We start from the raw sequence: 55439 nt of genomic DNA, 5'->3' as shown, positions 1-55439 counted from the left end.
GATCGTGGCCACGGCATCCTCCTAGGCGAGGGTCTTCACCACGTGGCGCAGGGTCTCGCCCAGCTCGGTGGAGCAGGTGACGGTCCGCTCGCCCCGGGGTGCGAGGATGCCGCGCTGCTCGGCGTCGTACAGTCCGGCGAGCTCTTCGGCCAGGTGCGACGGCAGGCCCGCCTCGACCATCGCGGGCACCCAGCCGGGACGCGGGATGGTCAGCACCTGGAGTTCCCGGCCGAGCACCGCCGCCAGCTCCTCCGCGACCTGCCGCTCGGTGTAGCCGGGAGCGTCCACGTCGACGGTCTCGCCACGCGCGGGCGGCGAGGTGAGCGCCCGCGCGGCCACCTGGCCGAGGTCGCGGGTGGCGACCATCGGCGTGGGCACGTCCGCCGAGTCGCCGAAGACCGGGTAGACGCCGGCCCCCGTGGCGGCGCCGAGCACGGTCTCGACCTTCTCCTGGAAGTGCGGCGAACGCAGCGTGGTCAGGAGCGCGCCGGTCTCGCGCAGCCGGTTCTCCATGTGGTGCAGCCAGCGGATCGGGCCGGTGCCCTCGGCCAGTTCGGCGCCGACCGAGGACAGCATCACCACGTACGGCACGCCGCCGTCCTCGACCGCCCCGGCGATCGAGTCGGCCAGCCGGCGGTGGTGGGCGTCGGGGTCGGCCGCGGCAGGGTCGGTGGGCAGCATGACGAACACGCCGCGGCAGCCGCGCATCGCCTGGGCCAGCGCCGCCCGGTCGCCGAAGTCGGCCACGGCGACCTCCGCCCCGGCCTGGGCCCAGTCACGCCCCTTCGCCGGGTCGCGGACGATCGCCCGCACCTGCTCTCCCATGCCCAGCAGTTCCCGGGCCGCCGCGCCGCCGACATGGCCTGTCACACCCGTGATCGCGTACATCGCAACCGCCTCCGTCTAGGTCGTCGATTGGGTTCACACCCAGTGAACTCGCCTGCGGAAAGACGATCCATATTCGTTACGCTCGCCTCCATTTCTGTGCGTCTACGCTGGAAGAGTGGACCCCCTCGCCGACCTTCTCGACGGTGTCCGCGCCCGCAGCGCGGCGTTCTGCCAGGCGATCCTCGAACCACCGTGGTCGCTCCGGATCGCGGACGGCGCCATGCTCGCCCTGGCCACCGCGCTGCGCGGGCACGCCTGGATCGTGCCGGACGGCGGTGAGCCGGTGCTGATGCGCACCGGGGACGTGGCCATCGTGAAGGGGCCCGCGCCGTACACGATCGGCGACGACCCGGCCACCGCGCCCGACATCATCGTGTGTCCCGGCAACCGGCTGACCACCATGGACGGCGTCGACGTCACCGACGAGCTGCGGCTCGGCCCGCGCACCAGCGGGCTCACCCGCGACGGCTCGGCGATCGTGGCCAGCGGCACCTATCAGGTCAGCGGCGAGGTCGGCGACCGGCTGCTGAACGCCCTGCCGGCGGTCGTGCTCGTGCCCCGGGCGAGCACGCCGTCGCCGGTCATGGAGCTGCTGGCGCAGGAGGTCAACGGCGAGGGCCCCGGCCAGCAGGTGGTGCTCGACCGGCTGCTGGACCTGGCGCTGATCGCGACGCTGCGCGCCTGGTTCGCCCGGCCGGAGGCCAAGGCGCCCGGCTGGTACCAGGCGCAGAGCGACCCGCTGATCGGCCCGGCGCTGAAGCTGATCCACGGCGACCCGGCCCGGCCGTGGACGGTCGCGCTCCTGGCCGAGAAGGTCGGCGCGTCGCGGGCCGCCTTCGCCCGCAGGTTCGCCAGCCTGGTCGGCGAGCCGCCGATGGCGTACCTGACCGGCTGGCGGATCACGCTCGCCGCCGACCTGCTGCGCTCGTCCGACATCACCATCGACTCGGTGGCCAGGCACGTCGGCTACGCCAACGCGTTCGCGCTGAGCGTGGCCTTCAAGCGGGTACGCGGCCTGTCACCGAGCCGCCACCGCGCCGGCGTCTGACCCCTGCCGTTCGGGTATCGTGCGGCCCCGAAACCTCGCGAACGATCAAGAAAAGGAGATCCCATGGAGATCGAGCAGACGGCGCTGCCCGGAATCGGGCTGCGGCACGAGTTCACCTCCCGCGCGGGACGCAGGATCGGGGTGGTCTCCCACCGCACCGGCCGCCGCGACCTCATCATCTACGACCCCGACGACCCCGACAGCGCCTGCGAGGACATCGTCCTCAACGACGACGAGGCCGACGCCCTGGCCGAGCTCCTCGGGGCGCCGCGCATCGTGCAGCGGCTCAACCAGTTGCACAAACAGGTCGAGGGCCTGGTCAGCGTCCAACTCCCGATCACCGACCCCAGCCCGTACGCCGACCGCCAGATGGGCCAGGCCCGCGTGCGCACCCGCACCGGCGCCTCCATCGTGGCCGTCGTGCGCGCCGGCCGCGTCATCACCAGCCCCGCCCCCGACTTCGTCCTGCTGGCGGGCGATGTCATCGTCGTCGTCGGCACGGCCGAGTCCACGGCGGCGGTCGCCGAGATCCTCGCCACCGGATAGAACAGGGACCGCGTGCACCACACCGCCATCCTCATCCTCGAACTCGGCGCCATCCTCCTGGGTCTGGGCGTGCTCGGCGCGTTAGCCGTACGGGTCGGCATCTCTCCCATCCCCCTCTACCTGATCGCCGGTCTGGCCTTCGGCACCGGCGGCATCCTCCCGCTGGCCACCAGCGAGGAGTTCATCGCCACCGGCGCCGAGATCGGCGTCATCCTCCTGCTGCTCACGCTGGGCCTGGAGTACAACGCCTCGGAACTCGTCACCTCCCTGCGCGGAAACGCCCGTGCCGGCCTGGTCGACCTGGTGCTCAACGCCGCGCCCGGCGCCGCCGCCGCCCTGCTGCTCGGCTGGGGTCCCGTCGCGGCGGTCGCGATGGCGGGCGTCACGTACGCCACCTCCTCGGGAATCACCGCCAAAGTCCTGTCCGACCTGGGCTGGATCGGCAACAGGGAAACACCGGTGGTCCTGTCGCTGCTCGTCTTCGAGGACCTCACCATGGCCCTCTACCTGCCGATCCTCACCGCGATGCTGGCCGGGGTCAGCTTCCTCGGCGGCGCGGTGACCGTCGGCATCGCGCTGGCCACGGTCAGCGTCGTCCTGCTCGTCGCGCTGAAGTTCGGCAGCCTCATCGAGAGGTTCGTCGCCAGCCCGTCGAGCGAGGTGCTGCTGCTCAAGGTGATCGGGCTGGCGCTCCTGGTCGCCGGCGTCGCCACCAAGCTCCAGGTCTCGGCGGCCGTGGGCGCGTTCCTCGTCGGCATCGCCCTGTCGGGCGAACTGGCCCACGAGGCCCGTACGCTGCTCGCGCCGGTGCGTGACCTGTTCGCCGCGGTGTTCTTCGTCTTCTTCGGCCTGCAGACCGATCCGGGCGCCATCCTGCCCGTCGCGGGGCTGGCCGTCCTGCTCGCCGTCGTCAGCATGGTGACCAAGCTGGTGACCGGCGCGTACGCCGCCCGCCGCGCCGGGATCGCCAAGGCGGGCCAGGCCCGTGCCGGCATCGCGCTGATCCCCCGCGGCGAGTTCAACATCGTCATCGCCGGACTGGCCGTGGCGGCGGGGGCACATCCCGATCTGGGGCCGCTGGCCGCGGCCTACGTGCTCATCCTGGCCGCGTTCGGGCCGCTGGCCGCCAAGCTGGTGCAGCCGCTGATCACCGCCATCGCCCGCCGTACCTGATCGGAGCGCACGCCCCCTCTCCCGGGGCTGTGCCGCCCGCGGTTGTAACTGTACCAACTAGTCGGTACAGTTACGGCATGCGACCGAGTTCCAGAACCTTGATCCTCGAGGCCGCGCTGAGGGTGGCCGGACGCCGCGGCATCGGCAGCCTCACCCTCGACGCCGCCGCGCAGGAAGCAGGAGTGAGCAAGGGCGGCCTGATCTACCACTTCGCGAGCAAGGAGCAGTTGATGCTCGGCGTGGTCGAGCACCTGATCGCGGGCTGGGATCAGGCGATGCTGACCGAGCTGGGCAGACCGTTCGACGAGACGAGCGCGGCCGAGCGGGTGCGGGCCTACTGTCACGTGATCACGGGGGCGACCACGGGCCGGGCCGACCTGGCGATCCTCGTCGACGCCGTGCACGACGACGGCCTGCTCCAGCCGTGGCGGGCGCTGCAGGAGCGCTGGCTGGGAGTGCCGCCGGCCGTACCCGATCCCCGGTCGGTGGACCTGGCGCTGGCCAGGCTCGCCGCGGACGGGCTGTGGCTGGCCGACGCGAGCGACAGCGGCGGCTTCAGTACGCGGACGCGTGCGGCGATCATCGCCAGGATCGCCGCGCTCGCCGGTGGAGAGGAGGAGGCGTGAACAGGTGGCTCATGCTCGTGGTCGCGATCGCCCTGGAGGTCGTCGCGACGCTCTCGCTGCGGGCGATGAACGGGTTCGAGAACCCGGGCTGGCTGGCGGCGGTGGTCCTCGGTTACCTGGGGGCGTTCATCCTGGTGGCGCAGGTGCTCAAGGCCGGGATGCCGGTCGGCGTCGCCTACGGCATCTGGGCGGCCTCCGGCGTCGCGCTCACCGCCGTCATCGGCGCGATCATCTTCGGGGACGCGCTGACCTGGCTGATCGGGCTGGGCATCGTGCTGATCATCGGCGGGGTGCTGCTGGTCGAGCTCGGCTCGCAGCGCGCCGCTCAAGCCGCTCAGGCCGCTCATGCCGCTCATGCCGAGGGAGGTGAATGACATGACGTGGCTTCTGCTCGCCGCCGCCATCGGGGCGGAGACCGTGGCGACCCTGTCGATGAAGGCGTCGGAGGGGTTCACGAAGAAGGTCTGGATCGCGCCCGTGGCGATCGGCTACATCACCGCCTTCACGCTGCTCGGCGCCGTGCTGGCGCAGGGCATGTCCGTCGGCGTCGCCTACGGCATCTGGGCCGCCTCCGGCGTCGCGCTCACCGCGGTCCTGGGCCGGGTCATCTTCCGCGACCCGCTCACCTGGCTCATGGCGGCCGGCATCGCGCTCATCGTCGGCGGCGTGCTCGTGGTCGAACTGGGCGCGCACTGAAGGAGGGGTTTGCGTTCGAGCGCGCTCGAAGGCATACCGTCGCCGGCATGACGACACAGAACTGGATCATCACCGGCGCCTCCCGAGGTTTCGGCCGCGCGCTGGCGGAGGCGGCGCTCGCCGCGGGCGACCGCGTCGTGGCCGCGGTGCGCAGGCCCGAGAGCGTGGCCGACCTCGCGGAACGCCACCCGGACGACCTGCTCGTCCAAGCCTTCGACGTGCGCGACGTCGCCGCCGCCGGGGACCTCGTGCGTGCCACCCTCGACCGCTTCGGCCGGATCGACGTGCTCGTGAACAACGCGGGCAGGGCCGTGGTCGGCGCGGTCGAGGAGGTCGGCGACGCGGCGTTGCGCGAGCTGATGGACCTGCACCTGTTCGGCCCCGCCGCGCTGGTACGGGCGGCGCTGCCGCCGATGCGCGCCCAGGGTGCCGGGACGATCGTGCAGATGAGCAGCCAGGGCGGGCGGATGTCGTTCCCCGGCGTGTCCGCGTACTCGGCGTCGAAGTTCGCCCTCGAAGGCTGGTCGGAGGCGCTGGCCGGAGAGGTCGCGCCGTTCGGGATCCGGGTGATGATCGTCGAGCCGAGCCGGTTCAGGACCGGCTTCAACGGGGCCGGCGTGCTGGAGTTCGCCGCGGCGTCGCCGACGTACCGGGAGGTGCTCGACCGGGTGCGCGCGGACATGGCCGGGACCGACGGGCACCAGGAGGGCGACCCCGTGCGCGCGGCCGAGATCATCGTCTCCCTCGCGCACGCCGACGAGGTCCCGCTACGGCTGCCGCTCGGACGCGAGGCGGTCGAGCGCATCTCCGGCGTCCACGCGCGCGGCCTGGCCGAGGTCGAACGGTGGGCCGAGATCGCGCGCGGCGCCGACTTCCCCGGTGTGCCCGCATCGGTCCGGCCGATCTAGGCTCGGGGTCATGGCCACCGACGACCTGATGACCAGGGCCCTTGAGACGCTCGGTGAGGACGGCCCGCCGTCGGTCGAGGCCATCCACCGCCTCGCCGACCTGGCCGGCGCGCCCGCGTCGATGACGATCGTGGAGGTCGCCGACCTGCTCGACCTCTCGCCGCACACGCTGCGCTACTACGAGCGGGCCGGGCTGGTCGAGGTGGCCCGCGACGGCAACGGACACCGGGTGTACGACGGGCAGGCGGTGCGGCGGCTGGTGTTCCTCACCCGGATGCGCCTGTCCGGAATGCCGATGCGCGACCTCCAGCACTACATGGCGCTGGTGGAGGAGGGCGAGGAGACCGTGCCCGAGCGGCTCGACATGCTGCTCGAACACCGCGACACCCTCCGCCGCCGGATCCGCGAGCTGACCCTGTCGCTGACGGCCGTCGAATACAAGATCGCCACCTACGGCGGCACCACCGGCCCCTGACCGGGCGCCGTCCCTTCAGGTGGTGGCGTGGGGCCATAGGGTGCGGACGGCTTGTGCGCGTTCTTCCACCAGGCGCATTCGCAGGTCCCATTCGAGTGCGGCGTAGTGCGCGGGGCTTGCGGTCTCCTGGCCCGGCCATTTGCGGTAGAGCAGGCCGACCTCGGGGTGGAACCAGCCGTGGCTGATCACGCTGGCGGGCACCAGCAGGCCGGTGTCGTCCGAGCCGGGTATGCCCATCCAGCCGCCGAGGGCCACCGCCAGGTCGCGTCTGATGCAGATCGTCGTGGGGTGTACGGGCAGGCGGTAGCCGTTCGCGCGCCAGTGGTCGTAGACGAACCCGGGCTCCAGCCGCCCGCCCGGCGGGTCGCCGTCGAAGCCGGCCGTGGAACCGTCGGGGAGCAGGTCCAGGACCCGGGAGGTGGTCCACCGCACGAGCGGGTCCGCCGCGAGCACGCCGATGTCGCGCGTCAGCACGCCGGGCATGAGGACGTCGTCGTCGTCGAGGTTCTTGACCAGTTCGCCTCTGGAGCGGGCGAGGGCGAGGTTGCGGGTCAGGGCGACGCCGCCCCTGCGGCCGGTCTCGAACCTGATGAGGGGGTCGCGGGGAAGGATCTCCAGGGCCGCGCCCGTGGCGCCGTCCTCCTGGATGACCCACTCGACCTCCCAGCCCTCCGGCAGGCGTTGCGATCTGACGGATTCGTAGGCGGCCAGGAGGTGCTCGCGTACCGGGTTGTGGCTCGGCGTGATGATGGAGAGCAGGGGCACCTGGCCGACCCTAACCGAATCGTGACGAATGCCACGGTCACAAACCAGCGGGGGCAGGCGTCTAGTGCGTGTGGGAATCGTGGAGAATCGACAGGTGGGGGCAGCGATGAGCGAGGCGGCGACCGAGGCGTTCGTGACGCACCGCAACCTGCTGTTCACCGTGGCCTACGAGATGCTCGGCTCGGCCGCCGACGCCGAGGACGTCCTCCAGGAGACCTGGCTGCGCTGGGCGGGCGTCGATCTCGACGAGGTGCGGGACCGGCGGGCGTACCTGGTGCGGATCACCACCCGGCAGGCGCTCACCCGGCTGCGCACGCTCGGCCGGCGCAAGGAGTCCTATGTCGGGTCGTGGCTACCGGAGCCGCTGCTGACCACGCCCGACGTGGCCGAGGACGTGGAATTGGCCGAGAGCGTCTCGATGGCGATGCTGCTGGTGCTGGAGACGCTCACGCCGACCGAGCGGGCGGTGTTCGTGCTGCGCGAGGTGTTCGACCTCGACTACGCCGAGATCGCCGAGGCGGTCGGCAAGACCCAGCCGGCGGTACGCCAGATCGCCCATCGGGCACGCTCGCACGTGGCCGCCCGCCGGCCCAGGGAACGTGTCTCACCAGCCGAGACCCAGGACGCGCTCAAGGCGTTCCAGGGCGCGGTCGAGACGGGCGACCTGCAGCGGCTGCTCGACATCCTGGCGCCGGACGTGGTGCTGGTGGGCGACGGCGGCGGGATCGTCCAGGCCGTGCTGGAACCGGTCGTGGGCGCGGCGGATGTGGCCGCCCTGCTGTCCCGCACGGGCCGGTTCGGCGGGGGGCGGACGATGGTTCCCGCGCAGGTCAACGGCTACCCGGCGCTGATCTCCCGGGTCGACGGCGAGATCGACACCGTTCTCGCGCTCCGCGTCGACGGCGGCCTCATCACCGGCGTGTACGCCGTCCGCAACCCCGAGAAGCTGTCGCGCATGGAGCAGGAGACCGGCCTGAGCCGCTGAGTGGCGCACGTCACACCGGAGCCCTGTCACAGAACACAGGTCACCGGCATCTTCTGGGCATCGAAGCACCCAACCTAGGAGATGTCATGGAGATCATCGAGCCGGGCACGGCCGAGTACGCCTCCGCCAGCCGCGCACTGCTGGCCACCGGCAGCCCCGCCTATGTCCTGCGGCCCGCCACCGCGGCGGACGTGCGGGAGGCGGTGCGGTTCGCCACCGGCAAGGGCCTGTCCCTGTCGGTACGCGGCGGCGGCCACAGCTTCGCCGGCTTCGGCACCAACGACGGCGGCGTCGTCATCGACCTGCGCCTGCTCGCCGGCGTGGAGGTCCTCGACGGGCACCGGGTGCGGATCGGCGGCGGCGCCACCTGGGGCGAGGTCGCCGCCGCGCTGGCCCCGCACGACCTGGCGATCTCCTCGGGAGACACCAGGAGCGTGGGCGTCGGCGGGCTGACGCTGACCGGCGGCATCGGCTGGAAGGTCAGGAAGTACGGCCTGGCCATGGACAGCCTGGTCGCCGCCGAGGTGGTCACGGCCGACGGCGAGCTCGTGCGGGCGAGCGAGCGGGAGAACCCGGAGCTGTTCTGGGCGCTGCGCGGCGGCGGCGGCAACTTCGGGATCGTGACCGCCTTCGAGTTCGCGGCGCACCGGACGACGGAGGTCTTCTTCGGCGCCGTCTCCTTCCCCGCGGCGCAGGCGGCAGCCGTACTGGGGGGCTGGGCGGAGTACGTCCGGCACGCCCCCGAGGAGCTGACGACCATCGCGAGCCTGGCCAACCCGGCCGCGGGCGGCCCGAACGCGCCGGTCGAGATCGCCGTCGCGTTCGACGGCGACGACCCGGAGCGCGCCGGGGCGGCGATCGACCCGATCCGGCGGCTCGGCACGGTCGTCGGCGACACGGTCCGCCCGATGCCCTACGCCGACGTGCTGGTGGACGGCCTGGTCCCGCCTCCCGGCCTCACGCTCGTCACCAGGGCCGCGTTCGCGGAGGAGGAGTCGGTGCCCGAGGTGCTGCGGATCCTGTCCGAGGCCGGTGCCGCGCAGGGCGCGCCGTTCATCGCGATCCGCAGCGTGGGCGGCGCGATGGCGCGCGTCCCCGCCGACGCCACCGCCTTCGCGCACCGCCACGCGGAGCTGATGTTCGTCACCACCGTCGGCGGGCCCACGCCGGTCGTCGAGGCCGCGCGTCCCGGCCTGGACGCGATCTGGGAACGGCTCGCGCCGCACGTCAGCGGCGCGTACGCCAACTTCCTCGCCGCCGCGACCGAGCAGGACGTCGCCGCGATCTACCCGAAGGAGACCTACGAGCGGCTGGCGGCGGTCAAGCGGCAGTACGACCCCGCCAACCTGTTCGCGGGCAACCACAACATCCGCCCGCTCTCCTGACCTCACTCAGATGCCATCACCATCCAGATTTTGTGAGTATCCTGATGGCATCACAGAGCGAAGGAGCGGCGATGGTACGGCTGACGCGGGCCCAGCAGCAGGCGCGCACCCGCGCGTCGGTGCTGGCGGCGGCGAGGCAGGAGTTCACCGAGCAGGGCTACGCACTGGCGAACGTCGACAGGATCGCCGAACGGGCCGAGCTGACCCGGGGCGCGGTCTACTCGAACTTCCCCAGCAAGCGGGCCCTGTACCTGGCGGTGCTCGTCGAGGCGGCCGAGCAGGCGGGCGCCGCCCTGCCGCCCGCGACGGCGCCGCCGGGATCGGAGGCCGAGGCGCTGGGCGCGTTCGCCAGGACGTGGCTCGAACGCCTGCCGCTGGCCGGCGACACGGCCGCGGGCGGGCGGCTGCACCTGCGCTCGCTCGTGGGCGTGGTCGAGGACGAGCACAGCAGGACCGTGCTGGCGCAGGTCGCCCAGGTGGAGGCGTTGCTGCTGGCCATCGGGCTGGAGAGCGTGGAGCCCGACGCCCCGAGGCTGGTACGCCCGGCCGAGCTGGCGCTGACGCTGCTGGCCGGCTCCGGGTTCCTGGCGGAGCTGGCCCCGGGCTTCGGTGACCCGTTCGACCAGGCTCTGGCCTGCGAACATCTGGCCGGGCTCGACCTGGGCGACACGTGGGATCCGCCCTATCTGGACTTCGTCGCGCCGGCCGTACCGTGTCAGGAGGCTTGGACGCCGCCCGAGGGGCTGGCCGACCTGATCACCGGGGAGCCCGCCGACCTCGGCGCCGACGGCGTGGTGACGGTGCTGGGCGGGCACCGCGCGTCGGCGGCCGAGGAGGCCGTGCGGTCGGCGAACCCCGGCGAGCAGGTCACGGTGGTCGTGGTCCCGGGCGACCCGGCCGAGACCGGCGCCCTCGTCCGGCTCAGGATCGGCGACCTCGCCGGCTGCCTGCGCCGCGTCTTCCCGGCCGCGGCCTGGGACGGCCTGCGGCTGGTCATCGACGACGGCACCGTCGCGGCAGCCGCCGGCCTGACCGACGCCGGCCACGAGACGGAGGCCGCCCTGCGCGTCAAGGACGGCACCGTCGTCGCCAGAGCCACCGGGCGGGGCGCGGGCTTCGCGGCCGCGCGGCACCCCGAGTCATGGAGGGCCACGTCATGAGCCGCACCGACCTCCTGGTGCTCCACGCGCTGCGCTGCGGCGGGCACTCCGGGCTGGCCCGCGTGTCCGCGGCCACCGGCCTGGACGCGCCCTCGGTCGAGTCCGAGCTGATCGACCTCGCCGTCGCCGGGCTCGTCACGCACGAGATGGGCGCGTGGGGGCTGACCGACGCGGGCAAGGCCACCGACGCCAAGTGGATCGCGGACGAGCTGGAGTCCGGCGGCGCCCGGCCCGCGGTCGCCGCGGCCTTCGAGCGATTCCTGGTGCTCAATCCGGAACTGCTCGATCTGTGCACGGCCTGGCAGATGCGTCCCGTCGACGGCGTCATGACCGTCAACGACCACCGCGACACGGCTTACGACGCCCGCGTCCTCGACCGGTTCACCGACCTGGACGAGCGGGCCGCCCTCGTCTGCGCCGAGCTGGCCGCGGCGCTGCCGCGCTTCGGGCGGTACCGGGTGCGGCTCGCCGAGACGCTCGGCCTGGCCAAGGCGGGCGAGCTGGGCTACCTGGCCGACAACACCATCTCGTACCACACCGTCTGGGCCGAGCTGCACGAAGACCTGCTCGCGACGCTCGGGATGACGCGGTGGTGAGGTGGGTCCTGCCGCTGTCGGCGCGGGTCGAGGAACCGGCGGAGACCGTGGGGGCCAAGGCGCGCGGCCTCGTGGCGCTGCACCGGCTGGGCCTGCCGGTGCCCGCGGGGTTCGTCGTCACCACCGGGGCCTGCCGGGCGTACCTGCGGGACGGGCGGCTGCCCGCCGGGCTGGCCGAGGAGCTCGCGCGCGCCATGGCCGGCCTTGAGGCCGCGACGGGGCGCGCCTTCGGCGGTACGCGGGCGCCGCTGGCCGTCTCGGTACGTTCCGGGGCGAGCGTGTCGATGCCCGGCATGATGACCACGATCCTGAACCTCGGCCTCACGACCGGGGCCACGGCGGCGCTGGCGGCCGAGACCGGCGACGCGCGGTTCGCCGAGGACTCGCGGCGGCGGTTCCTGTCCGGCCTCGGGGCGGGCCGCACGGTGCCCGACGACGCGGCGCGGCAGTTGGAGCTGGCGGTCGAGACCGTCTTCTCCTCCTGGAAGACGCCGCGCGCCAGGACCTACCGCGAGCTGCACGGCATCCCCCACGACCTCGGCACGGCCGTGATCGTCCAGGCCATGGTGTACGGCAACCGCGACGACCACAGCGGCACCGGCGTCGCCTTCAGCCGTGACCCCAACACCGGCGAGAACGTCCCGTTCGGCGACGTGCTCTTCGGTCACCAGGGCGAGGACGTCGTCTCCGGCCGCTCGGCCACCCATCCCCTGGGCGAGCTGGCCGGCCGCGAACCGGCCGTGTGGTCCGCGCTGACCTCGGCGCTGGAGCGGATCGAGGGGCACTATCGCGACGCGTGCTACACCGAGTTCACCTTCCAGGCCGGTGAGCTGTGGTTGCTGCAGGTGCGCCCCGGCCGGTTCGCGGGCGGCGCCGCCGTACGCGTCGCGGCCGACCTCGCCGACGCGGGCGTGATCACGCGCGGCGAGGCGCTGCTCAGGGTCTCGCCGCACCACCTCCAGCAGGTACGCGTCCCGCGCATCGCCGCCTCGGCACGGCCCGACATCCTGGCCAGAGGCGTGGGCGCCTGCCCCGGGGTGGCGGCGGGCAGGGTGGCGACCACGACCGACGCGGCGGTACGCATGTCCGGCGACGGGCCGGTCATCCTGGTGCGTCCGGAGACGTCGCCTGATGACCTGCGTGGTCTGGCGGCCGCCGCCGGGATCGTCACCGCTCGCGGCGGACCGGCCAGCCACGCGGCGGTGGTCGCGCGGTCGATGGGCAAGCCCGCGGTGGTCGGGGTCGCCGGGCTCGTGGTGGGCGACGGCTCGCTGCGCGCCGGGGACCGTACCGTGGGCGAGGGCGCCTTCGTCACCATCGACGGGACCGGCGGCGAGGTCGCCCTCGGCAGCCCGCAGATCACCGCGAACCCGGCGGGCGACCATCTGCGCAGGCTGCTGGAATGGGCGGACGAGGTGTCAGGCACGGCCTCGGGCCAGAGCGCCGAGCGTGATGAGGCGCAGCGCCTCGCCGCCGCCCAAGCCGTGCTGCGCGACACCTAGACCTCACGGCCGCACGCCTCTCACAACCGCACGCCTCTCACAACCGCACGCCGCTCACGGCCGCAGGGCGGATCCGAAGCCTGTCCAGCGCAGGTCGGGCGGGAGGTGGCCCATGTCGTTGTACAGCAGCACAGACGCCCCCACCCCGTCGCGGTACTCGATCGCGGTGAGCGCCGTGTTGCCGCAGCTCAGCCCCAGCCAGCGCACCGGCGGCGCGTCGAGGGCGTGCCGCACCAGCCAGGCCACCTGGTAGGCGTGCGTGACCAGTACCTCGTGCGTCTCAGTCGCAACAGGACGGGCGAACCGCTCGACCAGGGCGTCGGCCAGCCTGGCGCCCTCGGCCGCCTCCGCCCCGCCGTAGCCGTCGAAGAACCCCTTCCACGCGGGCGGCATCGGCTCCGGCACGTACGGCACGTGATCGACCAGTTCCTCCGCCTCCCGCACGGGAACACCCCCGAGGCGCTCCCCGATGATCTCCGCCGAGCCGGCCGCCCTGGGCAGGGGCGAGTGCCAGACGGCATCGACGGGCAGGGCGGCGAGCCGGTCGGCCAGCAGCCCGGTCTGCCGCCTGCCCACGTCGGTCAGGTTGCCGAACGGGTCGGCCGCGCCGTGCCGTACCACGTAGAGGTGCCGAGTCGCCATGAACGAGCCTCCCGGGATGGTGGAAATATCCAGATGTTGTGAACATCTTAGAGGGTTTCCGACCCGGTCGATCGACGACGCCTCTAACGCAGGCAGGCGACGATGCGGTCGAGGGCGTCGGTGAGGACGTCGGGCGGGGTCGCGAAGTTGAGGCGGACGAAGCCTTCGCCCGCCGCGCCGTGGTCGGCGCCCGAGGTGGTGGCGACGCCGGTGTGCCGGAGCAGGTGGGCGGCCGGGTCGCCGAGGCCGAAGCGGCGCAGGTCGAGCCAGGCCAGGTAGCCTGCCTGCGGTTCGGCATAGCCGATGTCCAGGTCCGTGAGCGCGCTGGTGACCAGCTTGCGGTTGCCGTCCAGGAAGCGTACGGCCTCGCGCAGCCACGGCCTGCCCTCGCGGAACGCGGCGACGGTGGCCGTCATGCCGAGCGGGCTCATGCCGCCGACCGCCGCCCTCGGCAGCCCCGACCAGAGGCGAGCGTCGCCGGGATCGCCGAAGACGATCAGGCCGCAGCGCAGGCCGGGGAAGTTCCACGCCTTGGTGGCGCTGATCAGGGTGATCGCGTGGTGGTCGAGCGTGCCGTACGGGATGAAGCCGGGACCGTAGCGCAACGGCGCGTGGATCTCGTCGCTGATCACCTTCGCGCCGTGCCGCGCGGCGAGCGCGGCCAGCGCGCGCAACGGGCCGGCGTCGAGGACGCGCCCGGTCGGGTTGCCGGGGTGACAGAGCAGCACGCTGCCCGCGCCCGCGCGAATGGCCCGCTCGATGCCGTCGAGGTCGAGCTCGCCGGCCGTCATCGGCACCTGTACGGCCCGCCGCCCCGCGACCCCGATCGCGTCGAAGAACCGGCCGTAGACCGGCGTCGGCACGACCACCGGCGATCCGGCCCTGGTCAGATGCGTGATCGACATGACGATGCCGCGCATCAGCTCGGGCAGCAGCCGTACCCTGTCCGGATCGGTCGCGAGCCCGTGCTCCTCGGCGAGCCACTCGGCGGCCGCCTGGGGCACCTCGCTCAGCTCGTCGGCCAGCGGGTAGCCGAACGCCTGCCGCCGCACGTCGTCCTGGACCGCGGCGAGGATGGGCGCGGCGACCGGCAGGTCCATCTCCGCGACGGTCAGGTCGAGGACGTCGCGGCCGTACTGCGACCAGCGCTTGTTGCGCCGCGCACGGGATCGCTCCACGTCCCAGTCGAGGTCGATCACACCGTGCTCCTGGTCTCTTGAGGGGTCAGGGATCGCTGGTGGCGCAGGCCCGATCGGTGCGCGAGCCACCAGATCCCCGCGCTGAGCACCCCCACGAGCACCGAGTCGTACGGCGCCGCCACGACGCCGGCCCCGCCGAACGAGCCGAGCGCGGACAGCAGGCCGAGCATGACCAGGAAGCCCACCAGCCACCCGCCCACCGCCCGCAGCCTGGCGGTGCGCACCAGGTAGATCACGAACCCGATCAGCAGCAGCGGCACCGCGACCCGGATCTTCTCCCAGGTCGACCAGTAGAGGATGAGCCCGGACAGCACGAACGAGGCGGAGCCGACCGGGATCGCCCACCCGCGCAGCCAGCCCTTCTCCGGCGGGGTCGCGGCGGCCAGGACGGTCACCGCGACCGAGACCGCCGCGTAGCTGAGGCCGTAGTAGAAGCTGAGCGAGCTGGCGATCGACTTCCAGTTGCCGAACGTGAGCACGATCACCGAGCCGATGCCGACGTTGAGCATCAGCGCCCGCCTCGGGATGCCGAACCTGGAGTCGACCTTGGCCAGGGCGGCGGGCAGCAGCCCGTTCTGGGCGGCGCCGTAGGTGTAGCGGCCCTTGACCCCGATGCCGATCAGCAGGCTGCCCGACGGCGAGAAGATCGCGTCGGCGAGCAGCACCGTGGCGAACCACGACAGGCCCAGCAGCGTCGCGAGCGAGGCGAGCGGCGAGTTGAGGTTGATGCCGTGCCAGCCACTGCCGAGCAGCCCGTTGGGCAGCGAGAAGATCATCACGGCCTGGAGGCCCATGTAGAGCACGACCGTGCCGGCCAGCACGATGAGCGTGGCCCGGGGCACGGTGCGGCGCGGGTCCTTCGCCTCCCCGGACATGACGGCGGCGGCGTTGATGCCGGTGAAGGAGTAGACCAGGCCGCCGCCGACCACCGCGGTGAGCGCCGCGGAGACGCCGTAGGGGGCGACCCCGCCGCCGGTCGCCACGTTGGTCGTGTCGAAGCCGCTGGCCAGTAAGAGGATCACGGTCAGCGCGGGGATGACCACCTTGATGGTGGCGACCACGTTGTTGACCCGGGCGAGCAGCTTGATCCCGAACAGGTTCAGCGCGCAGAAGAACACGAGCAGCCCGGCGGCGATCAACCGGCCGGACCAGCTCAGCGACTCGCCGGTCATGACCCAGGGCAGCCACTTGGCCGCGTACTGGACGACCGCCGTCGACTCGCTCGGCCCGGCGCTGACGGCCTGGAGGAAGACGGCCCAGCCGACCACGGCGCCGACCAGCGGGCCCGAGGCCAACTGCGGCCAGCGGACGTTGCCGCCGGACATCGGGTGGCGGAAGGCGAGGTCGATGAACGCCAGCGACACCAGCGCGGTGGCGACGGAGGCGATCGTCCAGGACAGGAAGGCCGCGGGACCGGCCGCCTTGGCCGCGGTGTACGGCGCAAGCAGCCAGCCGGAGCCGATGACGCTGGAGAAGGTGATCAGGGCAAGGGACGTGGTGCCGAGTCCGCGCCGAAGGCGCAGGTCCTCGTCCGGCGAAACGGCCGACAGCGTCTCAGACATGTCCTGAACTATTGACGATGACCCATTTGCATAGGTAGACCGGAAATGTCTGGGTCAAGGGTTAGCCTATCCCTATGGCTGCCCCCGGCTTCGACGGCACCGGACACAAGGTCGAGACGATGGACCTCGTCGTGTTCACCACGGTCGTCCGCACGGGCAGCCTCGGCGCCGCCGCGGCCGAACTGCGCCTGTCGATGCCGTCGGTCAGCGTCAGGATCGCCGCCCTGGAACGCAAGCTCGGCGCCCCGCTGCTCGTCAGGAGCGCCCGAGGCAGCACCACCACCCCGGCCGGCGAGCGCCTGAACGACTACGCCCAGCGCTGCCTCGACCTCCTCGACGAGGCCGCCATCTCGGTGTCCGCGCACGAGACCCAGCGGCTCGTGCTCGCCGCCCCCGCGAGCCTCGGCGACGTCGTCTTCCCCGCCGCGCTGGAGGCCGTCGCCGGCCGCCCGATCACCGTGCACTGCCGGGTCGCGCACAGCGGCGAGGTCGTCGGCCGCCTCGCCGACGGCAGCGTGCACGCCGGGTTCGTCATGCCGAAGGTCCCGCTGCGCGCCCTGCGCGCCGAGCCGATCAGCAGGTCGCCGTTGGTCGCGGTCTGCCGCCCCAGCCATCCCCTGGCCGAGCGCCGCCGCCTCAGGATCGAGCACCTCGCCGCCACCGGCGTCATCGTCTACCGGTGGGGCCGCGACGCCCAGGAGCTCGCCGCCTCCCTCGAACACCCGGACCGCGGCCTGACCGCCCCCATCCACACCACCGGCCTGCCGTCGACCGCGCTCCGGCTCGCGCTCGACGCGGGCTTCGTCGCGGTGGTCCCCCGCTTCGTCGCCGCGCGCCCGGTCCGCGAGGGCGAGCTGGCGCTCCTGCCGCTGGGGTTCGGCGGGTGGCGGGTCGACGTGCAGTTCGTGTACGCCACGGAGACCGCCGGCCGGTTGGGCGTGCGTACCCTGCTGGACCACCTCCCCGCCATCCGCTCCGCCTTCGGCGACCTCTGACCGGCCCGCCCTCAGCAGGTCGTCGGCGGCGGGGCGTCGGCCGGGATCTCCGGCATCGTGTCGACGATCTTCACCTCCAGCGTCGCGGTGGCCGCGCGGAGCACCTCCGCGCCGCCGTCCGGCCTCTGGGACAGCACGCGCCAGCCGAGGAAGCGGTAGGTGTCCGGCTCGAAGATCAGCTCGGCGGTCTCCGCGCCGTCCGGGCCCTGGTACCGGATCGAGGCGCCGACGCCCTGCCGTCCCGCCGCGTCCGTGAGGTCGGTGCGCATGGTGGCGGCAGGCAGCCTGGCCAGCGCGCCGAGCACCGCCTCGCGCAGGCCGTAGCCGGGGAACGGGTTCTGGGCCAGGGTGAGCAGGCGGGACGCCACCGTGCGCTCGACCTGCCGCCTGAACTGGTCCTCGGTCGGCTCGGGACGCTCCTTGCCGACGGTGGCCTCGGCGTCCGCGCGGATCCGGGCGAGGAGCTCGCCGGGGTCCGTGGGCAGGTTCGAGGTGTCGGCCGCCACGAGCGCCGCGCACTGCCCGGTGTGGTGGGCGACCGTGCCGGGGGTCGGCATCGTGTCGGGGACCTGGCCGCTGTGCACGGTACGCCTGCCGTAGCGGGTGCGCATCAGCGCGCCCGCGGGGTCGGCGGCGGGGATCCAGGACTCGGTGTCGGACTCCTCGGTGTACTCGGAACGGGCCCCGCCTTCGGCCAGGGTGAGGATCCAGCGCTGTTCCCGCTGCCTGACGTAGACGAACTGGCCCTTCAGCGGCGCCGGCTGCCTGGCGGCCGCGGTGGCCGCCCGCTGGAGCAGCTCCGCCGCACCGGCGGGGGTGGCGCCGCCGCCGGGGAAGACCACGAAGGCGACCGCGGCCACCGCCGCCGCCAGCCCCACCGTGCCCGCCCTGAGCAGGCGCCGCTTGGGACGAGGCCGCGGCGCGAGCATCACCTCCCGCGCCCTGGCGGTCGCCTCGGCCGACGGTCCCGGCAGCGCGTCGTACGCCGCCTTCATCTCCCTCAGGTCACTGGTCATGACGACTCCTCAAGGCCGATGTACGAGCGGAGCTTCTTCCTGGCCCGGTTGAGCCGCGAGCCGACGGTGCCACGCGGGATGCCGAGCGCCTCGGCGATCTCCTCATAGCCGAGCTCGGCGCAGGCGGCCAGCAGCAGCACGGTCCGGTCGCCGGGCGAGAGCGCCGCCAGGCCGGCGGCCAGGCTCGGCCGCATGACGGCCGCCGAGACCCGCTGGATGACGTGCTCGTCGTGGCTGCCCACGTCGCCCGCCTCGGCGCTCCTGGCCAGCGCGCGGTATCTGCGGGCCTCGGCGCGGCGGTGGCCGGCGACGAGGTTGGAGGCGATGCCGTACAGCCAGGCTCGGGCGTCGGGGTGGGACAGGTCGTAGCGCGCGCGAGCGCGGAAGGCGCGCAGGAACGTCTCCGCGGCCAGGTCGTCGGCGGCCGACTCGCCGAGACGGAAGTACACGTAGCGGTGGATGTCCTGGTGATGGCGGTCGAACAGCGCGCCGAACCGCTCAGGACTGGCCAGCGACACCTCGATGAGCTCGGCGTCGGTCGCGGTGGCCGGCGGGGCCGACGGCGGAAGGGGTGGTGGCATGCCTGCCTTTCTGAGGGGAACCGTGTCCGTGCACCCCTACTTCGCCGTTCCCCCGATCCTGCTTCACGCCGCTATAGGCTGCGTCAGTGGCAGACAAGGTCTCGAAGGGCGACGTCATCGCGTTTCGGCTCAACGCCCACCACCTCACCGAGCGGCTGGGCGAGGACGGTCTGCTCAAGGCCGCCGGCCAGTGCGCGGTGCAGAACAGCCCGCCGGGCTCGGCGCCGCTGGCCCTGCACGCCAGGGTCGAGGGTGTCACCGGGGAACGGCTGGGCGACGCGGTCGAGGACCGGAGCCTGCTGCAGACCTGGTGCATGCGCGGCTCGCCGTACTTCTTCCCGACCGCGGACGCCCCGGTCTTCACCACCGGCGTGCTGCCGCCCACGGAGGAGGGGCGGCGGCACCTGATCCTCGGCGTGGAGCAGGCGCTGGACGATCTCGGCATGACCCTGGCGGAAGCCGTCGAACTGACCACCGCCGAGATCAACCCCGTCCTGTCCGGCCGCCGCCTCCCCATCGGCGACCTGGGCACGGAACTCGCCGGCCGGATCGCCGGCAACCTCCCGAAAAAGCAGCGCACGGTGTGGACGAAGGAAGGCCCCTACGCCAAGGGCCAGCCGCTGGGTGAGGGCGTCGTGCACTTCTGCGTCCGCATCCTCAGCTTGCAGCGGATCGTCTGCTTCGCACCCCGCTCCGGAAACAAGGCGCCCTTCGTCCTGGTGGAGGAATGGCTGGGCGAGCCCATCCCCGACACCGACCCGGAGCCGGCCCGCGCCGAACTGCTCCGCCGCTACCTGCGCGGCTACGCCCCGTCGACGCGCGGCGACTTCGCCGCGTGGCTGGGCGTCAAACCCGCCGACACCGGGCCGTGGTGGGACCTGGTCGAGGAGGAGCTGACGCGGGTCGAGTACGGCGGCGCGTCCTGGATCCTCACCGAGGACCTCGACGCCCTGCGATCGGCGCCGGACCCGAAGGGCGTACGCCTGCTCCCCCCACGCGACCCCTACACCCAGCTCCGCGACCGCGACACCATCGTGCCCAAGAAGCACCACCGGGAAGTGTGGAAGACAGTCGGCGAACCAGGCACGATCCTGGCCGACGGCAAGATCACCGGCATCTGGCGCCCCCGCAAGAAGGGCCGCAAGCTGACCATCACGGTCACACCCTTCGGCACCCTAAGCGCCCGGCACAGGAAACACATTAAGGACGAGGCCCACCAGATCGCCCCACTACGCGGCGCATCATCCGTAGACATCCAGTTCGACTGACAGCCGGCCTTCCGAAAAGTCCCGGACACCTTCCCTGGAACATCCCTTATGTACTTCCGCAGAAAATTGCAGAGAACGCCTCTCAGAGGGATTCTGGGAGTATCGCAGTGAAGTGATCGTCCTCGTGACCACGGGGGGATGTTCTATGCCAACAACGCTCCGTGAGCGGCTGCAGAACCTATGGGAGCGCCTGGCCTGGCAGGCCGGTCCACGGCTGCACCCAGTCAGGCCGGTCTCCAGGTCGGCCGGTCATCCGCACCGGGAGGCTTTCGCGAGAGACCGAGCCATCCGGTGTGCGTCCTCTCCTGGAAGAGGACGCACACCCGTGTGAACTCACTCCCGAGGCAGGTCGCCGGATTTGACGGCCTCCACGAAGTCGCGCCATGCGTCCAGGGAGACCGCCAGCGTCCCTCCTGACCGATTCTTGGTGTCGCGGACCCCCACGCGCCCACCCGGCAACCCCGCCACCTCGACACAGGCGCCGTTGGTGGCGCTGTAGCTGCTCTTGAACCAGTGCGGCACTGGTGAGTCCACGATTACCTCCGGTGTTTTCTGAGTGCGGAACTAGTCCTCGATTTCACCGGCGACCCGGTGAATCAAGCGCAGGGAATCCTCAGGATTGAGCGATTTATTAACCAGATATTTGAGAAGCCGATCGAATTGGTAGACTTCTTCCTCGTCATAGGCCAGAGAGCCACCGGCGACCGACTCCATGTAGGCCACGTCCGGGTGGACCAGCCCGGCGGCCTCCTCCACCGGCTCGAACGCCATCCGGATCAGGGAGGAGGTCGCGACGAGCGGGTAGGTCTTCCACAGCTCGATGACGTGGACGGTGACGTTGTCGCGCTGGGCCATCTCGATCAAATGCGCGAACTGTCTCCTGGCCGCCTCGGCGCCGCCCACGTCCCTGAGCAGGCTCACGGTCCGGTGCAGGACGACCTCGTCGATGACCGCGGTGAAGTCCAGCGGATCGGGGTCGGTCAGCAGTTTCTGCCTGGTCAGCCGCACCTGGTTGCGCACTCGCACCGCGCTCGGCGGCACCGCGAAGAAGTCCTCGCCCGCGCTGTTGATGGCGCCCACCAGCTCATCGGTCTGGAGCAGGCCGGGCAGCACCAGGCCCTCCCAGTTGGTCACCCTCGCGGCCTCGAACTCGAGCCCGATGTACTCGAGGTAGCCGCCGGGCAATGCCTTCGCGTGGGCGTCCCACCAATTACGCTGTGCGGCCTGGTTGGCGAGCAGTAATAGTCCGGCCCGCGCAGGCTCGACGACGCCGTAATGGTCTAAAAGGATAAGCATGTCCGAACGCGACGGCCGGACCAGAGCGGATTCGATTCTGGAGAACTTGGCCGGGGACCATCCGAGCGCTTTCGCCACGCTCGGCCCGGACAGGCCGATCTCGACCCGCAGTCGCCGCAACTCCGCGGCGAGGAGCTGATGTCGCACGATATTGCTGACTCGACCCACCAAGCCGCCTTTGTCCGCAAATTACGCAGAACTCCTCGCGGAGAGGTGCTCAGAGTATCGCAGAAGCGGTCACGAGGGGAGACGGTCCCCGCGAAATACGGGCCCCTATCCGGCGGCTCACGGCTTATGCGGCCGTCCCCCCCGAATACCACCGCGAGGAGTGGGCCACGTCACATCGGTGGGGTGTCACAGAGGGCGTGTGGCCGGCATCTCTTGGGTGTCATCGACGCCACTGGAGAGGAACGACATCATGGAGCGCGAGCACAACGACCGGATCGTCGCGCTGGTCACCGGTGCGAACAAGGGGATCGGGCGGGCGGCGGCCGAGCGGCTGGCCGTACTGGGGATGACGGTGTTGATCGGCGCCCGGGACGGGCGGCGCGGCGAGGAGGCCGCGGCGGCGGTGCGGGCGGCGGGCGGCGACGCGCACGCGATCGCCCTGGACGTCACCGACCGGGACAGCGTCCTTGCCGCCGCCAAGCGGATCGAGGCGGAGTTCGGGCGGCTCGACGTGCTGATCAACAACGCCGGGATCACCGGATCCGGGCAGACCTCCCCCATGGACGCCACCGACCAGATCCCCAGCACCGTGGACCTGGACATGGTCAGGGCGGTGTTCGAGACCAACGTGTTCGGCGTGATCGCGGTGACCAACGCCATGCTGCCGCTGCTGCGGCGGTCGCCGGCGGCGCGGGTCGTCAACGTCAGCAGCCACGCCGCCTCCCTCACCCTCACCGGCGACCCGGACGGGCCCTTCGCCGCGCTGCTGCCGTCGGCCGCGTATAGCCCGTCGAAGTCCGCGCTGAGCGCCCTGACCATCCAGTACGCCAACGAACTGCGCAAGGACCGCATCCTGGTCAACGCGGTCGCGCCCGGCTTCGTCGACACCGACAGCAACAACCACACCGGCCACCTGACCCCGGCCGAGGGCGCCGCGGGCCTGGTCCGCCTGGCCACGCTCGGTCCGGACGGACCGACGGGCGGCTTCTTCAGCGAGGACGGCCCGCTGCCCTGGTGACGTCCGTCGCCCGGGTTTCGGGCGAACCGACCTGGATGCCACCGCCGTTCGCGTACGTCGTGGTGGTCGCCGGGCTCGCGGCCGTGTCCGTCACGGCCGCGAGCCTGTTCGGCCTCGTCCGGTACGGCTTGCGCGACCGGGACGGGCCTGCCTGCCGCGCCTCGCCGTCGCCCTGGTTCACCCGCTGGCGGCCTGGCAGGCAAGATCTGGCCGGTGTCCGGCATAGATTCGTGAGGGCCGTTCGTCCTTGGTGGGTGACATCGGAGGAGGACGGGTGGATCCAGGTTTTGAGGCGGCTCTGCGGCAGTTCGTCATCGACAGGTCGGGCGCGCTGTTCCGCACCGCGTACCTGCTGACCGGCGACCGGCACGCCGCCGAGGACCTCGTCCAGTCGGCCCTGACCAAGACGGCCGCGCGCCATCGTGGCCTGCGTGACCACGCGGCCATCGAGGGCTACGTCCGCCGCACCATGTACCACGAGCAGGTGAGCAGGTGGCGCCGCCGGGCACGGATCGTGGAGGTGAGCACCGACCAGTGGCTCGACCGGCCCCGTGACGGGCACGCCGAGGCGGCGGACCTCCGCGTGATGATCCGGGCGGCGCTGTCCCGGCTGACGCCACGGCAGCGGGCCATCCTCGTCCTGCGCTACTTCGAGGACAAGTCGGAGACCGAGATCGCGCACCTGCTGGGCGTGCGGGTGGGTTCGGTCCGCAGCCAGATCCACCGATCACTGGAGCGGCTGAAGAAGTCCGCCCCCGAACTGGGCAATGTGAGGGAGCTGCGTTGAACGTCGAGGACCTGCTGCGCGAGACCCTCGCCGACATGGCGGACGAGCAGGCGCCGCCGCCCCCCGAACGTTTCCTTCCGCGCCGCGTGGCCCGCCGCAGGGGCGCCGCGCTGGCCGCCGCGGTCGCCGTCGTCGCCCTGGCCGCGGGCGGTACGGTCGCCGTCAGGACCCTGTCCCCCGAGGTTCCCGTGGCCACGCGTCCCGTGCCCGAGCGCGCGTACGAGGTGACCATCGCGGCGGGATCGCGGACCACCCAGGTGTACGAGACCCTGTCCCGCCTGACCGGCGAGCCCGCGCAGTCGTTCGCACGGGCGGCGAAGGACGGCCGGGCGCTGGGCCTGCCCGTCTACGCCAAGGGCAAGCTGGAGGGCTTCGTCCACCCCGGCACGTACCGGTTCGCCGTCTCCGCCACTCCTTCGGAGATCCTGGCCGCGACGCTGTCCCGTTTCGGGGAGAAGGCGGAGGCGCTCGGCGTGGACTCCCTGGACGTCGTCATCGTGGCCAGCCTCGTCCAGGCCGAGTCGCCCACCGAGGCCGACATGCCGAAGGTGGCGCGCGTCATCCACAACCGCCTGGCCCGCGACATGCCGCTGTCACTCGACAGTCCCGTCCTGTACGCCCTCGGCGAGTACCGGGCCGCCGCGACGCTCAAGGACACGAAGCTGCGCTCGCCGTACAACACCTACCGGCATCGCGGCCTGCCGCCCGGCCCGATCTCCAACCCCGGCGAGGCCGCGCTCAGGGCCGCCCTCCACCCGGCCGACGGCACGTGGCTCTACTTCGTGGCCACCAAGCCCGGCGTCCTGGAGTTCGCCACGACCCAGAAGGAGTACGACGACCTCGTCACCCGGATACGCCCGTCCAGATAGGCGGATCCGTGACCCTGAGGTCACCTGTCGCATCCAGCCTTCGGCGTCCGCGCGGCCGGTCTCGGCCAGAGCCTGGACGCCAAGGTCCGCAGCGCGGCCGACCCCATATCGAGATCGTACCTCCCGCGGCGTTCTGGAAAACGTGCGGTTAAGCGGGAATTCAGCGACCGTTGCCGCATAACACCACGACATTAGTTACCGCGAGCCCGAGCCGAGGAATGCGGGCCTGACATTAACCGTGGCTCTGTGAATCGCCGGAGATCTATTGCCCAAGCAGGAGATCCATGTTTTGATCCCATTTGTTTGGACGTTCCGGCCCGCCTCCCGCCGGTCGCGGAGCTGATCCCGATATGAGTGCATCAGCAAGACGACACAAGAGCCTAACCCGCCCGTCGCATTAAAGCGCGTTTTCACGTCCCGGCCTGGCGCACACTCCGTTCAGGACCCTCATGGCTCCATGCGCATTTCGGGATGCCGCCGAATGCGTTGTTTCGGGCTGTCGCCCGCCACTCCCGCACGCCCTTTCCCCGGTGCTTTCCCGACGCCGCGTGCGCGCGTCCGGTGAGCCCGGAACTACCCCTGCCCTGCACGGGCACATTCCAAGGAGGCTGCCTTGGCGGAAACTCGGCCGAGTCATCCCATGTTTGGTCCGCAGGTCGCCGTCGGACAGACGCAGGACACCGGCCTGCTTCTGGAGGCGTTCGACGTCCAGCTCTTCAGGCAGAGCTCCGAGACGACCGTCGCCAAGCTGGGCAAGCACCTGGCCGACCTCTCGATCAGAGGGCTGAACCTCACCGAGCCCTCGGTCCTGACCCGCGCGGCCAGGGCCCTGATGACCAGGGAAAAGGAACACATCGCCGGCTACGACGAGGAGAAGCTGGCGGCGATCATCGATCTCTACGTCTCCACCGGCATCCAGGTGCACTCGCCCGGCTACATGGGCCGGCAGTTCTCCGGCACGGTGCCGCTGGCCGGCGTCATCGACTTCGTGAGCTCGGTGGTCAACCAGCCGTCGTCGTTCTACGAGGCCGGCCAGCTCCCCAACGTCGTGGAACGCATCATGGCCGACGAGCTCAACCAGTTCATCGGCTGGGACCCCGACCGGTTCTCCATGATCACCACGTCGGGCGGGTCGCTGGCGAACCTGACCGCGATCCTGGCCGCCCGCAACGACCGGCTGCCCGGCTTCTGGCTGGAGGGCGGCGCGGCGTACCGGGGGCGCGCGCTGCCCGCGATCGCCGTCGGCGACGACGTGCATTACAGCGTCTCCCGTACGGCCGGCATCACCGGCATCGGCGAGCACCAGATCGTCCGCCTGCCCCTGAACCGCCGCCAGCAGATCGACACGGCCAGGGTGGCCCCGGTGCTGGACACGGCGGAACGGCGGGGCCTGAAGGTCTTCTGCCTGGTCGCCTCGGCGGGCACCACCTCCGTGGGCGCCTTCGACCCGATCGACGACCTGGCCGGGCTGGCCGCGGAGCGCGGCATCTGGCTGCACGTCGACGGCGCGCACGGGGCCAGCCTGCTGGTCTCGGACAAGCTGCGCCGCAGGCTGCGCGGGATCGAGAAGGCCGACTCCCTGACCTGGGACGCGCACAAGATGATGTTCACGCCGGCCCCGTGCACGCTGCTGTTCTATCGGGACAAGGAGAAGGGGCTCAACGCCTTCAAGCAGCGGGCCAGCTATGTGTTCGACGAGGACCCCGACGTCTTCACCGCCCTGGACAGCGGCGGCAAGACCATCGAGTGCACCAAACGCCCGATGATCATGCCGCTCTGGGCGCTGTGGGCCATGTACGGCCGCGCCCTGTTCGCCGAGAAGATCGAGTACCTCTGCGCGCTGGCCAGGAGCGCCCACCGGATGCTGCTGGCCGAGCCCGACTTCGAGACGGCCCACTATCCGGAGTCGAACATCCTGTGCTTCAGGTACCGCCCCGGCGAGCTGTCCAGGGAGGAGACGCACCGCCTCCAGGTGGCGGTGCGCGACCGGGTCAAGCACCGCGGAAACTTCTTCATCTCCAAGGTCGACATCGACGGCGTGGCCGCGCTGCGCGTGGTCCTGATGAACCACCTGATCACCCACGAGCACTTCCGGATGCTGCTGACCGAGATCAGGACGGTGGGCAGGGACGTGTACCAGCGAGCGGTGAAAGGACAAGGATGACCCAGAAGGACCCAGAAGAGCTGGCGCGCCGGCTGATCCCGGGCGACGAGCTGGCCCCGGGCTCCGCCGAGGCCGTGGCCGCGCTGCCGTCGTTCGCGAGCAAGATGCGGGAGTGCGAGCGGGTGTACGGCCGGCCGTACGACGAGCTCTCGCACGAGATCCAGGACGCGCTGGTGCTGCGCAGGCTGCGCCAGATGGTGAACACGGTCCTGCTCAATCCCGCGTGGAAGTCGCGCCTGCGGCGCGCGGGCGTCACCGCGGCGCCCCAGTCGTTCGAGGAATGGCAGCGTGTGCCGCTGTCCGACAAGAACGTGCAGCGCGAGCTGTTCATGGACGCGCGGCCCGGCCTGGTGGTGCCGCTCGACCGCGGCGGGTTCGAGGTCGTGGCCAGCGGCGGCACCAGCGACGGCAGCCCACTGGAGATCGTCTACGCGCTGCGCGAGCTGCGCGACACCTACGAGATCGCCGGCCGCTTCCTCGGAACCCACCAGCTCGACGGCCTGATGGACGGGCAGCCGCGATGGCTGTTCACCACGCTGGCCGACTACCAGATGTGGAGCAGCGGCACCATGGTCGGCGGCGTCCTGCAGAACGTGCCGGGCGTCAACTACATCGGCGCCGGGCCGGTCACGGCCGGAGTGCTGGAGCACATGTTCTCCTACCCCGGCCCTAAGGCGCTGATGGGCATCACGGCGGGCATCGCGATCCTGAGCGAGCTCGGCGCGGGCCTGAAGCAGGAGGCCAGGGAGAGCTTCAGGGTCGCCCTGTACGGCAGCGGCGTCCTCGCCCAGCGCAACCGGGCCGAGCTCAAGGACGTCTACCCGAACCTGTCCATCCTCAGCTATTTCGCCGCCACGCAGGCCGAGACCATCGGCCTGCAACTGGACGAACGCTCCCCCTGCCTTACGGCGGTGCCCGGCCTGCACCTGATCGAGATCGTCGACGACCAGGGCCGCTGGGTGGACGAGGGCCAGGAGGGCGAGCTGGTCGTCACGCGGCTGCACGCGCACGAGGCGCCCCTGCTGCGGCTGAAGCTCGGCGACCGGATGATCCGCCGGCCGCGGCTCGACGGGCCGGGGTTGAAGGCGCACCGGTTCGAGTTCGCGGGCCGTACCGGAGACGTCCTGCACATCACCGACAGCCAGTACGCGGCGGCGCGCGCCTACGCGGCGGTCCGCGAGGACCTGCGGATCGCGACCGCGGTGGACCTGGACGAGGTCTCCCACGAGGTCCAGTTCGTCAACCACCGGGAGAGCCGCACGATCACGCTGCTCGCCGCGGTCGACGACGTGGCGGGGCTGACCTACGCGACCGAGGCGGTCCTCGGCCCCTACGGCGCGCAGCGGGTCTTCCTCAGCGCGCTGCCGCGGTCGTTGTCGCTGTTCAACCAGGGCGAGGCGAACCCCGTCTCGATCGAGAAGACCGGCTACCGGTTCCTGATCCGGTTCGTGCGCCGCGCCTCCGCGGAGATCGAGCGGACGGCCGTGGGCAAGGTGCCGCTGGTGCGGGATCGGGGCTGACCACACACGCACATGAGAGGAGCACGGACGTGGTGGCGAAATCGCACGTGAACATCATGGCCCTGGTGGACGTCATCGGGGCGCTGTCGGACCGCTCACTGCTCAACGGCAACCTCTGCATGATCGACAACGGCGGCCTGCACAGCACCAAGCAGGGCACGCCCGAGCTGTGCACCAACGTCCAGGCCGGCCAGGTCGTGCAGTGGACGGTGCTGGCGGTCGACCTGCAGACGCCGGTCGACATCAAGAACATCACCTTCGTCGGGCAGCCCGCCGTTCCCGGCGGCGATGGCGACGACAGCGAGAAGCTCGACCTCGACGTCTGGTCCGGGGTGGTGCCGCAGCACATGGTGCCGGGCGTGCCCTACCGCTATCGGATCGAGTTCCAGATGTACGAGGGCCCGCACAGCCTGCTGCACGTCGACTCCCCCGCGCTGATGCGCATCTAGGAAGGAGTGCCATGCCCCAGCAACTGGCGATCATCGTGCTCGTGGACGTCGGCCACGCACTGGAGACCAAGACGCTCGACGGCAACACCTACCTGTTCGACAACATGAAGCTGCACGGCTCGGAGGGACAGGGCACCGGCGAACTCGTCACCGCCATCCACGGCGCCCACTGGAGCGACGGCTCGCAGGCCAGCGAGCAGGTGCTCAACTGGCTGCCCTACAGCCTCGGCTCGATCCCGCCGACGGTGCCGCGCGGCTACGAGGCCGAGCGCGCCCGCCAGACCGACCAGCAGGCGCTGGCCGAGCTGGAGACGCTGGTCAGCAAGCCGCCCACCGGCCCCGACGCGGCGGCGGAGCTCAACAGGATCCAGCAGGTGGTCGGCACCCGCACCAAGACCACCAAGCGCACCCGCGGACCGGCCGGGCAGAAGGTGCTGGACGTCACCGGCAAGGTCATCTCCTACGACGGCTCGGCCGGGCACAGCTATCCGCCGCCGGTCATCACCGACATCTACGGCGAGGCCGTCGACAAGAAGATCATGTATCCGGCCGAGTACGGCTCGCCGGACATGGTCACCGACGGCTGGTACTGGTCGGCGACGGTCGACACCTCACGCCCCGGGATCTACGGCTACACGATGGCCGTCCAGCTCCACCGGCTGATCCTCCAGGGCGGCGACTGGACGTGGGAGCCGGTGGACCTGACCTGCGCGTCCCGCCTGAAGATCACCTCGGAGCCGAAGCGCAACGCCTTCACGAAGGCGGGCGTCGGCCTGCTGCCCATCCCGCCCGTCCCGCCGGCGCAGCCGTAATCCCAAGGAGGAGAAGTGCCCCCCAGAGCGAAGCCGCGCGACAACGGCAGCTCCCGGCCGCCGATCTCGATCACCGCGGTCGTGGACGCCGTGGGCGCGCTGGCCGCCGACAGCATGCACGGCCACCTGTACCTGTACGACACCAACAAGGGCGGCGGCTCCACCGGTTTCGGCACCGAGGAGCTGCGGACCAGCGTACGGCGCGGCGACAGGCTGGTGTGGAACGTCCTGGCGCTGGAGTGCGAGGCGTACGTCGGCATCGCCGGCATCCTGATCGACGCGGAGGTGTGCGAGCCGGAGCGCCGTGTCTACCCCGGCACCGACGTCGCCTACTGGATCGCCACGGTCAAGAAGGACGAGATCGACACGGTGCCGTACCAGATCGACTTCCTGCTCGGAACCCGGGCCCAGCCCATCCGCACCACGCTGTCGCCCATCCTGGTCGGCTGAAGGAGGAACGCCGATGGTCACGCCACAGAGCCGCGCGCGCGGTTCGGAGGAGAAGCAGAACCCCGGCCAGCTCAACTCCGTCCAGCTCAACATCGTCACGCTCGTCGACATGGAGAAGGCCACGGAGGAGAAGTCGCTGACCGACGCCATGTACATGGTCGACAACAGCTACGGCGGCAGCGGCCAGGGCACCTCGCGGCTGGAGACGGTCTGCAAGCAGGGCCAGGTGCTCAACTGGATCATCCGCCCGATCGACATGGAAAAGCGGCCCGACGGCACCTGGCCGCCCATGCCCAAGATCAACAACATCGTCTTCCTGGACACCGAGGTCGGTGACGAGGAGGACGTCGCGGAGAAGAAGGTCTGCGTCGAGCTCAAGATCTACGGCGCGCCGGACAAGATGCGCGATCCGTGGACGCCCGTCTACTACTACTGGGCCGGCACCGTCCTGAGCACCGCCAAGCCCGGTGTCTACAAGTACCGGCTGATCGTGGAGCTGGAGCAGGACGGCAAGAAGGAGAAGCTCTACCTCAACACCGAGAACCATCCGTCGATCAGGGTGATTCCGGTGTGACCCCGGGCTCCGTGGGGCGGCCGGCGGCGGCCGCCCCACGGACACCTCGTCAGGCCTTGCCCGCCAGCATCGCGACCGCCTCGCTGGTGGAGGTCACGGTCGAGAACGCGGCTCCCTGCACGGCGCTGACGTGCCGGTGCAGGTCCTCGGCGCTGTGGCCGGGCAGGCTGAACTCGCTGATGGCGTCCTCGACGTAGACCACCTTGTACCCGAGCTGCACCGCCTCGCGGGCCGTGGTGTCACAGCAGATGAACGAGGTGAACCCGGAGATCACCACGCGGTCGACGCCGTTGCGGATCAGGTGCCGGTCGAGGTCGGGGTTGGAGAAGGCGCCGACGTAGTGCTTGGTCAGGACGAACTCCTCCGGCGCCGGCCGCAGCGCGTCGACGAAGTCGAGCCCGGGGCTGCCCGCGGCGAAGGACCGGTCGCCGGGAACGGGGCTGATGTGGCGCACGTGCACGACCGTGGCCGCGTCGTTGCCCCGGGCGGTGTCCAGGAGACGTCCTATGTTGCCGATCGTCTCATCGAAGCGCTCCACCGGCAGCGCGCCGGAACCGGAGTATTCCTTCTGTGCGTCGATGACAATGAGCGCGATCATGGCACTCCTTTGCGATAGCCCGGCCTAATTATCGCATTTCCGACATAGTTTTATAAACCCCATTCACCGGGGCCGGGCATTTCGGACCGTCGAATTCGCGGTGGCGGTGATCGCGGTAATGAGCATCACGGCGGTCAGTACTAATACGCACCCGACGGTTCCGATGGCGGCGAGAAGAAACCCCCTTATACGCCCTGCTTGAGGTGGGCTACTCCGACGAGGTCGTCGGGAGTCGCGTCGGGGACCTGGGTGTCGAAATGGGACAGGACCCTGGTTCTCAGGGCGGCTGCCACCAGAACGGCTATGAGCAGGCCGAAGATGACGTAGATCAGTGCTATGCCGCGGCCCGGGCCGGTACCGAGGACGGTGCCCACGGTGCCGGCCAGTGCGCCGCCCGGGAGCATGAGCGGTTCGAGTGCGCGTTCCGCGATCGGCGTCAGCACCCCCACCCCCAGCGGGATCGTGGACCAGGCCACCATCTGGTTGAGGGCGAACACCCGGCCGTGGTACCGCTGGGGCACCTTCACCTGGATGATCGTCGCGTACACGCCGTTGACCAGGGCCAGCCCCAGCGACACCCCGAACGCCCCGATGCCGATCAGCACGAGCGACCTGGTCAGGCCGACCAGCACGCAGGACGCGGCGATCACCAGCGTGAGCAGCAGCATGCCGATCATCCGGCGGCGTCGCGGGCCGCCCCACAGGCTCATCGCCAGGCCGCCGACCGCCGCGCCCGCGCCGCCGCACAGCGCGACGGTGCCGACCTCGGGGAGTCCGGCGAAGGAGAGGACGAGGGGCGAGTACAGCATGAAGACCGGGGACAGGACGATCGCCAGCAGCGCGAAGAACAGCACCATCGCCCGGAAGTCCCGGTTGCCGATCGACAGCCGGAAGCCCGCCCTGATCTCGGCGGCGACCGTCTCCCTGCGCTGGTGGGCGAGGGTGGCGGGGAAGCGCGTGAACACCAGTACGGCCCCGGCCACGAGGTATCCCACGACGTCGGCGATCAGGATGCCGCCCAGCCCGATCACCGACATCAGGCCCACGGCCATGAGCGGGGCGATGAACTGCGCCACACCCGTCGTCATCTGCGCCACCCCGTTGGCGTGGCCGAGGTAGCGCTTGGGCACGAGCTGGGGGATCGCCGACGCGTACGCCACCCGCTGGAAGGCCAGCGCCACGGACAGAAGCGTGAGCAGCGGATACAACGTCCAGGTGTCGAGCCCGCCGGTGAACAGCAGCACCGCGGCCGTCGACTGGATGGCGAGCCCGGCCAGGCTGGCCGCGAGCATCACCGCCCGCTTGCCCGACCGGTCGACGATGGCGCCGACCAGCGGCGCGGCCAGCACGCCCGGGATCACGGCGAGCACGGTCAGCAGCGCCATCTGGGCCAGGCGCCCGGTGGTGAGGTAAATCCAGATGGGGATGGCGAACTCGGTGATCGTGGCGCCGGTGATCGTCGCCATCTGGGCGAGCGCCACGACGAGGAAGCGCCGCACGCTCGGCTCGGGTCCCGCGGCGGGGGCTCGCTCGGTGCCCGTGGACACCGCGCGGACGCTCCATCCCGTTCCGCTGTCGCCCGGGGTGAGCCGCGAGCGGGAGAGGATCGCCGCCAGCTCCTCCGCCCGATATTTCAGGAAATAGTGACCGGCTTCCTGGATCACCGCCAGCGTGGTGTGCCCGGTCAGGAAGTGCCACTCGCGGTAGCGCTCCTCGTAGTACTCCGTCGTCGGGTCCTGCTCGCCCACGATCGACACGATCGGCGCACGCAGGCTGGAGCGGCCCTCCGCCTGCAGCAGGCCGGTGAAGTACTCCTCCGCCTGCCGCGCGTCGTGCCGCATGTTGCGCACGATGAACGCCCGCTGCTCCTCGTCGAGGTCGCCCAGGTCGGCACCCATCGAGGTCAGCCAGTTGAGCTGGCCGCGGTCGCTGCGCCACCGGTCGTCGCCGGTCAGCCTGGCCCACAGGCCCAGCAGCCCGCGCGTCGGCCTGGCGAAGGGGAAGATGCCGCCCAGGTACACCGTCTCGACCTCGCGCCCCGCCGCCTCAAGCAGCAGGGCGATCTCCACGGTCAGCGCGCCGCCGACGCCGCAGTGACCGTAGAGCGACAGCGGCCCGCGTACCTTCTCCAGGATCTCCGCCGCGCACTCGGCCGCCACCTGCGCCAGCGGCCGGGGCTCCTCCTCCAGGCCGAGGTCGTGGCCGGGCACGGCCACCGAGTACAGCGCCGTGCCCCGTGGCAGGGCGTCGGCCAGCGGCTGGTAGACGACGGCGCTGCCCCCGCCGTACGGGACGCAGACGAGGGAGCGTGTGGCGGGCTCGGGCGGGGTGAGCAGGTAGAGCAGCCCGCGCCGCGCGGACGGCGCCGCCGCCACGGCGGCCAGCCTCCGCACGGTCGGGTGCTGGAACAGGTCCATCACGCTGACCGGCGCGCACTCCTCCGGCAGGTCGCGGCGGAGCCTGGCGATGACGCGGGTGGCCAGCAGAGAGTGTCCGCCGAGGTCGAAGAAGTCGTCGAGCGCGCCGACCCCGGACAGCCCGAGCACGTCGGCCATGGCCGCCGCGACCGTCTCCTCGACCGGGCCGGACGGCGGCTCGTAGGCCACGCCCTGTTCCGGGCGCTCGCCCTCCGGCTCGGGCAGCGCGGCCCGGTCGACCTTGCCGTGGGACTTCAGCGGCAGCCGGTCCAGCCAGACGTAGCGGGTGGGGATCATGTACTCGGGCAGGGTGGCGGCGAGCTCCCGCCGCAGCTCGCCGACCGGTACGGGCTGGTCGTCGGCCACCAGGTAGGCGACCAGTTCCTTGGCGCCGTGCGCGCCCCGGGCGTCGGCCACCGCGTGCGCCACGCCGGGCAGCCCGCGCAGCGCCTCGTCGATCTCGCCCAGTTCGACCCGGTAGCCGCGGATCTTCACCTGGAGGTCGCGGCGGCCCAGGAACTCCAGGTCGCCGCTGGGCAGCCAGCGGGCCAGGTCGCCGGTGCGGTAGAGGCGTTCACCGCGCACGGTCACGAACGCCTTGGCGGTCAGGTCCGGCCGTCCGAGATACTCCCTGGCCAGCCGGTCGCCGCCCACACACAGCTCACCGGGCACCCCGATGGGCGCGGGACGCATGGCGGCGTCGAGCACGTGGACCCGGGCGTGGCCCAGCGGGCGGCCGATGGGGGTGACGGGGCCGCGTACCTCGTCGTCGGGGCTGACGGTGTAGGTGGTGACGCCGACGGTGGTCTCGGTCGGGCCGTAGTGGTTGACGATCTCGCACCGGCCCAGCGCCGCGAGCTCCTTGGTCTGCTGCCAGCTCGACCCCTCGCCGCCGAAGATGAGGGTACGGCGGGGCAGCAGCCGTACCGGGGAGACCTCGGCGGCGAGGGCGCCGAAGTGGGAGGGCGTCATCTTGAGGTAGTCGAGCCCGTGGTCGGCGAACTCGGCCCCGGAGATCCGCGACGGGTACAGCTCCAGGGTCCCGCCGGTCATGAGCGCCAGGTAGAAGACCGTGATCCCGAAGTCGAACGAGAGCGACTGCAGCAGCCCGAACCGCGCCCCGTCCACGACGCCGAAGCGCTCGCGCACGTCGGACAGGTAGTTGAGGACCTGCTGATGCTGTACGGCCACGCCCTTCGGCCGCCCGGTGGACCCGGAGGTGTAGATGACGTAGGCCAGGTCGTCCGATCCGGCCAGCGGGACGACCGGCTCGGCCGCGTCCTGCGGGACGTCGAGCACCGGCCCGCCGAACCCCCCGGCGCGGCGGTCGGACACCAGCGCCGCCGCCCCGGAGTCGGCCAGCAGGTACGCCAGCCGGTCCGCGGGCTGCTCAGGATCGACCGGCACGTAGGCGGCGCCCGCCTTGAGCACGCCCAGCACGGCCACGGCCAGCTCGGGCGACTGGTCCAGGCAGACCGCCACCCGGTCCTGCCTGCCCACGCCGTGGTCCCTGAGCATCCCGGCCAGCCGGTTGGCCCTGCCGTCCAGCTCTGCGTAGGTCAGCGTACGTCCGCCCTGGACGATGGCGGGGGCCGACGGCCGCGCGGCGGCGGTCTCCTCCACCATCTCGTGCAGCGTGCGCGCCCGCGGCGGCACCGGCTCGGCCCTGCTCCAGGCGTCGAGGACGGCGCGTTCGTCGGGCCCGGCGAGTTCGAGCTCCGACAGCCGCACGTCGGGATCGTCGGTCACCTGGCTCAGCAGGTTGGCGAAGTGGCCGCAGAAGCGTTCGGCGGTGGCGCGGTCGAAAAGGTCGGTGCTGTAGACGAGGAAGAGCCGCAGCCCACCCTCCCCGGACCAGGCTTCCAGCGTCAGGTCGAACTTGGCCTGCGCGGTCCCCGGATCGTAGGGCTCGGAGGTGACCCCGTCGAGCGTCAGCCCGCCGCCGGTCCCTGCGCCCATCACCAGCTCGGCCTGGAACAGCGGCGTCCGGCTCAGGTCCCTGCGCAGGTCCAGGGCGTCGACGAGCCGGTCGAAGGGCACGTCCGCGGCCGTGAACGACTCCATCGCGGCGCCCCGCACCCGCCGCATGAGCTCGCGGAACGTCGGGTCGCCCGACAGGTCGGTCCGCACCACGACGGTGTTGAGGAAGAAGCCGATCACCGCCTCCAGGTCCTCGCTGTCGCGGGTGGAGATCGGCGTGCCGACGCACACGTCGTCCTGGCCGCTGTAGCGGGACAACTGCGCCTGGAAGGCGGCCATCAGCGTCATGAACAGCGTGCACCGCTCCCGCCTGGCCAGCAGCCCGATCCGCTCGCTGAGCCCGGCGGGCAGCGTGGTGACCACCCGGTCCCCCGCCGTGGTCTTGACCAGCGGGCGCGGCCGGTCGGTCGGCAGCTCCAGGCCGGGCGCCCCGCCGAGCCGGGCGAGCAGCGCCTCGGGCGGCGCGCCGTTCCCCTCGCGCTGCTCGCGCGCGTAGTCGCCGTACTGCAGGGCGGGCGGGGCCGGGGACTCGCCGTTGTAGTGGCGGCTGATCTCACCCAGCAGGATGCCCAGTGACCAGCCGTCGGCGGCGATGTGGTGCAGCACGATGACCAGCACGTGCTCGACCGGGCCGAGCCTGATCAGGCAGGCCCGCAGCGGCTGGTCCTCCACCAGGTCGAACGGCCGCCCGGTCCACTCGCCCACCAGCCGCGCGGCGCGTTCCTCGGCGTCGGGGCCGCTGACGTCGGCCCTGGTCAGCCTCACGCGCGGGCGCGGGTCGACGACCGCGACGGGCCGGCCGTCCTCGTCGGCGTAGCGGGTGCGCAGCACCTCGTGCCCGGCCGCGACCGCGACGAGGGCGCGTTCGAGCGCGTCGCCGTCGAGCGGCCCGCGCAGGCGCTCGGTGACGAACATGTTGTACGTGGCGCTGCCCGGGTCGAGCTGGCTCAGGAACCACAGCCGCTCCTGCCCGGAGGACAGAACGTGGGCGCGGCCCGCGACCGCGTGGTCGGTGGTCATCTGGTGATGCGCTCGGGGAACTCGTCCATAGCCACTCCAAGACATTGGATGTATAGCCGGAAAGGAGACATCAACCAGCAGGCCGAAAGCCCTAACTGGAAAGAACCTTTTCAATTAAGTCCTGGCCAGTTTCGCACGCGTCCTCCCGCCGCCGCAAGTCGCCATATCCGGGGATCGCGGAGCCCGTACGCTGCTATTTCGGGAACTAAGTTAACAAACCTTACTATTATGGCGAGTCTGACCCGTAGTCGATATACAGGTAAATACATCGGATCTTTCGGGTGTCCCTGGAGGGGTCGGCCGTTCGTCGCCCTGACATGAGCGACAATCGCGCCATCACCGCCCTGCCGCTGCAGCTACGACGGAACGGGCTCGCCCCGGCAGCCGAACTCGCCCGCGCCCGCGACGACGAGGGGGTGGTCCCGGTGGAGACGCCGTGGGGCCTGCCCGGTTACCTGGTCTGCCGCCACGAGGACGTGCGCCGCGTGCTCACGGATCCGGCGCGGTTCAGCAGCGCCCTGACCCCGCTGCGCGGAGGCGCCGCGCTGGATCCCGACGAGCTGGCCAGAACGCGCGCCGGACAGCTCATCGGGCTGGACCCGCCGGAGCACACGCGGCTGCGCCGGATGCTCACGCCGGAGTTCACGGGCCGCCGGATGCGCGCGCTCGAACCGCGGATCACCGAGATCGTCCACGCGGCCCTGGACGATCTGGAGCGGGCGGGCAGACCCGCCGATCTGGTGGCGCACTTCGCGCTGCCGGTGCCGTCCCTGGTGATCTGCGAGCTGCTGGGCGTCCCGGCCGCCGACCGGACCGCGTTCCAGAACCGGTCCACGCGGCTGCTGGACGTCTCGCTGCCGGTGGAGGAGTTGACCGCGGCCCGCCGGGAGGAGCGCGCCTACCTGGCGGAACTGGTCGCCCACGCGCGGCGTGAGCCGGGTGAGGACCTGCTGGGCACGCTGGTACGCGAGCACGGCGACGAGATCGGCACCGACGAGCTGATCGGGGTCGCCGGGCAGTTGCTGCTGGCCGGGCACGAGACCACCGCGAACATGATCGGCCTGGGCGTCCTCACCCTGCTGCGGCATCCGGACCAGCTCGCGAAGGTCCGCGCGAACCCGGCGCTGATCGAACCCGCCGTCGAGGAACTGCTGCGCTGGCTGTCGATCTCCCAGTCGCCCCCGCCCCGCACCACCACGACCGAGGTCGAGATCGCCGGAACGGTCATCCCCGCGGGGGCACTGGTCATCTGCTCGCTTCCCGCGGCCAACCGGGACCCCGCGTTCACCGAGCACCCGGACCGGCTCGACGTCACCCGGTCCGGCGCCCGTCACGTGGCGTTCGGCCACGGCGTGCACCACTGCCTCGGGGCGCCGCTGGCCCGGCTGGAGATGCGGATGGCCTTTTCTCTCCTGTTCCGGCGCTTTCCCGGGCTTGCGCTGGCGGAGCCGTACGAGAAGGTGGATTTCCGGGTTTTCAGCGTGGCGTTCGGGCTGAACTCCCTACGGGTGACGTGGTGAGGACGGAAGCGGGGACAGCAGCGCACTCCTCGCCCACCTAAGGTAGCGGGATCCGCCACAGGTGCAGGTGGTCCCCGGTGTCTCGCAGCAGGGCGTACAGGGTGGTGTCCGCGAATGCCAGGCCGCCTGTGACGAACCTTCCCGCCGGGTTGTCCGCCGCGAAGAGCGTCGCGCCCGTGGTCGCGTCGTAGACCGTGACGTCGGTGTTCCAGTCACGTCCGCCGGCGACGCGGGCGTCGTCCGGGCTGATCGCCAGGCCCGTGGGGTACGCCTCGTGCCGCTGGCCGTAGTGGCCTACCCGGGACAGGGTCGTGGTGTCCCAGACGTCGAAGCGGTACGGGGTGTCGAACGCCGAGATCACCCGCGTACCGTCGGAGGTCAGCGCGAGGTCGCGCACCTCGGACTGGTCGTGCGTCACGCCGTCGATCTTGCCGCGCGAGGTGGGAGCGGGGCCGCTGATGTCGTAGACGATCAGATCTGCTGGTACGCCCGTCACCTCACCGGCCACAAGGGTGTCGCCGGCGGCCACGACCTTCGGGGCGCTGTGGAGGCCAAGCCCGACGGCGACGGGGACGGGCGTGGTCGCCGTCAGGTCGAGAGCGAGGAAGCCGCCCTCGAACGCGTCGAAGCAGCCGTAGCCCACCCAGAGGCGATCGCCGGTGAGGGCCAGGGAGGTCGGGCAGGGGTGCTGGGGAAGGTCGATGCGGCGCTTGATCGCCAGGGTGGCGGTGTCGATCTCGGCCACCTGGTCCGATCCGGCCAGCGCTGCGTAGAGGGTGGTTCCGGCCGGGTTGGCGGCCAGGCCGTACACGCCGGACAGGCCCGTGATGGCGCCGGTCAGGTCGCCTTGGGCGTTCGTGACGACGATCCGGTCTTCCGCGGAGACGAAGACCTTGCCGCCCCCGGCGGCGAGGTCGCCGCTGCGCGAGCCGTAGCCGAGAGATGCTCCGAGGTCGGTCGTGGCGGCCGAGGCCGGGGTCGCCAGGGCGGTGGCCATGAGGACGGCCACCGCGGCCAGGCCGGTCAAACGGCGGATGATCACGGGCAGCTCCTGGTTGGGAGTGGAGGGAATGCCCTGATCAAGCCAGACGATCCGGACTTCGGTCAAGATCGACGATGAGTAGTCGAACCCTCTTTTAGAACTGGTGTTCCCATCAAGCTGAGCTGGCGAAACGGTGTCTGTTACGCCTTCATGTGACAAGTGACCCTCCGCGATATCGCCAGCTCGGCTTCCCTCGATCGAGACCGAACCGTGATCGAGAGTCCTACAGCGCGTACGCGCCGGAGGCGAGGGCAGCGGCGCCCACCACGGTCATCAGGAGCGCCGAGCCGGGGTGCATGGCGATCGAGATGCGGATGTCCTGCTTCTTCCAGGCGAGCCAGACCCCCGGGTAGAGGAAGACGAGCTTGGACAGAACCGTCCAGGGAGCCCAGAAGTGGTAGACGGAGAACAGGGCGGTGTTGAAGATCGGGGCCCACCTGCCGAGCTGCGGGAGGCGGGGCAGCAGGAAGCCGCGGAAGTAGTACTCCTCGATCAGGGGCAGGAGAAAACCGGTGAACGGCCCGCAGATCAGCAGCGTCGTGAGCACGAGCTCCCGTGAATAGCCCTGGAGGTACGCGGTGCCGTCGGGCCCGGCGCCCTGGTAGTCGACCCAGGTGAAGAACCAGTCGTAGACGACGTTGTCCAGCGGGGTCAGCGCGAGCGAGACCACGGTCATCCACACGAGGCAGGCGGCGCCCAGCCAGAAGACCCTGCCGCGGGTGAGCGGCCTGTCGTGGTAGCGGACGACGCCCTTCATCGTGAAGCGGCCGGTCCGCTTCTTGCCCAGCCACAGCAGGCAGAGCTGGAGCGGGAAGAGCACGACCGCGAGGGCGATCGCCCAGGCCATGAAGATCGGGAAGTTGATCGCCCGGACGAGAGGGGCGGCGGCGAAGGCGTACACGGCGACGATGAGCGCGCCGGGCACCAGGTGGAGGGCGACGGAGAGGGGGACGGAGTGACGGTCGGCGAGGAGCTTCGCGACGAAGCCCTTGGTGTCGGCGCTGGGCCGCATAGCTGCATCCATGCCGAGAACTGTCGCGCCGCGGCCCTACACCGGACTGACATCGCTCTGACACGGCTTCGGGTCGTCGTGAAAGGCGGGTGTCATCGCCTCCAGAAGGCGTCGTGGGCGCTCTGGTCGGATACGTACTCCCCAGCGGTCTTTGACCAGGCCGCGCGCGAAGCCGTACACGATGAAGTTGTCCATCTCGATGCGCTCCCCGCGGCGTTCGGCGGTCCCGTGGTGGAGGGTGACGGCGTAGGAGTCGTTGGCCTGGACCGAGAGGAGCCTGGTGTGGAAGGTGCCGCCGGTCTCCTCGCGCACGAGCGTGCCGAGCCTGACGATGGCGTCCTTGCCGCGGTGCTCGCCCGTCACGATGCAGTCGCCGCCGATGTGGAAGACGACGTCGTCGGCGAGCAGGCCGAATGCCGCAGCGGCGTGGATTCTCTCAGTGGTCTGGCAGTAGGGCCAGAGGCTGCGCGGCACGATCCGGCCAGGACTCCGACGCCCGCGACTGGGAAACAGCCCTAGAGTACGCATCGCGTTCGACGTCGACCGGGCCACCTTCGTCAGGCGGTTCGTGGACAGGATCACCGGAAAGGGCTCATGAACACGACTCTCCTCGACCCCCGGACGGGCGGGCTCCGCGCCGACCTGCCGACGGCGGTCCTGCACGACCACCTCGACGGCGGGCTCCGGCCCGCGACGATCATCGAACTGGCCGACGCCATCGGCCACCCGCTTCCGTCGGCCGACGAGAACGAGCTGGCCCGGTGGTTCGTCCGCGGCGCCGAACAGGGTGACCTGGCGGCGTACCTGGACACCTTCCGGCACACCACGGCCGTCATGCAGACGGCTGAGGGGCTGCGCCGGGTGGCGCGCGAAGCCGTACTCGATCTGGCCGCCGACGGCGTCGTCTACGCGGAGGTGCGGTACGCGCCGGAGAAGCACCAGGAGCGCGGCCTGAGCCTGGACGAGATCATGCAGGCCGTCCAGGACGGCCTGGCCGAGGGGATGTCCGAGGCCAGGACCCCCGGCGGCTTCCCGATCGTGGTCAACACGATCGTCTGCGCGCTGCGGACCGAGCGCCGCTCGCTGGAGATCGCCGAGCTGACCGCCCGATGGCGCCGCCGTGACCCTCGGATCGTCGGCTTCGACCTGGCCGGAGCCGAGACGGGCTGGCCCGCCGCACTGCACGCGGCGGCCCTCGCCCTGATCCGTGCAGAGCTGGTACGGCTGACCGTCCACGCCAGCGAGGAACCGGACCTGCTGCTCATCTCCGACGCGCTGGAACACGGCGCGGAGCGGATCGGGCACGGCGTCCGCCTGGCCCACGACATGACGGACCTCTCAGGCCCCTCCCCCCGGCTGGGCCGCTTGGCGAGCTATGTCCGCGACAGGCGGATCTGCCTGGAGATGGCGCCCACCTGTCACGTGCAGATCGGAGCCGTGGACTCCCTGGAACGTCACCCCATCGGCCCGATGCTCCGCCTCGGCTTCAACGTCACGGTGAACACCGACAACCGGCTGATGTCCGGCGTGAAGGTCAGCACGGAGATGGCCGCCGTGGCCCAGGCCCACCAGTTGACCGCCCCCGAACTCCACCGGCTGGTCCGCAACGCCGTCGAATCCGGATTCGGCGACCACGACGAGCGGCAGCACATCATGACCACGATCGTCGACCCGGCCTGGCGTTGAGGTCGTAACCGACCTCCCGGAGGCGCCGACGGTCAAGCAGCATCGCCATGGCCCCACCGGAGGCTCAGCGTGAGCCACAGCCCTTGGTGTCACGCGCGCCGATCTCCTGGCCGGCGATCAGGAGCATGACCCCCGTCATACCGAAGCGGGCGGGCCGGCGGATCCTCGCAGCATCGCCCGCCACATACGGCGAACCGTGTCGGCCATGTCGATGGCGGGATCGCTCAGCCACTGAAGCTGCACACCGTCAGTAACCGCCAGGAGCGCGGTGGCCAGCAGGGAGGGATCGAGGGCGGGGTCGGCCCGCCCCTCGCGCTGCTCGGCTTCGACGTGGTCGGCGATCGCCTGCCGGATCCGGATGAACCGCTCCTTGAAGTAGGCGTGGGCCGGATGTCCGGGATCGGTCGACGCGGCGGCGAGGGCGAGGTAGAGACGGACCTTGGGTGGGTTGCGGGCGTTCTCGGCCATGGCGGCGGCGAGGAACTCGCCCGGGTCCCTGGCCGCTCCAGGGCTGTTGAAGCGCTTGTCGGCGGCCTCGTCGCCGGCGCGCAGGACCTCCAGCAACAGGTGGTCCTTGGAATCGAAGTAGTGCATGAGACCGGTCAGGCTGATGCCGCCCTCCTTGGCGATCATCCGCAGGGTGGTGTTCCGTTCGCCCTCTCGCCCGAAGATCTCAAGCGTGATGCGAAGGATCTCCTCCCGTTTGGCCACCCCCTTCGGGTAGGCGCCCCGCTCATTCACCCGAGCGAGTCTACTCTTGCCAGAAAAAACCGAACACCGTACTGTTTTTGTTCGGGCCTGGGGCGCCATACGCGGCGGGCCTCGCGAATCGCCGGCGAGGAGGACTATGCGCGATGCCGCGGTCGGGACCGCGGCATGGGCAACTTCGCGGCGATCCTGCCCTGTCCGGGGCGATCTCCTGATCATGGGCGGCTACGCGCCGTCCGTACAGAACGAAGGTAGTGATCAAGTGAATCTCGACGAGAAGGCGGCGCTGACCTCCGGCGCGGGCTGGTGGCACACCGTGGCGCTGCCGGCGGCCGGGATCCCCGCGGTGCGGATGGCCGACGGGCCGCACGGGCTCCGGCCGCAGACCGAGCAGGAGGCCGACCACCTGGGAATCCAGGCCAGTGCCGCGGCCACCTGCTTCCCGCCAGCCGTCACGCTCGCCTCCACCTGGGATGTCGCACTGGCCGAGCGGACCGGTCGCGCGCTGGGGCGGGAGGCGCTCGCCGAGGACGTCCACGTCTTGCTCGGGCCGGGCGTCAACCTCAAGCGCAGCCCGCTCTGCGGCAGGAACTTCGAGTACTACTCCGAGGATCCGCTGCTCAGCGGCATGCTCGGGGTCTCCTGGGTCAACGGCCTGCAGGCGCAGGGGGTGGGCGCCTCGGTCAAGCACTTCGCCGCCAACAACCAGGAGACCCGGCGGATGACGGTCAGCGCCGACATCGACACCCGCACCCTGCGCGAGATCTACCTTCCGGCGTTCCGCCGGGTGGTGGAGCAGGCCGCGCCCTGGACCGTCATGTGCTCGTACAACCGGGTCAACGGCGTGCACGCCTCGCAGAACCGCTGGCTGCTGACCGAGGTGCTGCGTGGCGAATGGGGCTTCGAAGGGCTGGTGGTCTCCGACTGGGGAGCGGTCGTGGACAGGGTCAAGGCTCTGGCGGCCGGCCTGGACCTGGAGATGCCGACCTCGCAGGGCGCGGGACCGGCCCGGGTCGCGGCCGCCGTCCGCGCCGGCGAACTCGACGAGGAGGTGCTGGATCGAAGCGTGGCGCGGGTGGCCGAGCTGGCCCGCAAGGCAGCCGCCCACGCCCGTCCTGGCGCCGGCTACGACGCCGACGAGCACCACGCCCTGGCCCGCGAGATCGCGGCCCGTGGCGCCGTGCTGCTCAAGAACGACGGTGACCTGCTTCCGCTGGCACCTTCCCAGCGCCTGGCCGTCATCGGGGAGTTCGCCCGCACGCCCCGCTACCAGGGGGCGGGCAGTTCGAAGGTGAATCCGACACGGCTGGACGACGCGCTGTCGGCGATCGTCGCCACGGGCGCCGAGGTGACCTTCGCCCCCGGATTCCCGGTCGATGACCCGCATGCCGCCCCGGCGGCCCTTCGCGAGGAGGCGGTACGCGCCGCGGCCGAGGCGGAGGTCGCCGTCGTCTTCCTCGGGCTGCCGCCCAGCTACGAGTCGGAGGGGTTCGACCGCGACCATCTGGACCTGCCTTCCGAGCAGACCGAGCTGCTGGCCGAGGTGACCGCGGCCAACCCTCGGGTCGTGGTGGTTCTGGCCAACGGAGGGGTCGTGCGCCTGTCCGGCTGGATCGACGACGTGCCCGCCGTACTGGAAGGCTGGCTCGGCGGACAGGCGGGCGGATCCGCCACCGCCGACCTGCTGTTCGGCGCGGCCAACCCTTCGGGCCGGCTGACCGAGACCATTCCCATACGGCTGGCCGACACGCCCGCCCACCTGCACTGGCCGGGAGATCATCACCACGCGGCCTACGGAGAGGGCATGTTCGTCGGTTACCGCTACTACGACGCCCGCGAGCTGGCGGTCTCCTTCCCCTTCGGACACGGCCTGTCCTACACCACCTTCTCCCACGCCGACCTGCGGGCGAGCGCCGGCGACGACGGGATCGAGCTGACCGTCACGGTGACCAACACCGGCGAGCGGGCCGGGCACGAGGTCGTCCAGGTCTACCTCGGCGCTCCCGGCTCACGGGTCGGCCGGCCCGTGCGCGAGCTCAAGGGCTTCGCCGCGGTCCACCTCGAACCCGGCGAGCGGCGGGAGGTCACCATCCGGATCGCGCGGGACGACCTGGCCTACTTCGACACCGCGGCCGGCGCCTGGCTCGTCGAGGAGCTCGACTACCGTCTCGACGTCGGCGCCTCCAGCCGCGACATCAAGCTCACCGCCACCGTGCACGTAGGCGGCGACCCGTGGGTGCCCGCTCTCGACGCGGATTCGACTCTGGCCGAGTGGCTCGCCCATCCCGTCGGCGCGCCCCTCATCGGGAAGCTGATCGACCGGGTGCGCGGCGCTCTGGGCGACGCCTACCCGCAGGAGGGCAGCGAGAGGCACCGGTCGACGGGCAATCTACGACTCAGCCAGCTCGCCGAGTTCCCCATGATTCCCGTCACCCGCGGCGATCTGGACGAACTCATCTCCTCCCTGAATTCCTGAAACCGGGGCCGGCCCGCGCGGGCCGGCCCCGCCATCAACGGGAGCAGCAGCGCCACGCCCCCCGCCGTCCCGGATGCGACAAGCTCACCGGAGCGCTGCTCACCCTCCTTCCACGGCTGCCGCGCGGCGTGCTTCCAGGTCTCGCTGGACCCGTTCCACGTCGCGGGCGTAAGGCCGGTACAGCAGCGTGAGGAAGGCGCCATTGATCAGCATGAGCACCACGAGCACCACGAGGAAGACGGTCTTCAGCCCGATCACCTCGCCGAGGAAACCCGCGCCGAGGCTGAAGACGGCCCAGGCGATGGCTTCGACGATGTTGACGTAGATGGTGAAGGCGGCGCCCCTCAGCTCGGGTGGGGTGACGGCCATGACCATGGGCCGGTTGATGCCCGGGTTCATGCCCTGGACGATGCCCGTCAACGTGAAGAAGATCGAGAACACCCCAATGGAGCCCCAGTCGATCTGGGTGGCGACGAAGGCGGTCACGGCGAAGGCGACCTGGGCACCCTGGAGGAGCGCGACCGGCCCGTAGCGAGGGCTGCGCCGTACGGCCCGGTCCGACAGGAAGCCGCCGAGCAGGTTGCCGATGAAGAAGCCGATGCCGGCAGGAGCGAGCACGATGGAGGCGGTCGCGGTGTCGAAGCCGTAGACGTCCACCATGAAGACGACGCCGAAGGCGAGCAGGAGGAGGTGGCCCGAGAGCAGGCGCGAGCCCAGGAGGATCAGGAAGCTGGGAATGCGCAGCAGCGAGATCGCGCGACTCCAGGTCAGCTCTGTTCCCGATTCGCGGGCTTCGCGGTCGAGCCCGGCCAGTTGCCGTTCGGCCGCACCGGTGCCCGGGTCACGGAACCAGACCCAGATGGCCACGCCGAGCAGGATGTTGAAGACCCCGATGCCCCACAGGCCCCAGCGCCAGCCGTCGTCGACGTTGGCCAGTTGCCCCTTGATCGGGCCGAGGATGGAGGTGGTCAGGGCGATGGCGCCGTACAGGATGCCGACGGCCCTGCCGCGGGAGGAGTCGTCGAACAGGTCGCCGATGATCTCGGCGACGATGGGGTGCGCGCCGGCGTAGCCGGCGGCCAGGATGGTGTAGAAGATCAGCAGCTGGGTGAAGTTCTGCGAGAAGCCGGCGGCGATGCCCCAGACGCCCCACAGGCCGGCGGTGATGGCCAGCAGGCTCCGGCGGGACCAGCGGTGGGCGGCCCAGACCCAGAAGGGGCCGGTGAAGACACCGACGATCTTGCTTGCGGCGGTGAGGATTCCCAGGGCTCCCAGGGAGAGTCCCAGCGACTGCCTGATGACCGGGAAGAGTCCGCTGACCAGGCTGGATTCGGTGTTGTCGACGATGACGGCGCCGCCGAGCAGCGAAAGCTGCCGCCAACGCCCACGGACTTTGGTAGGCGCGTCCTCGGTAATGTGGGACATACGCCACCTCTTTCTATGAGGAGGGGAAGGCGTTCAGCCGGTGGTGGGGATGCCGCCCCGCCACCGGCCCTGTCACGTCAGAGCTTGGCCAGCTCCTCGGCGATCGAGCGGAGTACGGCCGGCGGGATCAGGCCGGCGGCCGTGGCGGCCAGGTCGAGCAGCGGCAGGCCGCCGATGAGCTGGAGGAGCTCGGTGTCGGCGATCCCCTCCAGGTGCCTGGCGAGCACGTCGGCCGCCTGCGGATCGGCCAGCAGTGCCTTGACCGGGTCACGCACCGAGAGCCTGCTGTCAGGCAGGTCGTCCAGCCGCGGAAGGGGAAGTCCGGCCCGCTCGGCCTGGTCCCGCTGGGCGCGGACGAGCAGGTGCTCCTCCCCGACCGGTCCGTCGTACGGCAGGCCGAGGCGCTCATACTGGCTCGGAGGTGCGTCGCCGGCACGCAGGAGTTCCACGAGCAGGCCGGCCATGCGCCGTTCGGCCTCGTCGTCGACGATGGGCGACAACTGCTCGGGGTCGGTCTCCAGGTCGAAAAGGAGGGTGCCGAAGCTGTAGGGGTTGAGAAAGGTACGGCCCGCCACGCGCACCGTGCGCATCCCCTTGGTGAAGGAGAACGGCTCGGCCAGCTCGATGTTCGCCAGCTCGGCGGGAGAGAACCGGCCACGCATGTGGGTGGGCATGAGCGTGTGCTCCTCCAGCGGCGCGTTCGCGGGACGGGCGGGGGCGCGCATGTAGACGTAGCGGCCGTCGGTGACGTTGACGTGGCCGCCGTGGGCGCCGAACAGGCCCGCCTGCCGTACCTGACCTTCACTCAGCGGGCGGCCCTGCATGTCGTCCGGCCGCCGCACGCCGAAGTAGTCCAGCAGCGTCGGCGCCAGGTCGATCGTCTGCACGAGCCTGTCGTCTCGCTCACCGGCCGCCCGTACGCGTGGGTCCCACACGAACAGCGGCAGGTGGACCAGCTCGTTGTACCAGGGCTGGACCCACTTGGCCCACCAGCCCTTCTCTCCGAGCAGGAAGCCGTGGTCGGTGTTGACGATGAGCATCGTGTCCTCCCACAGCTCCAGCTCGTCCATGAGGTCGAGCACCCTGCCGAGGGAGTGGTCGCACATCGACAGCAGCGCCGCGTACTCGTAGCGTGCGTGCTGGACCTGCTCGGGCGTCTCGGTCACCCGCTTGTAGTCGGGCCAGTCGAAGTGCGGGCCGTCGTAGTCGTGTGGATAGAGATCCTTGAAACGCTGGTGGGAGAAGAACGGCTCATGCGGGTCGAACGTCTCGATCTGCAGGAACCACTTGTCCTGAGCGGCATTGGTGCGGATGAACTCCAGCCCGGCGTCGAACGTGCGCGTCTGGGAGTGGCGCTCGACGGTGTCCATGTACTGCCGGTTGATCCAGTCCTGCCGGAAGTTCTCGTTGCGCCGGCCCTTGAGCGATTCGGGGATCTCCGGGTCTGCCACGTGGCCCTTCCACGGGTCGCCCTCCTGGCCGCGGAAGAACTCCCACGTGGTGTAGCGGTTGTGGTACGTGGCGCCGCCGTCCTCCCAGTAGTGGTAGTGGTCGCTGGCCAGGTGGGTGTGGACGCCGCTCAGCTTGAGCAGTTCCGGCATCGAGTCGTCGAACGGCTCCAGCGGGCCCCAGCTGCGATGCAGGAAGTTGTAGCGGCCCGTGTGGAGCTCGCGGCGGGCCGGCATGCACGGCATCGACCCTGCGTAGCAGTGGTCGAAGGTGGTGGCACGCTCGGCCAGCCGCGCGAAGTTCGGCGCGTGCGTCCAGTCACCGCCGTACGGCGGCAACATGTGCCTGTTCAAGCTGTCGAACATCACCATGATCGCTCTCATCGGCCCTCCAGCCATGTCTTGGTCTCCTCCAGCCAGGCCACCCACCTGTCCACCGACGCCGCGCCCTGGGTGTGTATGCGGTCGAACACCTCCTGGGCCAGGCTCTGGTCCAGTTCGGGCAGCGGGTCCTCGAACCGCAGGGTCCTGTCGCGGTCACGGTTGCGGGCGATCTGGGCGCGCCGGTAGTCGAGTTCCGTCTCGATCATCCGTAGCGCGGCCGCGCGATCCAGCGCCGCCGCGAAACCGAACCGCGCTATGAAGTCGGCGTCCTTGAAGCGGCTGGGCGGCTCGTACGGCGAGCGCACCCACTCCAGGAGTGCCTCGTGGCCGGCCGAGGTGAGCCGGTAGACCTTCGCGTCCGGCTTGCCCTCGCGCGGATCAACCTCGAACTCCACCCACCCGTCGGCCACCATGCGGGCCAGCAGCCGGTAGATCTGGCTGTGGTGCACGCGAGAGCGCATGAACTGCCCCTCGACCTCCACCCATTTGCGCAGGTCGTAGCCGCTACAGGGGCGGCAGGCCAGCAAACCGAGCAGGACGAACTCAAACCGCACGACATCTCTCCCTCATACGTGCTGAATCACATATGTGAAAAGTTTCATATAATGCCCAGGTGCCGAGGTCAACACCCTGCTGCTCCCGCGCGACCGAATCGCAACACGGACCGCGCGCTCCGGTCGCCCCCGGCCGGACCCCCGTCGCCCACGCGGACGTCGCCCTGCCCGGCGGGTCCTTTCACATGGGCGACCATCACGACGAGGGCTATCCCTCCGACGGGGAGACCCCGGTCCACGAAGTACGGCTGGCGCCGTTCCGCATGGACGCCACCCCGGTCACCGTGGCCGGGTTCGAGGCGTTCGTCCGCGACACCGGCTACCGCACGGACGCGGAACGGGAGGGCTCCTCGGCCGTCTTCCACCTGGCCCTCGCGGCCTCGCGCGGCGACGTGCTCGGGTTCGACCCCGCGGTGCCGTGGTGGGTCGTCGTACGCGGCGCGGACTGGCGTCACCCGTACGGGCCGCTGTCGCCGGCCGAGCCCGGCCACCCCGTCGTCCACGTCTCCTGGCACGACGCCTCGGCGTACTGTGCCTGGGCGGGACGGCGGCTGCCCACCGAGGCGGAGTGGGAGTACGCCGCTCGGGGCGGGCTGGCGGCCGAGCGCTTTCCCTGGGGCTCGGAGCTGACCCCCGGGGGAAGGTGGATGTGCAACATCTGGCAGGGGGACTTCCCCCGCGACAACACCGGTGAGGACGGCTGGCTGGCGACCGCACCCGTGCGGTCCTATCCGGCCAACGGGTTCGACCTCCACGACATGTCCGGAAACGTATGGGAATGGTGCAGCGACTGGTTCGACGCGGGCTACTACTCCCGCTCGCCCCTGTCGGACCCTCGTGGCCCGGAGACCGGAGACCGGAGGGTCATCAGGGGCGGGTCGTTCCTCTGCCACGACTCCTACTGCCACCGCTACCGAGTCGCCGCCCGCTCGGCCAACACCCCCGGGTCCAGCAGCGGCAACTGCGGTTTCCGCACCGTCGCGGACGGCTGACCGGGCCCGAAGCTCCAGACACCGCCGGCATGGAGGCATAGCCGGCCTTTCTGCCCGTACACGCCGGTCGACCGCGGCGCCGGGCCCGGCCGCGAGAGCCCACGAGGCCATTGAGATGGGCGTGGGCGACCGCGTACGAGGTGGGCTCTGTGCTGATTCACCCGGCCAGGATCTCGGACAGGGCGCGGCGTGCGTCAAGCGCCGGCTCGTCGGTCTCGTCCAGGGAGAAGGCGCAGGTGGCCATCGTCTTCCAGAGTGCCCACCCGCGTCCGCGCGCCCACATGGCGTCGTCCACCGGCAGCAGTTCGCGGAACACCCGCCGGCCGTCACCGGTCAGCAGCGTCCATGCGACGGCCAGATCGCAGGCCGGGTCACCGACGCCGCACGTGCCGAAGTCGATGACGGCCGCCAATCGCCCGTCCTGGAGCAGAAGGTTCCCTTGGGCGAGATCGCCGTGGAACCACCTGTCCACGCCGTCCCAGCGCGCGTCCAGCGCGGTCTTCCAGATCTCGCGCGCCAGGCCCGCGTCGATGTGGCCGTCCAGGGCCTCCAGCGCGTCCTCGAACTGCCCCTCATAGGTACGCACCGTGCCGCCCCGGAACCAGTTGTGCTTTCCCGGCCGGGGACCGCCAGCAGGGTCGACGCCCTGCAGGGCCGTGACGAAACCGGCCAGGTCGACGGCGAACCCGACCGGATCGGCGATCCGGCCGACGCTCGCGGGCTCGCCGGCGAGCCACCGGTAGATCGACCAGGAGAAGGGATAGCCCGCGCCGGGCTCACCCTTGGCCAGCGGCACCGGAATGGGCAGGGGAAGCCTGGCGGCGAGCCGCGGCAGCCACCGGTGTTCCTTCTCGACCGCCAGGGCGTACTCGGACGCGCTCGGCAGGCGCACGAGCATTTCGCCGCCGAGGTGGAAGGTCCGGTTGTCCCAGCCGCCGTTGGCCACGGGCTCGACCGGCAGGTCCGCCCACTGCGGAAACTGCCCGGCGACGAGCCGGCGGACCTGCGCCGCGTCGACCGTGAGGCGCTCGGGCACTGGGCCAAGATCGGGTATTTCGCTCAACGGGTTCTCTTCTCCTGACTCGGCCGCTTCAGCCGTCCTGTTCCCGTGTTCCGCCGGTGTGGCGAGGTGGTGGGGTCTGTGCCTGACTCATGCTCCCTGGCGATGCGGTGGGCCGCTCCCCAGCGCGTTTCTCCGTCAGGGCGAGGACGGTGATCCAGGCCCACGCGACGACGATCCCCGTGCGCTGGAACAGGCCGGCCAGATCGGTCAGGTTCGGGTCCTGGCCGAAGCCCAGCCCGGCCATGATCCAGAAGGCGGGAAACACCACCGCGGTCACGACCGAGTAGACGGTCCACCCACGCCGAGGGAACCGGCGCGCCAGCACGAGGCAGGCGACCGGCAGCGTGACGAGGGTGACAAGGGCCGCCAGATCATGCAAGAACCCCGCAGTGGTGTACGGGCCCTGCGCGAGCGGCGTCCCGGCCGGATAACCGCTCACCGGGTCGGTGACGAAGACGCCCGCGGCGACGAGGCTGAGCCCCCACACTCCGATGAGCAGCGGCCCCCAGTTCGACCCGCGCGCCGCCGTCCGCAGGCCGACGGCGAAGGCCGCGGCGAGCAGTCCGCAGACGATGAAGTTGACGCTCTGGACCCAGCCCGCCGGGCTGAGCGCGAGCGAGCTGACCGGATGCCGGACAGGAGAGTAGCCGTCCAGGACGGCGCCGTGGACCACGAACGCGGCGACGAACAGCGGGCCCGCGACGATCCCGCAGCCCAGCCATAACCGCGCGCTCATCCGGCCCCGCCCGCGGCCTGCCGTACGGCGTCATAGGTCACCTCGTGGCCGGCCAGCACCGCGGCCAGCGGCGCGGAGACCCCCTGGCGCAGCACCGCGAGCAGCAGGTGCGTCGAGCCGATCTCCTTGGCCCCCAGCGCGCGGGCCTCGCGCAGACTCAGCTCGAGCACCTTCTTGGCCTGCGGGCTGTAGGGCCCGCCGACGCGTCCCGGCCTGCGCGAGGCCGGCGCCTCGGCCGGCTGGTCGAGCGCTCCCTGTCCGAAGGTCTGCTCGATGCGGCGGAAGACCTGCTCGACGTCGATGCCGACCTCGCTCAGGGCGGCGACCTCGTCGTCGGTGAGCCCCGCCCGCAGCCGCGGCCCCCTGGCCGCGGCGTCGAGGTCGTCGGCGGTGACGCCATGGCGGGTGAGGATGTCGGCCCCGGCCCCACCGGCGCGGGACAGGGCCAGCAGGAGATGGTCGGGCTCGGCCTTTGCCGCTCCGGCCCGCGCGGCCAGACCGGCGGCTGCGACGACGCTCTCGCGCGCGTCGAGCGTGAAACGTTCGAACATCGGGCTCCTACCTCTGCGTCCGTTGGGCGAGCTTCTGATGTACGGCCTGCCTGGTGACGCCCAGCGCGTCGGCGATCGCCTGCCAGGACCATCCGCGGGCTCGGGCGTTGCGCACGTGGAGGGTCTCCAGGTGGTCGGCGAGCTTGCGCAGGGCCACGACGGCCTTGAGCCCCACGGCGGGATCCGGACTGGTCAGGTCGGCATGCTGTGCGTCCTTCATCACCCTGTCAAGATATATTGACGACCTAGTGTGCTGTCAATATATCTTGACAGTTTTATCGGAGTTCCTCGCGCCCCTCCGGACAGGCCCAGAAGGCCGGCCTGGAGACCACCTGCGCCGTCAGGTCAGGGCCGCGGTTGGAATCGCGGGCCTCAAAATGGCGGGCCTGCTGGTCGCCGACGGCGAGGCGATGCTGGCCCCCACCGTCACCCGCCGCCTCGTCGCCGCCTTCGCCACGCCCCCTCCGCCCATCCCCGAGGCCGCGCCCGAGGCGCTCGCCGCCCTCACCGAACGCGAACTCGACGTCCTGAACCTCCTGGCCTGCGGCATGTCCAACGCCGAGATCGCGCTCAGGAACACGGACTGATCACGCCGCCAGGGCATGATCGCAACCGCTGTGGGCGGCGCTTCGGATAAGCGAGGTGTCCGGCGCCGATCCCCTGTCGATCAGCGTTCCGCGCGTTCCAGGAGGCTCGCGGTTCCTGTCCGTTCAGTCGGAGGCTGGGGTGGGTGTCTCGGGCCGGGTTGGGCGGCGCAGGGTCAGGGGCAGCAGGGCGAGAGCGATGAGCAGGGGAATCGTGATGAGCGCGTGCACGTGGAGGCTGTGGGCGAAGGCGTCTCTGGCGGTCTGGGCCAGGGGGATGCCGAGGCTTTCCGGGAGTTGCCGGGCTGTCTGGAGGGCGGCGGGCAACGTTTCCCGGGCGGCTTCGGTGAGCTTGGAGGGGATGCCGGGGGGCGCGTGGCCGTTCATGTAGCCGCCGTAGACGCCGGTGGCGATGCCGCCGAGTACGGCGATGCCGAGCGCGCCACCGAGTTCGGCGCCGGTCTCGGAGATCGCGGAGGCGGCGCCCGCGCGTCCGGGTGGCGCCGCACCGATGACCAGATTGGTACCCAGTGCCATGAACGGGGTCAGCCCGGCGAAGAGAAGGACCGAGCCGGACACCAGGATGACCGGGTTGGTGTCCACCTGGGTGAGCAGGACGGGGCCGCTGATGGCGAACGTGGCGCCGGCGCTCATGAGCACGGCGGGGCGGATTCGGCCGGCGAGGCTGGAGACCACCAGGGCCACGAGGGTGCCGGCGACCGCGGTGGGCAGTTGCCACAGACCGGCCTTCAACGGCGGGAATCCGAGCACCAGTTGCAGGTATTGCGAGGTCAGCAGGCTGGTCCCGAACAGTACGATCCCGGCCAGCACCATGCCCGTGACGGACACGGCGAAGGCGGGCGTACCGAACAGTCCGAGGTCCAAGAGCGGGTTGGGCAGCCGTCGCTGGCGGCGGACGAAGACCACGCCGAGCACCAGGCCCGCGACCAGGACGCCGACGGACGGCAGGGCGAAGCCGTGGACGGCGAGGTCCTTGATGCCGTACACGATCGTCAGCGGAGTCAGCAGCGACAGGACCACGCTGGCCGCGTCCAGCCGCCCGGACGCCGAGGTGCGGGGTTCGGGGATCAGGAAGGGGCCGGTGACCAGCAGCAGGGCCATGGCCGGGAGGGCGAGCAGGAATACCGCGCCCCACCAGGAGTACTGCAGCAGGACGCCGCCGACCAGCGGGCCGAGCGCGCCGCCGCCCATGAAGGCCATCATCCAGATCGTGATGGCCAGGGTGCGCTGCCGTACGTCGAGGAAAAGGGTGCGGATCAGGGCCAGCGAGGACGGCGCCAGCGCCGCGGCGGCGACCCCCTGGACCGCCCGTGCGGCGATGAGCATGCCGGCGCTGGGAGCGTAGGCGGCGATGACGGAAGCGCCGGTGAACGCGACGGCGCCGACCAGCAGGATCCGGCGGTGCCCGAGGCGGTCGCCGAGCGTGCCCATCGCGACGAGGGATCCGGCGACCGTGAAACCGTAGATGTCGGTGATCCACAGGAGCTGGGAGCCGTCGGGCTCCAGGTCGGCGCTCAGGCTGGGCAGTGCCAGGTAGAGCACCGACATGTTCATCATGACCAGTACGGCGGGAACGCCCAGGACCGCCAGGGCGATCCACTCCCGGGCTCGTGCCTTGCGGGTTGCGATCTCAGCCACGGAGCAGGGTCTTGCCGGTGGTGGTCCGCGACTCGATCGCCCGATGCGCAGCGGCTGCCGACTCCAGCGGGAAGGTCTGGCCGATGATCGGGCGCAGTTTTCCTTCGGCCGCGAGGTTCAGGGCGTCGACGATGAGCGCGCGTGTCTGGGCCGGGCTCGGCGCGGCGGTGAGGCCGATGACCTCGATGGAGCGTGCCTCGTCGAGTTCGGCGTCGGCGCCGCTGGCCATGCCGTAGATGCTCACGCGGCCGCCTTCGCGCAGCGCCCCGATGGCCTGTGTGCCGATCCGGCCGCCGACCCCGTCGAAGACGAGATCGAGGCCGACGCCGCCGGTCGCCGCCATGACCCGATCCAGCCAGTCGGGGCGGGAGTAGTCGACGTAGGAGGCGGCGCCCAGCGAGGTGACCAGCTCGGCCTTGCCGGTGCCCCGGGCGGCCCCGATCACGTGGGCGTCCGCGGCGGCGGCGAGTTGCACCAGCAGGCTCCCGACGCCTCCTCCCGCGGCCTCCACGAGGACCCGGTCGCCTGGCTTTATCTCCGCCTGTCTGTGGAGGAGCAGCGCCGTACGCCCATCGGCCAGCAGCGCGACCGCGTCCCGCAGCTCCAGACCGGCCGGAACCGGAACCGCGTCCTCTACGCGGGCCAGTGCCAGCTCGGCGTAACCGCCCTGGCCGCCGGTGGTGGCGACCACGACCGTCCCCAGCAGGGCCGGGTCCACGTCCGGTCCGGCGGCGACGATGCGACCGCCCACGCCGTTGCCGGGCACGCGGGGCAGTTCGGGCCTGCCGAACGGGCCGTCGCCGGAGCGTACCTGCGTCTCGACGAACGTGATGCTCGCGTACGCCACCGCGACGAGCACCTGCCCCGGCCCTGGAACCGGATCTTCGACCTGATGAATCCGCAGGACCTCCGGTCCCCCGAACTCTTCCATCACCACAGCTCTCATGACGCTCCCCCAAACGGATAGATTCGCTTCGTTTGGAGAAGCTATAACGGAGTGAATCGCTTCGCAAGGCGGCTACAGTGGGCGCATGGCCCGCAAAGCTCCCCGGCACGCAGAAGCAGAACGCAACGACCACGCCCTGCTGGAGGCCGCGAAGAAGGTCCTGGCCGTGGACGGAGCGCACGCGTCGGTGGCGGCGATCGCGGCGCGCGCCGGGGTCGGCATCGCCAGCCTCTATCGCCGCTACCGCTCCAAGGACGAACTCTTCCAGCACCTGTGCGCGCTGTCCCTCGACCAGTGGATCTCGGCCGCCGAACGCGGGCTGCGGCATGACGACCCGTGGGAGGGGCTCGCTCACTACATCGGCGCCTGCGTGGAGTTCAGCGGGGGTTCCCTCGGGCCGCTGGCCGGCACGATCGCCGTCACCGACGAGATGGCGGCCAAGTTCACCAGGTCCGACGAGCTGATGCGCGACCTGGTGGCCCGCGCGCACGCCGCCGGAGTGCTCAGACCGGACG

General features: G+C 71.0%; 55 protein-coding genes (2 of these 55 cut by a window edge). 30 read left to right on the top strand and 25 right to left on the bottom strand.

The window, feature by feature from the left end:
• Both ACIBEJ_RS51240 and ACIBEJ_RS51235 read right to left on the bottom strand, forming a co-directional pair.
• Window positions 1-12, bottom strand: partial view of an SDR family NAD(P)-dependent oxidoreductase gene (locus ACIBEJ_RS51240; RefSeq protein ID WP_397190342.1) — the beginning only. It extends 885 nt beyond the left edge of the window; only the first 12 of its 897 coding nucleotides appear in the window; its start codon is at window positions 10-12; the stop codon falls past the left edge of the window.
• A 9-nt stretch (window positions 13-21) separates the two neighbouring features.
• Complete coding sequence (locus ACIBEJ_RS51235) at window positions 22-888, bottom strand: NAD(P)H-binding protein (RefSeq protein ID WP_397190341.1); 867 nt, start codon at window positions 886-888, stop codon at window positions 22-24.
• Window positions 889-1003: 115 nt separating this feature from the next.
• Between ACIBEJ_RS51235 and ACIBEJ_RS51230 the strand changes: the two genes are divergently transcribed.
• The 8 genes from ACIBEJ_RS51230 to ACIBEJ_RS51195 all read left to right on the top strand — a co-directional run bounded on the left by ACIBEJ_RS51230 (window position 1004) and on the right by ACIBEJ_RS51195 (window position 6360).
• Window positions 1004-1936 carry an AraC family transcriptional regulator gene (locus ACIBEJ_RS51230; protein ID WP_397190340.1) on the top strand — a complete coding sequence of 311 codons (933 nt, stop codon included), beginning with the start codon at window positions 1004-1006 and terminating at the stop codon, window positions 1934-1936.
• 63 nt (window positions 1937-1999) lie between these two features.
• Window positions 2000-2482 carry a cation:proton antiporter regulatory subunit gene (locus ACIBEJ_RS51225; RefSeq protein ID WP_397190339.1) on the top strand — a complete coding sequence of 161 codons (483 nt, stop codon included), beginning with the start codon at window positions 2000-2002 and terminating at the stop codon, window positions 2480-2482.
• Window positions 2483-2494: 12 nt separating this feature from the next.
• Entirely contained in the window at window positions 2495-3655 is a 1161-nt protein-coding gene (locus ACIBEJ_RS51220) for a cation:proton antiporter (protein ID WP_397190338.1), read from the top strand.
• Window positions 3656-3732: 77 nt separating this feature from the next.
• Window positions 3733-4281, top strand: coding sequence for a TetR/AcrR family transcriptional regulator (locus ACIBEJ_RS51215; RefSeq protein ID WP_397190337.1), 549 nt, complete (start codon window positions 3733-3735; stop codon window positions 4279-4281).
• 11 nt (window positions 4282-4292) lie between these two features.
• Complete coding sequence (locus ACIBEJ_RS51210) at window positions 4293-4655, top strand: DMT family transporter (RefSeq protein WP_397190353.1); 363 nt, start codon at window positions 4293-4295, stop codon at window positions 4653-4655.
• 1 nt (window position 4656) lies between these two features.
• Entirely contained in the window at window positions 4657-4977 is a 321-nt protein-coding gene (locus ACIBEJ_RS51205) for a DMT family transporter (RefSeq protein WP_397190336.1), read from the top strand.
• Between the two features lie 47 nt (window positions 4978-5024).
• Window positions 5025-5885: an SDR family NAD(P)-dependent oxidoreductase gene (locus ACIBEJ_RS51200; protein ID WP_397190335.1), complete on the top strand. Its 861-nt coding sequence runs from the start codon at window positions 5025-5027 to the stop codon at window positions 5883-5885.
• A 10-nt stretch (window positions 5886-5895) separates the two neighbouring features.
• The gene (locus ACIBEJ_RS51195; protein WP_397190334.1) at window positions 5896-6360 is read left to right on the top strand and encodes a MerR family transcriptional regulator; all 465 of its coding nucleotides are present in this window, start codon (window positions 5896-5898) and stop codon (window positions 6358-6360) included.
• 15 nt (window positions 6361-6375) lie between these two features.
• Here the strand turns inward: ACIBEJ_RS51195 and ACIBEJ_RS51190 are convergent, their stop codons facing one another.
• Window positions 6376-7125: a glycosyltransferase family 2 protein gene (locus tag ACIBEJ_RS51190; protein WP_397190333.1), complete on the bottom strand. Its 750-nt coding sequence runs from the start codon at window positions 7123-7125 to the stop codon at window positions 6376-6378.
• Between the two features lie 106 nt (window positions 7126-7231).
• Between ACIBEJ_RS51190 and ACIBEJ_RS51185 the strand changes: the two genes are divergently transcribed.
• The 5 genes from ACIBEJ_RS51185 (at window position 7232) to ACIBEJ_RS51165 (ending at window position 12753) form a co-directional block, all read left to right on the top strand.
• The gene (locus ACIBEJ_RS51185) at window positions 7232-8110 is read left to right on the top strand and encodes an RNA polymerase sigma-70 factor (RefSeq protein WP_397190332.1); all 879 of its coding nucleotides are present in this window, start codon (window positions 7232-7234) and stop codon (window positions 8108-8110) included.
• A gap of 86 nt (window positions 8111-8196) precedes the next feature.
• Entirely contained in the window at window positions 8197-9495 is a 1299-nt protein-coding gene (locus tag ACIBEJ_RS51180) for an FAD-binding oxidoreductase (protein ID WP_397190331.1), read from the top strand.
• A gap of 71 nt (window positions 9496-9566) precedes the next feature.
• Entirely contained in the window at window positions 9567-10655 is a 1089-nt protein-coding gene (locus ACIBEJ_RS51175) for a TetR/AcrR family transcriptional regulator (protein ID WP_397190330.1), read from the top strand.
• Entirely contained in the window at window positions 10652-11251 is a 600-nt protein-coding gene (locus ACIBEJ_RS51170; protein ID WP_397190329.1) for a transcriptional regulator, read from the top strand. Before ACIBEJ_RS51175 ends, ACIBEJ_RS51170 begins: the two co-directional genes overlap by 4 nt.
• The gene (locus ACIBEJ_RS51165; RefSeq protein WP_397190328.1) at window positions 11245-12753 is read left to right on the top strand and encodes a pyruvate, phosphate dikinase; all 1509 of its coding nucleotides are present in this window, start codon (window positions 11245-11247) and stop codon (window positions 12751-12753) included. The genes ACIBEJ_RS51170 and ACIBEJ_RS51165 overlap by 7 nt, the downstream gene beginning before the upstream one ends.
• Before the next feature lie 54 nt (window positions 12754-12807).
• Here the strand turns inward: ACIBEJ_RS51165 and ACIBEJ_RS51160 are convergent, their stop codons facing one another.
• The 3 genes from ACIBEJ_RS51160 to ACIBEJ_RS51150 all read right to left on the bottom strand — a co-directional run bounded on the left by ACIBEJ_RS51160 (window position 12808) and on the right by ACIBEJ_RS51150 (window position 16156).
• Entirely contained in the window at window positions 12808-13395 is a 588-nt protein-coding gene (locus ACIBEJ_RS51160) for a histidine phosphatase family protein (protein ID WP_397190327.1), read from the bottom strand.
• Between the two features lie 83 nt (window positions 13396-13478).
• The gene (locus tag ACIBEJ_RS51155) at window positions 13479-14594 is read right to left on the bottom strand and encodes a MalY/PatB family protein (RefSeq protein ID WP_397190326.1); all 1116 of its coding nucleotides are present in this window, start codon (window positions 14592-14594) and stop codon (window positions 13479-13481) included.
• Window positions 14591-16156 (bottom strand): APC family permease, encoded by a 1566-nt coding sequence (locus ACIBEJ_RS51150; protein ID WP_397190325.1) that lies wholly within the window; start codon window positions 16154-16156, stop codon window positions 14591-14593. Before ACIBEJ_RS51150 ends, ACIBEJ_RS51155 begins: the two co-directional genes overlap by 4 nt.
• 74 nt (window positions 16157-16230) lie before the next feature.
• On the opposite strand from ACIBEJ_RS51150, the gene ACIBEJ_RS51145 reads away from it, so the two are divergent.
• A complete protein-coding gene (locus ACIBEJ_RS51145; RefSeq protein ID WP_397190324.1) occupies window positions 16231-17151 on the top strand; it encodes a LysR family transcriptional regulator in 921 nt (306 codons plus the stop codon).
• Between the two features lie 11 nt (window positions 17152-17162).
• Here ACIBEJ_RS51145 and ACIBEJ_RS51140 read toward each other — a convergent pair whose 3' ends face one another.
• Together ACIBEJ_RS51140 and ACIBEJ_RS51135 are read right to left on the bottom strand one after the other, a co-directional pair.
• Window positions 17163-18167, bottom strand: coding sequence for a CU044_5270 family protein (locus tag ACIBEJ_RS51140; RefSeq protein WP_397190323.1), 1005 nt, complete (start codon window positions 18165-18167; stop codon window positions 17163-17165).
• Window positions 18164-18748, bottom strand: a complete 585-nt coding sequence (locus ACIBEJ_RS51135; RefSeq protein WP_397190322.1) for an RNA polymerase sigma factor — start codon at window positions 18746-18748, stop codon at window positions 18164-18166. Before ACIBEJ_RS51135 ends, ACIBEJ_RS51140 begins: the two co-directional genes overlap by 4 nt.
• 86 nt (window positions 18749-18834) lie before the next feature.
• Here ACIBEJ_RS51135 and ACIBEJ_RS51130 point away from each other — a divergent pair, with 86 nt between their 5' ends.
• Window positions 18835-20016: a winged helix DNA-binding domain-containing protein gene (locus tag ACIBEJ_RS51130; RefSeq protein WP_397190321.1), complete on the top strand. Its 1182-nt coding sequence runs from the start codon at window positions 18835-18837 to the stop codon at window positions 20014-20016.
• Window positions 20017-20349: 333 nt separating this feature from the next.
• On the opposite strand, the gene ACIBEJ_RS51125 is transcribed toward ACIBEJ_RS51130, so the two are convergent.
• Together ACIBEJ_RS51125 and ACIBEJ_RS51120 are read right to left on the bottom strand one after the other, a co-directional pair.
• Window positions 20350-20550: a DUF397 domain-containing protein gene (locus tag ACIBEJ_RS51125; protein ID WP_397190320.1), complete on the bottom strand. Its 201-nt coding sequence runs from the start codon at window positions 20548-20550 to the stop codon at window positions 20350-20352.
• Between the two features lie 30 nt (window positions 20551-20580).
• The gene (locus tag ACIBEJ_RS51120; RefSeq protein ID WP_397190319.1) at window positions 20581-21480 is read right to left on the bottom strand and encodes a helix-turn-helix domain-containing protein; all 900 of its coding nucleotides are present in this window, start codon (window positions 21478-21480) and stop codon (window positions 20581-20583) included.
• 250 nt (window positions 21481-21730) lie between these two features.
• On the opposite strand from ACIBEJ_RS51120, the gene ACIBEJ_RS51115 reads away from it, so the two are divergent.
• The 9 genes from ACIBEJ_RS51115 to ACIBEJ_RS51075 all read left to right on the top strand — a co-directional run bounded on the left by ACIBEJ_RS51115 (window position 21731) and on the right by ACIBEJ_RS51075 (window position 30123).
• Window positions 21731-22498 (top strand): SDR family NAD(P)-dependent oxidoreductase, encoded by a 768-nt coding sequence (locus ACIBEJ_RS51115; RefSeq protein WP_397190318.1) that lies wholly within the window; start codon window positions 21731-21733, stop codon window positions 22496-22498.
• Between the two features lie 274 nt (window positions 22499-22772).
• On the top strand, window positions 22773-23285 hold the full coding sequence (locus ACIBEJ_RS51110; protein WP_397190317.1) for a SigE family RNA polymerase sigma factor: 513 nt from the start codon (window positions 22773-22775) through the stop codon (window positions 23283-23285).
• Complete coding sequence (gene mltG, locus ACIBEJ_RS51105; protein ID WP_397190316.1) at window positions 23282-24154, top strand: endolytic transglycosylase MltG; 873 nt, start codon at window positions 23282-23284, stop codon at window positions 24152-24154. The genes ACIBEJ_RS51110 and mltG overlap by 4 nt, the downstream gene beginning before the upstream one ends.
• A gap of 640 nt (window positions 24155-24794) precedes the next feature.
• Window positions 24795-26318, top strand: a complete 1524-nt coding sequence (locus tag ACIBEJ_RS51100) for a pyridoxal phosphate-dependent decarboxylase family protein (protein WP_397190315.1) — start codon at window positions 24795-24797, stop codon at window positions 26316-26318.
• Complete coding sequence (locus tag ACIBEJ_RS51095) at window positions 26315-27838, top strand: hypothetical protein (protein ID WP_397190314.1); 1524 nt, start codon at window positions 26315-26317, stop codon at window positions 27836-27838. The genes ACIBEJ_RS51100 and ACIBEJ_RS51095 overlap by 4 nt, the downstream gene beginning before the upstream one ends.
• A 29-nt stretch (window positions 27839-27867) precedes the next feature.
• Window positions 27868-28287 (top strand): hypothetical protein, encoded by a 420-nt coding sequence (locus tag ACIBEJ_RS51090; RefSeq protein ID WP_397190313.1) that lies wholly within the window; start codon window positions 27868-27870, stop codon window positions 28285-28287.
• 11 nt (window positions 28288-28298) lie between these two features.
• The gene (locus ACIBEJ_RS51085) at window positions 28299-29099 is read left to right on the top strand and encodes a hypothetical protein (protein WP_397190312.1); all 801 of its coding nucleotides are present in this window, start codon (window positions 28299-28301) and stop codon (window positions 29097-29099) included.
• 15 nt (window positions 29100-29114) lie between these two features.
• The gene (locus ACIBEJ_RS51080) at window positions 29115-29549 is read left to right on the top strand and encodes a hypothetical protein (RefSeq protein ID WP_397190311.1); all 435 of its coding nucleotides are present in this window, start codon (window positions 29115-29117) and stop codon (window positions 29547-29549) included.
• Window positions 29550-29562: 13 nt separating this feature from the next.
• Window positions 29563-30123 (top strand): hypothetical protein, encoded by a 561-nt coding sequence (locus ACIBEJ_RS51075; RefSeq protein ID WP_397190310.1) that lies wholly within the window; start codon window positions 29563-29565, stop codon window positions 30121-30123.
• Between the two features lie 49 nt (window positions 30124-30172).
• On the opposite strand, the gene ACIBEJ_RS51070 is transcribed toward ACIBEJ_RS51075, so the two are convergent.
• Complete coding sequence (locus ACIBEJ_RS51070) at window positions 30173-30721, bottom strand: isochorismatase family protein (RefSeq protein WP_397190309.1); 549 nt, start codon at window positions 30719-30721, stop codon at window positions 30173-30175.
• Window positions 30722-30906: 185 nt separating this feature from the next.
• Complete coding sequence (locus tag ACIBEJ_RS51065; protein ID WP_397190308.1) at window positions 30907-36138, bottom strand: amino acid adenylation domain-containing protein; 5232 nt, start codon at window positions 36136-36138, stop codon at window positions 30907-30909.
• Between the two features lie 317 nt (window positions 36139-36455).
• On the opposite strand from ACIBEJ_RS51065, the gene ACIBEJ_RS51060 reads away from it, so the two are divergent.
• On the top strand, window positions 36456-37658 hold the full coding sequence (locus ACIBEJ_RS51060; RefSeq protein ID WP_397190307.1) for a cytochrome P450: 1203 nt from the start codon (window positions 36456-36458) through the stop codon (window positions 37656-37658).
• 37 nt (window positions 37659-37695) lie between these two features.
• Here ACIBEJ_RS51060 and ACIBEJ_RS51055 read toward each other — a convergent pair whose 3' ends face one another.
• The 3 genes from ACIBEJ_RS51055 to ACIBEJ_RS51045 form a co-directional block, all read right to left on the bottom strand.
• Window positions 37696-38700, bottom strand: coding sequence for a hypothetical protein (locus ACIBEJ_RS51055; RefSeq protein WP_397190306.1), 1005 nt, complete (start codon window positions 38698-38700; stop codon window positions 37696-37698).
• Window positions 38701-38923: 223 nt separating this feature from the next.
• Entirely contained in the window at window positions 38924-39724 is an 801-nt protein-coding gene (locus ACIBEJ_RS51050; RefSeq protein ID WP_397190305.1) for a type II CAAX prenyl endopeptidase Rce1 family protein, read from the bottom strand.
• 24 nt (window positions 39725-39748) lie between these two features.
• On the bottom strand, window positions 39749-40294 hold the full coding sequence (locus tag ACIBEJ_RS51045) for a nuclear transport factor 2 family protein (protein ID WP_397190304.1): 546 nt from the start codon (window positions 40292-40294) through the stop codon (window positions 39749-39751).
• A 12-nt stretch (window positions 40295-40306) separates the two neighbouring features.
• On the opposite strand from ACIBEJ_RS51045, the gene ACIBEJ_RS51040 reads away from it, so the two are divergent.
• Window positions 40307-41398: an adenosine deaminase gene (locus ACIBEJ_RS51040; protein ID WP_397190303.1), complete on the top strand. Its 1092-nt coding sequence runs from the start codon at window positions 40307-40309 to the stop codon at window positions 41396-41398.
• 135 nt (window positions 41399-41533) lie between these two features.
• Here the strand turns inward: ACIBEJ_RS51040 and ACIBEJ_RS51035 are convergent, their stop codons facing one another.
• On the bottom strand, window positions 41534-42139 hold the full coding sequence (locus tag ACIBEJ_RS51035; RefSeq protein ID WP_397190302.1) for a TetR/AcrR family transcriptional regulator: 606 nt from the start codon (window positions 42137-42139) through the stop codon (window positions 41534-41536).
• 229 nt (window positions 42140-42368) lie between these two features.
• Between ACIBEJ_RS51035 and ACIBEJ_RS51030 the strand changes: the two genes are divergently transcribed.
• Complete coding sequence (locus tag ACIBEJ_RS51030; protein WP_397190301.1) at window positions 42369-44582, top strand: glycoside hydrolase family 3 C-terminal domain-containing protein; 2214 nt, start codon at window positions 42369-42371, stop codon at window positions 44580-44582.
• Between the two features lie 99 nt (window positions 44583-44681).
• Here the strand turns inward: ACIBEJ_RS51030 and ACIBEJ_RS51025 are convergent, their stop codons facing one another.
• From ACIBEJ_RS51025 to ACIBEJ_RS51015, 3 genes are all read right to left on the bottom strand, one after another.
• Complete coding sequence (locus ACIBEJ_RS51025) at window positions 44682-46007, bottom strand: MFS transporter (RefSeq protein ID WP_397190300.1); 1326 nt, start codon at window positions 46005-46007, stop codon at window positions 44682-44684.
• Window positions 46008-46084: 77 nt separating this feature from the next.
• Window positions 46085-47839, bottom strand: a complete 1755-nt coding sequence (locus tag ACIBEJ_RS51020; RefSeq protein WP_397190299.1) for a sulfatase-like hydrolase/transferase — start codon at window positions 47837-47839, stop codon at window positions 46085-46087.
• On the bottom strand, window positions 47836-48393 hold the full coding sequence (locus ACIBEJ_RS51015; protein WP_397190298.1) for a PadR family transcriptional regulator: 558 nt from the start codon (window positions 48391-48393) through the stop codon (window positions 47836-47838). The genes ACIBEJ_RS51020 and ACIBEJ_RS51015 overlap by 4 nt, the downstream gene beginning before the upstream one ends.
• A 59-nt stretch (window positions 48394-48452) precedes the next feature.
• Between ACIBEJ_RS51015 and ACIBEJ_RS51010 the strand changes: the two genes are divergently transcribed.
• Window positions 48453-49385, top strand: coding sequence for a formylglycine-generating enzyme family protein (locus ACIBEJ_RS51010; protein ID WP_397190297.1), 933 nt, complete (start codon window positions 48453-48455; stop codon window positions 49383-49385).
• Window positions 49386-49542: 157 nt separating this feature from the next.
• On the opposite strand, the gene ACIBEJ_RS51005 is transcribed toward ACIBEJ_RS51010, so the two are convergent.
• From ACIBEJ_RS51005 to ACIBEJ_RS50990, 4 genes are read right to left on the bottom strand one after another with little or no spacing between them, the layout of a single operon-like run.
• A complete protein-coding gene (locus ACIBEJ_RS51005; RefSeq protein WP_397190296.1) occupies window positions 49543-50421 on the bottom strand; it encodes an aminoglycoside phosphotransferase family protein in 879 nt (292 codons plus the stop codon).
• Between the two features lie 55 nt (window positions 50422-50476).
• Window positions 50477-51184: a DUF998 domain-containing protein gene (locus tag ACIBEJ_RS51000; protein WP_397190295.1), complete on the bottom strand. Its 708-nt coding sequence runs from the start codon at window positions 51182-51184 to the stop codon at window positions 50477-50479.
• Window positions 51181-51735, bottom strand: coding sequence for a Clp protease N-terminal domain-containing protein (locus ACIBEJ_RS50995; protein ID WP_397190294.1), 555 nt, complete (start codon window positions 51733-51735; stop codon window positions 51181-51183). Before ACIBEJ_RS50995 ends, ACIBEJ_RS51000 begins: the two co-directional genes overlap by 4 nt.
• 7 nt (window positions 51736-51742) lie before the next feature.
• On the bottom strand, window positions 51743-51955 hold the full coding sequence (locus tag ACIBEJ_RS50990) for an RNA polymerase subunit sigma-70 (RefSeq protein WP_397190352.1): 213 nt from the start codon (window positions 51953-51955) through the stop codon (window positions 51743-51745).
• Window positions 51956-52112: 157 nt separating this feature from the next.
• Here ACIBEJ_RS50990 and ACIBEJ_RS50985 point away from each other — a divergent pair, with 157 nt between their 5' ends.
• The gene (locus ACIBEJ_RS50985; RefSeq protein ID WP_397190293.1) at window positions 52113-52322 is read left to right on the top strand and encodes a LuxR C-terminal-related transcriptional regulator; all 210 of its coding nucleotides are present in this window, start codon (window positions 52113-52115) and stop codon (window positions 52320-52322) included.
• Between the two features lie 123 nt (window positions 52323-52445).
• On the opposite strand, the gene ACIBEJ_RS50980 is transcribed toward ACIBEJ_RS50985, so the two are convergent.
• Both ACIBEJ_RS50980 and ACIBEJ_RS50975 read right to left on the bottom strand, forming a co-directional pair.
• Window positions 52446-53978 carry an MFS transporter gene (locus ACIBEJ_RS50980; protein ID WP_397190292.1) on the bottom strand — a complete coding sequence of 511 codons (1533 nt, stop codon included), beginning with the start codon at window positions 53976-53978 and terminating at the stop codon, window positions 52446-52448.
• The gene (locus ACIBEJ_RS50975) at window positions 53971-54924 is read right to left on the bottom strand and encodes a zinc-binding dehydrogenase (RefSeq protein ID WP_397190291.1); all 954 of its coding nucleotides are present in this window, start codon (window positions 54922-54924) and stop codon (window positions 53971-53973) included. The genes ACIBEJ_RS50980 and ACIBEJ_RS50975 overlap by 8 nt, the downstream gene beginning before the upstream one ends.
• A gap of 85 nt (window positions 54925-55009) precedes the next feature.
• On the opposite strand from ACIBEJ_RS50975, the gene ACIBEJ_RS50970 reads away from it, so the two are divergent.
• A protein-coding gene (locus ACIBEJ_RS50970; protein ID WP_397190290.1) for a TetR/AcrR family transcriptional regulator crosses the window boundary here: on the top strand, window positions 55010-55439 show its 5' portion. Its footprint extends 260 nt past the window's final position; the window shows 430 of its 690 coding nt (coding positions 1-430); it begins with the start codon at window positions 55010-55012; its stop codon lies off the right edge, out of view.

Source organism: Nonomuraea sp. NPDC050790 (genome assembly GCF_044456745.1).
GTDB lineage: Bacteria > Actinomycetota > Actinomycetes > Streptosporangiales > Streptosporangiaceae > Nonomuraea.
The sequence above is the reverse complement of the archived record's forward strand: the minus strand, read 5'-3'. Positions and strand labels throughout refer to the sequence as shown.

What these genes read in the sequence shown, in the direction of transcription:
- ACIBEJ_RS51235 (WP_397190341.1), bottom strand. Translation starts at nt 888, where the DNA reads ATGTACGCGATCACGGGTGTGACAGGCCATGTCGGCGGCGCGGCGGCC.
- ACIBEJ_RS51225 (WP_397190339.1), top strand. Translation starts at nt 2,000, where the DNA reads ATGGAGATCGAGCAGACGGCGCTGCCCGGAATCGGGCTGCGGCACGAG.
- ACIBEJ_RS51215 (WP_397190337.1), top strand. Translation starts at nt 3,733, where the DNA reads ATGCGACCGAGTTCCAGAACCTTGATCCTCGAGGCCGCGCTGAGGGTG.
- ACIBEJ_RS51210 (WP_397190353.1), top strand. Translation starts at nt 4,293, where the DNA reads ATGCTCGTGGTCGCGATCGCCCTGGAGGTCGTCGCGACGCTCTCGCTG.
- ACIBEJ_RS51205 (WP_397190336.1), top strand. Translation starts at nt 4,657, where the DNA reads ATGACGTGGCTTCTGCTCGCCGCCGCCATCGGGGCGGAGACCGTGGCG.
- ACIBEJ_RS51200 (WP_397190335.1), top strand. Translation starts at nt 5,025, where the DNA reads ATGACGACACAGAACTGGATCATCACCGGCGCCTCCCGAGGTTTCGGC.
- ACIBEJ_RS51195 (WP_397190334.1), top strand. Translation starts at nt 5,896, where the DNA reads ATGGCCACCGACGACCTGATGACCAGGGCCCTTGAGACGCTCGGTGAG.
- ACIBEJ_RS51185 (WP_397190332.1), top strand. Translation starts at nt 7,232, where the DNA reads ATGAGCGAGGCGGCGACCGAGGCGTTCGTGACGCACCGCAACCTGCTG.
- ACIBEJ_RS51180 (WP_397190331.1), top strand. Translation starts at nt 8,197, where the DNA reads ATGGAGATCATCGAGCCGGGCACGGCCGAGTACGCCTCCGCCAGCCGC.
- ACIBEJ_RS51175 (WP_397190330.1), top strand. Translation starts at nt 9,567, where the DNA reads ATGGTACGGCTGACGCGGGCCCAGCAGCAGGCGCGCACCCGCGCGTCG.
- ACIBEJ_RS51170 (WP_397190329.1), top strand. Translation starts at nt 10,652, where the DNA reads ATGAGCCGCACCGACCTCCTGGTGCTCCACGCGCTGCGCTGCGGCGGG.
- ACIBEJ_RS51160 (WP_397190327.1), bottom strand. Translation starts at nt 13,395, where the DNA reads ATGGCGACTCGGCACCTCTACGTGGTACGGCACGGCGCGGCCGACCCG.
- ACIBEJ_RS51150 (WP_397190325.1), bottom strand. Translation starts at nt 16,156, where the DNA reads ATGTCTGAGACGCTGTCGGCCGTTTCGCCGGACGAGGACCTGCGCCTT.
- ACIBEJ_RS51145 (WP_397190324.1), top strand. Translation starts at nt 16,231, where the DNA reads ATGGCTGCCCCCGGCTTCGACGGCACCGGACACAAGGTCGAGACGATG.
- ACIBEJ_RS51140 (WP_397190323.1), bottom strand. Translation starts at nt 18,167, where the DNA reads ATGACCAGTGACCTGAGGGAGATGAAGGCGGCGTACGACGCGCTGCCG.
- ACIBEJ_RS51135 (WP_397190322.1), bottom strand. Translation starts at nt 18,748, where the DNA reads ATGCCACCACCCCTTCCGCCGTCGGCCCCGCCGGCCACCGCGACCGAC.
- ACIBEJ_RS51115 (WP_397190318.1), top strand. Translation starts at nt 21,731, where the DNA reads ATGGAGCGCGAGCACAACGACCGGATCGTCGCGCTGGTCACCGGTGCG.
- ACIBEJ_RS51100 (WP_397190315.1), top strand. Translation starts at nt 24,795, where the DNA reads ATGTTTGGTCCGCAGGTCGCCGTCGGACAGACGCAGGACACCGGCCTG.
- ACIBEJ_RS51095 (WP_397190314.1), top strand. Translation starts at nt 26,315, where the DNA reads ATGACCCAGAAGGACCCAGAAGAGCTGGCGCGCCGGCTGATCCCGGGC.
- ACIBEJ_RS51085 (WP_397190312.1), top strand. Translation starts at nt 28,299, where the DNA reads ATGCCCCAGCAACTGGCGATCATCGTGCTCGTGGACGTCGGCCACGCA.
- ACIBEJ_RS51075 (WP_397190310.1), top strand. Translation starts at nt 29,563, where the DNA reads ATGGTCACGCCACAGAGCCGCGCGCGCGGTTCGGAGGAGAAGCAGAAC.
- ACIBEJ_RS51070 (WP_397190309.1), bottom strand. Translation starts at nt 30,721, where the DNA reads ATGATCGCGCTCATTGTCATCGACGCACAGAAGGAATACTCCGGTTCC.
- ACIBEJ_RS51065 (WP_397190308.1), bottom strand. Translation starts at nt 36,138, where the DNA reads ATGACCACCGACCACGCGGTCGCGGGCCGCGCCCACGTTCTGTCCTCC.
- ACIBEJ_RS51060 (WP_397190307.1), top strand. Translation starts at nt 36,456, where the DNA reads ATGAGCGACAATCGCGCCATCACCGCCCTGCCGCTGCAGCTACGACGG.
- ACIBEJ_RS51050 (WP_397190305.1), bottom strand. Translation starts at nt 39,724, where the DNA reads ATGGATGCAGCTATGCGGCCCAGCGCCGACACCAAGGGCTTCGTCGCG.
- ACIBEJ_RS51040 (WP_397190303.1), top strand. Translation starts at nt 40,307, where the DNA reads ATGAACACGACTCTCCTCGACCCCCGGACGGGCGGGCTCCGCGCCGAC.
- ACIBEJ_RS51025 (WP_397190300.1), bottom strand. Translation starts at nt 46,007, where the DNA reads ATGTCCCACATTACCGAGGACGCGCCTACCAAAGTCCGTGGGCGTTGG.
- ACIBEJ_RS51020 (WP_397190299.1), bottom strand. Translation starts at nt 47,839, where the DNA reads ATGAGAGCGATCATGGTGATGTTCGACAGCTTGAACAGGCACATGTTG.
- ACIBEJ_RS51000 (WP_397190295.1), bottom strand. Translation starts at nt 51,184, where the DNA reads ATGAGCGCGCGGTTATGGCTGGGCTGCGGGATCGTCGCGGGCCCGCTG.
- ACIBEJ_RS50995 (WP_397190294.1), bottom strand. Translation starts at nt 51,735, where the DNA reads ATGTTCGAACGTTTCACGCTCGACGCGCGCGAGAGCGTCGTCGCAGCC.
- ACIBEJ_RS50990 (WP_397190352.1), bottom strand. Translation starts at nt 51,955, where the DNA reads ATGAAGGACGCACAGCATGCCGACCTGACCAGTCCGGATCCCGCCGTG.
- ACIBEJ_RS50985 (WP_397190293.1), top strand. Translation starts at nt 52,113, where the DNA reads ATGGCGGGCCTGCTGGTCGCCGACGGCGAGGCGATGCTGGCCCCCACC.
- ACIBEJ_RS50975 (WP_397190291.1), bottom strand. Translation starts at nt 54,924, where the DNA reads ATGAGAGCTGTGGTGATGGAAGAGTTCGGGGGACCGGAGGTCCTGCGG.